43 protein-coding genes and 1 tRNA gene are annotated in these 51,483 nt (G+C 55.0%); 18 read left to right on the top strand and 26 right to left on the bottom strand.

What is annotated here, in order from left to right:
• A partial coding sequence (locus tag VNX88_16865) for a hypothetical protein (protein ID HWY70343.1) occupies positions 1–295 on the bottom strand: 295 nt, incomplete at its 3' end.
• Between the two features lie 45 nt (positions 296–340).
• Positions 341–841: a hypothetical protein gene (locus VNX88_16870; GenBank protein ID HWY70344.1), complete on the bottom strand. Its 501-nt coding sequence runs from the start codon at positions 839–841 to the stop codon at positions 341–343.
• 161 nt (positions 842–1,002) lie between these two features.
• On the opposite strand from VNX88_16870, the gene VNX88_16875 reads away from it, so the two are divergent.
• The gene (locus VNX88_16875; GenBank protein ID HWY70345.1) at positions 1,003–1,836 is read left to right on the top strand and encodes a hypothetical protein; all 834 of its coding nucleotides are present in this window, start codon (positions 1,003–1,005) and stop codon (positions 1,834–1,836) included.
• Between the two features lie 147 nt (positions 1,837–1,983).
• Here VNX88_16875 and VNX88_16880 read toward each other — a convergent pair whose 3' ends face one another.
• A complete protein-coding gene (locus VNX88_16880; GenBank protein ID HWY70346.1) occupies positions 1,984–2,424 on the bottom strand; it encodes a hypothetical protein in 441 nt (146 codons plus the stop codon).
• Between the two features lie 718 nt (positions 2,425–3,142).
• Positions 3,143–4,177: a metallophosphoesterase gene (locus tag VNX88_16885; protein HWY70347.1), complete on the bottom strand. Its 1,035-nt coding sequence runs from the start codon at positions 4,175–4,177 to the stop codon at positions 3,143–3,145.
• A gap of 142 nt (positions 4,178–4,319) precedes the next feature.
• On the opposite strand from VNX88_16885, the gene VNX88_16890 reads away from it, so the two are divergent.
• The 3 genes from VNX88_16890 to VNX88_16900 all read left to right on the top strand — a co-directional run bounded on the left by VNX88_16890 (position 4,320) and on the right by VNX88_16900 (position 6,079).
• The gene (locus VNX88_16890) at positions 4,320–4,871 is read left to right on the top strand and encodes a sigma-70 family RNA polymerase sigma factor (protein HWY70348.1); all 552 of its coding nucleotides are present in this window, start codon (positions 4,320–4,322) and stop codon (positions 4,869–4,871) included.
• Positions 4,864–5,616: an anti-sigma factor gene (locus VNX88_16895; protein HWY70349.1), complete on the top strand. Its 753-nt coding sequence runs from the start codon at positions 4,864–4,866 to the stop codon at positions 5,614–5,616. The genes VNX88_16890 and VNX88_16895 overlap by 8 nt, the downstream gene beginning before the upstream one ends.
• Positions 5,617–5,701: 85 nt before the next feature.
• Complete coding sequence (locus tag VNX88_16900; GenBank protein ID HWY70350.1) at positions 5,702–6,079, top strand: VOC family protein; 378 nt, start codon at positions 5,702–5,704, stop codon at positions 6,077–6,079.
• Between the two features lie 157 nt (positions 6,080–6,236).
• Here the strand turns inward: VNX88_16900 and VNX88_16905 are convergent, their stop codons facing one another.
• The 3 genes from VNX88_16905 to VNX88_16915 form a co-directional block, all read right to left on the bottom strand.
• Positions 6,237–8,705, bottom strand: coding sequence for an ABC transporter permease (locus tag VNX88_16905; protein HWY70351.1), 2,469 nt, complete (start codon positions 8,703–8,705; stop codon positions 6,237–6,239).
• A 176-nt stretch (positions 8,706–8,881) separates the two neighbouring features.
• Positions 8,882–9,244, bottom strand: coding sequence for a cupredoxin domain-containing protein (locus VNX88_16910; GenBank protein HWY70352.1), 363 nt, complete (start codon positions 9,242–9,244; stop codon positions 8,882–8,884).
• A 515-nt stretch (positions 9,245–9,759) separates the two neighbouring features.
• Positions 9,760–11,316, bottom strand: a complete 1,557-nt coding sequence (locus VNX88_16915; protein ID HWY70353.1) for an iron-sulfur cluster-binding domain-containing protein — start codon at positions 11,314–11,316, stop codon at positions 9,760–9,762.
• A 419-nt stretch (positions 11,317–11,735) separates the two neighbouring features.
• Here VNX88_16915 and VNX88_16920 point away from each other — a divergent pair, with 419 nt between their 5' ends.
• The 3 genes from VNX88_16920 (at position 11,736) to VNX88_16930 (ending at position 14,581) form a co-directional block, all read left to right on the top strand.
• Entirely contained in the window at positions 11,736–12,740 is a 1,005-nt protein-coding gene (locus VNX88_16920) for a 3-oxoacyl-[acyl-carrier-protein] synthase III C-terminal domain-containing protein (protein ID HWY70354.1), read from the top strand.
• A 173-nt stretch (positions 12,741–12,913) separates the two neighbouring features.
• On the top strand, positions 12,914–13,885 hold the full coding sequence (locus tag VNX88_16925; GenBank protein HWY70355.1) for a methyltransferase: 972 nt from the start codon (positions 12,914–12,916) through the stop codon (positions 13,883–13,885).
• A gap of 174 nt (positions 13,886–14,059) precedes the next feature.
• Entirely contained in the window at positions 14,060–14,581 is a 522-nt protein-coding gene (locus tag VNX88_16930) for a hypothetical protein (GenBank protein HWY70356.1), read from the top strand.
• 209 nt (positions 14,582–14,790) lie between these two features.
• On the opposite strand, the gene VNX88_16935 is transcribed toward VNX88_16930, so the two are convergent.
• Together VNX88_16935 and VNX88_16940 are read right to left on the bottom strand one after the other, a co-directional pair.
• Entirely contained in the window at positions 14,791–14,985 is a 195-nt protein-coding gene (locus tag VNX88_16935) for a hypothetical protein (GenBank protein ID HWY70357.1), read from the bottom strand.
• A 318-nt stretch (positions 14,986–15,303) separates the two neighbouring features.
• Entirely contained in the window at positions 15,304–15,699 is a 396-nt protein-coding gene (locus tag VNX88_16940; GenBank protein HWY70358.1) for a hypothetical protein, read from the bottom strand.
• A gap of 282 nt (positions 15,700–15,981) precedes the next feature.
• On the opposite strand from VNX88_16940, the gene VNX88_16945 reads away from it, so the two are divergent.
• Together VNX88_16945 and VNX88_16950 are read left to right on the top strand one after the other, a co-directional pair.
• Entirely contained in the window at positions 15,982–17,304 is a 1,323-nt protein-coding gene (locus VNX88_16945) for a vanadium-dependent haloperoxidase (GenBank protein ID HWY70359.1), read from the top strand.
• Positions 17,305–17,782: 478 nt separating this feature from the next.
• On the top strand, positions 17,783–18,502 hold the full coding sequence (locus tag VNX88_16950; protein ID HWY70360.1) for a hypothetical protein: 720 nt from the start codon (positions 17,783–17,785) through the stop codon (positions 18,500–18,502).
• Between the two features lie 187 nt (positions 18,503–18,689).
• Here VNX88_16950 and VNX88_16955 read toward each other — a convergent pair whose 3' ends face one another.
• The 10 genes from VNX88_16955 to VNX88_17000 form a co-directional block, all read right to left on the bottom strand.
• A complete protein-coding gene (locus VNX88_16955) occupies positions 18,690–20,573 on the bottom strand; it encodes a carbohydrate-binding protein (GenBank protein HWY70361.1) in 1,884 nt (627 codons plus the stop codon).
• A 251-nt stretch (positions 20,574–20,824) separates the two neighbouring features.
• Positions 20,825–21,472: a potassium channel family protein gene (locus tag VNX88_16960; protein ID HWY70362.1), complete on the bottom strand. Its 648-nt coding sequence runs from the start codon at positions 21,470–21,472 to the stop codon at positions 20,825–20,827.
• A 194-nt stretch (positions 21,473–21,666) separates the two neighbouring features.
• A complete protein-coding gene (locus VNX88_16965) occupies positions 21,667–22,368 on the bottom strand; it encodes a hypothetical protein (protein ID HWY70363.1) in 702 nt (233 codons plus the stop codon).
• A 57-nt stretch (positions 22,369–22,425) separates the two neighbouring features.
• Entirely contained in the window at positions 22,426–23,667 is a 1,242-nt protein-coding gene (locus VNX88_16970; protein HWY70364.1) for a DUF362 domain-containing protein, read from the bottom strand.
• A 299-nt stretch (positions 23,668–23,966) separates the two neighbouring features.
• The gene (locus VNX88_16975) at positions 23,967–24,716 is read right to left on the bottom strand and encodes an NAD(P)H-binding protein (GenBank protein HWY70365.1); all 750 of its coding nucleotides are present in this window, start codon (positions 24,714–24,716) and stop codon (positions 23,967–23,969) included.
• Between the two features lie 425 nt (positions 24,717–25,141).
• Positions 25,142–25,765 (bottom strand): response regulator transcription factor, encoded by a 624-nt coding sequence (locus VNX88_16980; GenBank protein HWY70366.1) that lies wholly within the window; start codon positions 25,763–25,765, stop codon positions 25,142–25,144.
• 159 nt (positions 25,766–25,924) lie between these two features.
• Positions 25,925–26,575, bottom strand: a complete 651-nt coding sequence (locus tag VNX88_16985; GenBank protein ID HWY70367.1) for a hypothetical protein — start codon at positions 26,573–26,575, stop codon at positions 25,925–25,927.
• Positions 26,568–26,957, bottom strand: a complete 390-nt coding sequence (locus VNX88_16990; protein HWY70368.1) for a response regulator — start codon at positions 26,955–26,957, stop codon at positions 26,568–26,570. The genes VNX88_16985 and VNX88_16990 overlap by 8 nt, the downstream gene beginning before the upstream one ends.
• A 130-nt stretch (positions 26,958–27,087) precedes the next feature.
• Positions 27,088–27,714, bottom strand: a complete 627-nt coding sequence (locus VNX88_16995) for a response regulator transcription factor (protein HWY70369.1) — start codon at positions 27,712–27,714, stop codon at positions 27,088–27,090.
• A complete protein-coding gene (locus VNX88_17000) occupies positions 27,711–30,572 on the bottom strand; it encodes a PAS domain-containing protein (protein ID HWY70370.1) in 2,862 nt (953 codons plus the stop codon). Before VNX88_17000 ends, VNX88_16995 begins: the two co-directional genes overlap by 4 nt.
• Before the next feature lie 186 nt (positions 30,573–30,758).
• On the opposite strand from VNX88_17000, the gene VNX88_17005 reads away from it, so the two are divergent.
• A tRNA-Lys gene (locus tag VNX88_17005) sits at positions 30,759–30,843 on the top strand.
• A 95-nt stretch (positions 30,844–30,938) separates the two neighbouring features.
• On the opposite strand, the gene VNX88_17010 is transcribed toward VNX88_17005, so the two are convergent.
• From VNX88_17010 to VNX88_17030, 5 genes are all read right to left on the bottom strand, one after another.
• A complete protein-coding gene (locus VNX88_17010; GenBank protein HWY70371.1) occupies positions 30,939–31,481 on the bottom strand; it encodes a cupin domain-containing protein in 543 nt (180 codons plus the stop codon).
• 65 nt (positions 31,482–31,546) lie between these two features.
• The gene (locus VNX88_17015) at positions 31,547–33,334 is read right to left on the bottom strand and encodes a carboxylesterase family protein (GenBank protein ID HWY70372.1); all 1,788 of its coding nucleotides are present in this window, start codon (positions 33,332–33,334) and stop codon (positions 31,547–31,549) included.
• A gap of 54 nt (positions 33,335–33,388) precedes the next feature.
• Complete coding sequence (locus tag VNX88_17020) at positions 33,389–34,156, bottom strand: glucose 1-dehydrogenase (GenBank protein ID HWY70373.1); 768 nt, start codon at positions 34,154–34,156, stop codon at positions 33,389–33,391.
• Between the two features lies 1 nt (position 34,157).
• On the bottom strand, positions 34,158–35,378 hold the full coding sequence (locus VNX88_17025) for an MFS transporter (protein ID HWY70374.1): 1,221 nt from the start codon (positions 35,376–35,378) through the stop codon (positions 34,158–34,160).
• A gap of 33 nt (positions 35,379–35,411) precedes the next feature.
• Positions 35,412–36,509 carry a LacI family DNA-binding transcriptional regulator gene (locus tag VNX88_17030; GenBank protein HWY70375.1) on the bottom strand — a complete coding sequence of 366 codons (1,098 nt, stop codon included), beginning with the start codon at positions 36,507–36,509 and terminating at the stop codon, positions 35,412–35,414.
• 266 nt (positions 36,510–36,775) lie between these two features.
• On the opposite strand from VNX88_17030, the gene VNX88_17035 reads away from it, so the two are divergent.
• Genes VNX88_17035 through VNX88_17055 form a run of 5 tightly spaced genes read left to right on the top strand, consistent with a single transcriptional unit; the run spans position 36,776 to position 46,058 of the window.
• Entirely contained in the window at positions 36,776–40,132 is a 3,357-nt protein-coding gene (locus tag VNX88_17035) for a carboxypeptidase-like regulatory domain-containing protein (protein HWY70376.1), read from the top strand.
• 28 nt (positions 40,133–40,160) lie between these two features.
• Entirely contained in the window at positions 40,161–43,553 is a 3,393-nt protein-coding gene (locus VNX88_17040; GenBank protein HWY70377.1) for a carboxypeptidase-like regulatory domain-containing protein, read from the top strand.
• 38 nt (positions 43,554–43,591) lie between these two features.
• Positions 43,592–44,638, top strand: coding sequence for an alpha/beta hydrolase (locus VNX88_17045; protein ID HWY70378.1), 1,047 nt, complete (start codon positions 43,592–43,594; stop codon positions 44,636–44,638).
• Positions 44,639–44,665: 27 nt separating this feature from the next.
• Positions 44,666–45,142 carry a VOC family protein gene (locus tag VNX88_17050; protein ID HWY70379.1) on the top strand — a complete coding sequence of 159 codons (477 nt, stop codon included), beginning with the start codon at positions 44,666–44,668 and terminating at the stop codon, positions 45,140–45,142.
• Positions 45,143–45,179: 37 nt separating this feature from the next.
• Positions 45,180–46,058 carry an IclR family transcriptional regulator gene (locus VNX88_17055; GenBank protein HWY70380.1) on the top strand — a complete coding sequence of 293 codons (879 nt, stop codon included), beginning with the start codon at positions 45,180–45,182 and terminating at the stop codon, positions 46,056–46,058.
• Between the two features lie 100 nt (positions 46,059–46,158).
• Here the strand turns inward: VNX88_17055 and VNX88_17060 are convergent, their stop codons facing one another.
• The gene (locus VNX88_17060) at positions 46,159–47,523 is read right to left on the bottom strand and encodes a hypothetical protein (protein ID HWY70381.1); all 1,365 of its coding nucleotides are present in this window, start codon (positions 47,521–47,523) and stop codon (positions 46,159–46,161) included.
• Positions 47,524–47,533: 10 nt separating this feature from the next.
• Entirely contained in the window at positions 47,534–48,820 is a 1,287-nt protein-coding gene (locus VNX88_17065) for an MFS transporter (GenBank protein ID HWY70382.1), read from the bottom strand.
• 228 nt (positions 48,821–49,048) lie between these two features.
• Between VNX88_17065 and VNX88_17070 the strand changes: the two genes are divergently transcribed.
• The 3 genes from VNX88_17070 to VNX88_17080 form a co-directional block, all read left to right on the top strand.
• Complete coding sequence (locus VNX88_17070) at positions 49,049–50,188, top strand: mandelate racemase/muconate lactonizing enzyme family protein (GenBank protein ID HWY70383.1); 1,140 nt, start codon at positions 49,049–49,051, stop codon at positions 50,186–50,188.
• 67 nt (positions 50,189–50,255) lie between these two features.
• Positions 50,256–50,954, top strand: a complete 699-nt coding sequence (locus VNX88_17075) for a hypothetical protein (protein HWY70384.1) — start codon at positions 50,256–50,258, stop codon at positions 50,952–50,954.
• A gap of 203 nt (positions 50,955–51,157) precedes the next feature.
• A partial coding sequence (locus tag VNX88_17080; protein HWY70385.1) for a DeoR/GlpR family DNA-binding transcription regulator occupies positions 51,158–51,483 on the top strand: 326 nt, incomplete at its 3' end.

Raw genomic sequence — 51,483 nt, forward strand, 5'->3', positions numbered from 1 at the left:
GCCGGGCAGCTTCGGCATTGCGAATCCCTTTTCCATTGATCAGGACGTGGTCGGGGCCGTTTTGCCCGGTTATAAATTGCTGAGTGGTAACCCAGCTCACCAGAACCCAATTCCCGTTCAGCTCAACACGCTTTGCGGGACGCGCTGCGGCGAAGATTGCCTCCAATCTTGCCATGGGAGAACGATGCGATTGCTCAGAGTGCGCGTAGAGCGTCAACGACGGCGCCATAGTCATTATCAGAATCGCGGCAAGTTGTCTGCGTGACATCATGATGGTTGTTGATAACAGCGTCATCACTCAATGAGTGAGATGGCGATATTTCAACAGTAATCCGCAAATTTATTCACAGCCGATCCCAGATCTCCACGTCTTCTCGGCAACCGAAACGGCGTCCTCCACCGAGATCACGTAAACACCGGCATGTTTCTTAGAGTAGGCTTCTCTCCATTCTTCGTATCCATTGCGATAATCAGGCAGCGATGCGGCTGTTGCAATCCGTTTTGTAACACTCACCTCAACTGCCTTGTGTGCGAACGGCATGTGGGGCACAGATTCCGGCACAGGGTTATTTTGACAGTCCTTCCATGTGAGACTGTCAACAGCAACGTGAACGATAATTCCCAACTCGGGAGATTTATCAACTCTCACGACGACGAGTCGTGAACCCTCTTCGCCAGGACGAGTTTTATATCCCCAAATATCGCCAACACGAAACTTTGAATCAATCGCCTGTTTCAGCCGCACGTCACCTTTCGGCAAGACTCCGACCTGCGCAAGTCCTGATACAGCCAAAACCGCGATGGTGGCAAACACTAAGATGAACGATGTGAGGCGTTTCATGCTGTCTCAGAGTCTATCCCCGGGGCTGTGCCGTCCTCAAACGTTCTGGGATGGTTGACGGAAAATCAGGCATTTACACGTTTTGACCGCGCGGGTTGATTGTGTAATGGCGATTTCACAACAATAATTCGTCGGTGGTACGTTCTTAGGATAGGCGGACTATGGTTACGTGTCGGATTGGATCGATAGCGATGGTGTTGATTGCGGCGTCTGCATTCTCGCAGGCACAGTTTGGCAGCGTGAACGACGCCATCGCCGCGCTTGCCGATGGGACTAACAACACGAAGTGGAGCGCCGTTGAATATCTCGCCAACCATCCAGACGAATCCATTCCCCAGTTGTTCTGGATTGTCGAGAACCAGAAACCGGGATGGGTATATGCGTCCTCGGCAATCGTGCGCTCCAAGGATGCCCGGGCGCTGCCGTTCTTCACGCGGCTGCTCGCTGACAATTTCTTCTTGAAAGAGGCTGACGGGAGCAGGAAGAAGTTCGGCCTTGGTTCGAAGAACGGCTGCCTCGTGATGCCGAACCTCCTTGGCAGCGTGCTCGCGATGCGTCTCGGAGAACTAGGCGACCCAACTGCAATTCCCACGCTTCGCGATGCCGCGTCTCAGGGCGATGCCGCGGTCGAGGCCAGTGCCTACGATGCGCTATACAGACTCGGCGGTGTCACCCTTGACGAGCTATTCTCCCGGGCCAGTGCTGCAAAACCTAACCTGCGGCAAGTGGTCGAAGGAATCGGATGGAGCTCGCTCTATTCGGATCCGAAGTTCGCGATTGCCCTCTTTGACCGGATCGTCGCGGACTTTGCCGATGACCCATACCGAGTCGCCGGTGCTCATTTCTGGAAGATCCGGGCTTTTGAGAACGCCAAGGATTACGGCGCTGCTGTGCGCGAGGTTGATGAGGTTTTGAAGTTTGAGAACTACGAGAACCTGGTCAGGCAGGCAACCGAGGCAAGAGCCAGAATCCTTGCGGCGCGCGCCTCGCCGTGAGTTAACCAGCCGATACTTGATTGCAACCGACTAAGGCCCGAAACGGGACTTGGAGGTGACCGCAACACAGTCTCAACGAGTGATAATAGGCGTTAAAGCTCAGAACCGCACCGTGAGTGTAATGGCGATGTCTCGCCAGTTTGAAACCTACTCAGTACTGTGTACGTGCTGGATCACGAAGTTCTTCATTTCGTCCACTGCCGATTGGGATGGCCCTCGCGTGCGATTGTGTAGCTGATCTAGCAAGAGCAAGGTGACTTTCGGTTTACGATCATCGGCGATGACAGCGCAGCCCGCCGGGCAGTCAAAAGCGAGACGAATTATCAAAAGTACGTCTCTCAACGTCTGAGGTGCCGTCATCTCGTCGTAACTAAGGCTTTGCAGGAGCGCAACCGAGGTCATGTCACCAAACCTGCTGAACGCCTTCTCATCCCATCCTGAATAGCCGTGCATTGTCGTAACGCTATGCACCGATGTTTTTAACTGTTGGAAAGAACCTGCATCGGATTGGCAGTGCTGCCAGTCCTGTCCCGATGTAAACAGACTCATCGAAAGGATCGCAGGTGCAACCCAAAGCATCGTTCTCATCGTTAACTCCTGATCGTTGACTCCTATTATGAAAACAGCGCCATGAACCTTACACCGTTATATCCGCTGTACGTGAGGAAATCGGGCGCTTACGCTCACAAGAATGTTGTGAGTGAAAATACAGTTTCGCATCATCCACGCTTGTAAAGCGTGGTCTTGCATGCGGCAAATGGTGGCTGCGCTACACGCTCCCACCATTCCGAAAGCGGAAGCGCCCCGGGTAATCGGGATGGCAGTTGTTCGACCAACTGCGGCTGGAAAATTCAGGGGTGGCTAGGAGAACAAAGGAAAATCAAACACCATGTGGTGCCGATGCTGCGGCTCGACCGGCGTCCCAAAAGCGAAATGTGACTCTTGAAAAGGCATCGGAGCGACGGACGAAAACAAGATGCACTTTTTCTAGGCGCTTCGGGCGGGTGGCGCACTCTTCGGATTAATCATTTATTAGGGAAGGGAGGGTAGACGTGTTTTCAAGGACTTAGTCGGAGCCAAATCCCTGTTTTGGAGTGCATTCGCCGATAAACGGGTCCAAAAACGGTTCCAAGTCTGGTCGCGGGGAGCTGTTCCATAGTGGAACGCGGACAATGCCTTGGAGGACGCAAATCGTAGCTCCTCGCTTCCACCACTATAAAAAGGTAGTTATCTCCTTAGCACACGCATTCCCCAGCGGGTTGTCGGGTATTCGGAAGTTACCCGGAGCCAAATCAGAGAGATCTTTCTAGCCCACCAACAATTCTCGGCGGAGAAGACTGGCCGAACTGCCGTCGGTTGTCGCAAGCGGCGAATCAACGACCGCGAGGCTCTGATTTTTCTCCACATACCTGACGTTCGCGAGACCAAGTACGCTTCGCAGTTTGTCTGCCGGAACTTTCAGAGGTCCGGGAGAAGGGGCGGTTCCGGGGGCGGGTTGGGGAAAAGCAGTCGACATGGCGGTATGAAAAGTCGCGTTTCCTTCCACCTTCTGCATTACCTGGTGAATGTGACCATTCAAGACGGTGACAGATCCGAAACGCTTTAAGTATGAAAATGCCTGTTCACTGTCTTTTGTTCCCCAACCCCATTCGGGATAAATAGCCCAGAGCGGAATGTGCGCGAATAGAACCACAGGGGTGCTCGCCGAAACAGCTCGCAGGTCATCTTGAAGCCATGCGAGCTGTTCGTCGCCTAACTGCCCCATCCCTTCGAGCTGCATAACATTCACGAGCCCGATGAAATGCACGCCTTTGTGGTCCATGCTGTACCAGCCACGTCCCTTCGTATCTCTTCCATATCGGTCCATGTACTGTTTGCCATCATCGACTGAGGTGTCATGTTCGCCGGGCACAAAGAAGATGTGTTTTGGACGCGCACTCTTAAGGATTTGATCCATAGTGTCAAACTCAGCGGGCTTCGATTGGTGGCTGAGGTCGCCAGTGTGAATGATGAACTCCGGCTGCTCGTCGAGGCTGTTGATTTTGTCCACCGCTGCTTGCAAGGTCGCGGCCACATCTGTATTTGCAGGCTTATTGAAGCCCATGTGGCTGTCGCTTATCTGAACAAAATGCAAACCATTAGGGGACTTCTTATCAGTTTTCTTGTCGTGCTTGGGCGCCGCGAAAAGACGGGATTCAGGAATTCCGCCGGCTGCGATCGTCCAAACAACTCCAGTCCCCGCCCATGCCATGCACTTAAGAAATCCTCGGCGGTCAACGCCGTCTTTGTGATCATTATCGTGAAGAATGTCTTGATCATCAGTCCTACGTTTTGAAGACATGAGTTCGCTCTCCCTCTGGATGGCTTGCATGGAAGTGAACCTCATTGAGCCGCTGTTTATTCCGTATGTGCCCGGTGAAGTGGGATGAGAATTCTGTCGGACTGTGGAATTAATGAAGACCCCGAGAGTCTGGATACCTAGAATGGGAAGCTCGGCGGATACTGGCGAGAAGGTGGCGCGGTTTGAAGCAGTAGTTTTGCCTCACTTCGATGCTGCATACAACCTTGCGCGCTGGATGACTCGAAACACTAGCGATGCTGAAGACGTGACGCAAGAGGCGATGTTACGTGCGTTCCGCTTCTTCGACACGTTCCGCGGAGAGAATGGGCGCGTTTGGCTGTTAACGATTGTTCGCAATACGTGCCTGACCTGGATCCGGCGGCACCTACCACAGCAAAATTCAGCTGAGTTCGACGAACGTTTGCATACCGACTTGCAGGCGTCTCTTACGCCCGAGTCGGAGTATCTGCGACAGGCCACTGGGGAGCAGGTGCGACGTGCGATTGAACATCTGCCGCCGGAGTATAGGGAAGCAATACTGATGCGCGAGCTGGAACAACTGTCATATAAGGAGATTGCCACTGTCACTCAGTCGCCTCTTGGGACGGTGATGTCCCGCATTTCTCGAGCCCGAAGCATGCTGAGGCAGTTGATTGATGCCCAAAGACGGGCGGAGGTGAAGCAGAATGATTAATCACGCCCAACATAATCTCCTCCATGCCTATCTGGACGACGAACTCGACCTGGTTCGCAGCATGGAACTCGAAGACCACCTGGTCGAGTGCGGCGACTGCGCGCACGAAGTTGCCAGCTATCGAGCGCTGCGAGAAGGCGTTATAAGTGGGGATCTGCGCTATCAACCACCGACAGATTTTCGTGCGCGTTTGTTGAAGGAAATAAGAGAGCAGGAAAAGCCTGAGGCTAAGCTTGTATTTGTCCAGCGCCGGCTCCCGTGGTGGAGTTGGGCGACTGTTGCTACTTGTCTGCTGGCCTTTGCTGCAGCGTTCATGCTTGATCTTAGTCAGCGACATGAGCGTAATCTGATGAGCGAAATTGTCTCCGACCATGTGCGGTCGTTAATGGCAACGCACCTGACTGACGTGCTGACTTCGGACCAGCACACGGTAAAACCATGGTTCACAGGTAAGCTCGACTTTTCGCCCGAAGTCCGCGACTTCTCCGCTGACGGTTTCGATCTGGTCGGTGGTCGATTGGAATACGTTGACGGCCACGATGCTGCTGCAATCGTTTATCAGAGACGCAAGCACGTGATCAATGTGTTTATGTGGCCTTCGTCAGGAGCTGACCAAGAGCCACGCATGATCGCTCAACAGGGCTTCGATCTGGTGGAGTGGAAGCGAGCTGGCATGTACTATTGCGCGGTTTCAGATTTGAACCAGCAAGAACTGTCTGAGTTTTCTTTGATGCTGCGCAGGTAGCTGGCATCAAACATCGGGTGTTCTTCAGCGGTAATAGCCTAATGTCTGGAGCGGCTGGCGCAGTCCTCGCGATCTGACAAACTATATGACAACCTCTCTCCTGTTCGACTTGGACCACGTGCAAATCGCTGCTCCCAGGGGCTGTGAGGCTGCTGCACGAGAGTTTTTTGGACGGCTTCTCGGCATGACGGAAATCGAAAAGCCTGAGGGTCTGCGTTCACGCGGTGGGTGCTGGTTCAAATTGGGATCGCGACAATTACATATTGGCGTCGAGGAAGATTTTCATCCTGCACGAAAAGCGCATCCAGCGTTTGCAGTGCGCAAGATCGATTTGCTCTTCGTGTTGCTTACCGGTGCGGGAATTGAATGCGTGTGGGAGCGCGGAATCGTTGGAGTGCAACGGTTTTATGCTAACGATCCATGGGGCAATCGCTTGGAGTTCATAGGATCGACTGGCACGTAGTACTTTTCGACCACAATCAGATGAGCGGCTCTGTACCACAGTGAAGTGCGCTACTCTCTGCGCGAATCGCAACGATAACGATTTGATCCGTCTCGAAGCCGACGTTGCGCCGGAGGGACGGCCAGCGCCGCTCGTTTCGGAATTCCACGCTCGCTGACTATTCATGCCGCAGAGCCGCAATTGGATCTACACGGCTTGCTTGCACAGCGGGAATGCATGCGGCTGCTATCGCGAGAGCTAGCATTATAGCGGGCACAGCCGCAAACGTTAATGGGTCTGCTGGGGTTACACCGAACAACTGAGCGCGAAGCAAACGAGTTAGCGCGAACGCCGCTGGGGCGCCGACAGCAACTCCCGCAAGCACCATTCGCAATGCCTGGTTGAGGATTAAAGAGAGAATATCTTGGCGGCTGGCCCCGAGTGCGCCACGAATACCGATCTCGTGCGTTCTTTGCCCGACGTTGTACGATATCACGGCATAAATTCCTAGCGTAGCCAGCAACAGAGCGATTCCGGCGAATATACCGAGCAACAACAGATTGAAATTCTGACGAGCGGTTGAATCAAAGCTCACTTGATCCATAGTGCGCACCTTCGTTGTTGCCATGTTCCCAACTCGCAGCAATCTCTCGTTGATGGCGTTGCTCACGCTCATGGGAGCCACTCCTGGGCGCGTGCGCACCAGGATGGCGCTGTGCTCCAGATTGTCAACCAACGCTAAAGCGCGATCGGGAATTTGTGACAGCATTTGGTACATCACTGGCGCACCGCCGACTTGAAGGCGCTCACGCACATTTCCAACTACCCCGACGATCACAACCGGTCCCTGATCGAATCCTGGCCCCAAATGGTCGCCGATAAGAATCGTTTGCCCAACTGGGTTCGAGTTCGGCCAGTATTTACGGGCCATGGCTTCACTGATGATTACCGTCCGGGTCGCCTCCTGTTCGCGAAACAGACGCCCGGAGCGTAGTGGGATATGGAGCACACTAAAGTAGTGCGCAGAGATGAAGCGCCATTGGACGTCCCCGGTGAACTTGAATCCTTCGAGTGGGGCATGCCCTGGAAGGTCAAATACCATGTCCATTCCTCCACGAAGCGGAAGTGCGCTTGCGAGCGCTGCCGATTCCACTCCGGGGATTCGCTCCACCGAATTGACGAGTTTGCTACTGAGCAGGTCAGCATCGCTCGATTTCAAACTTGTGTCGAGCGAGATTTCCATTGTCAGAAGTTGGCGCGGATCAAATCCGAGATCCACCTTATGCATGGCAGCAAAGCTTCGAATTAGCAGAATAGCGCCGCATAGAAGGACCACTGCGATGGTGACCTCCGCCGCTACCAGCAGACTGCGGGTGCGATTTTGCTTGACACTAGCGCCGGCCTGACTGCTGGATTCCTTGAGCGATGAAACCAAATCGGGACGCGAGACCTGCAGGGCAGGAAAGAGGCCGAAGAGCAGTCCGGTGACGATGGCAATCGCGAAGGTGAACGTGGTCACAGTTGGATCGAGCGCCGCGATTGAACTGAGCTCCTGCAGTCGTGGCAGATCAGGAGGTGTTAGGGCCAGCAGCGCGCGTACTGCCACCGATCCAATCGCTAGGCCAAACACGCCTCCGGCGAGCGCCAATAATAAACTTTCGCTGAGCAGTTGTCGGATAATTCGCGAGCGGCTTGCCCCGATGGCCGAGCGAATTGCGATCTCCCGCTGACGGCCGAGAGATCGCGTCAGCAGCAGGTTGGCAACATTGGCGCATGCGATCAGCAACACTAGCCCCACGGCGCCGAGCAGGATCAGTAACGCCGGCCGAACATCATCAGTCATCTGCCACTGGAGATAACTAACCTGGAGCTGTTCATCATGGCCCAACTGCTGCGGATGAGTTTGGACGTAGCGTTGGCCAAGCACGCGCATCATGGAATTGGCGTGAGCGAGCGTCACGCCTGCGGGCAGCCGCGCGGCGACCACGAGAACATGAGCCTCGTTGGTGCTGTTCGCATCCGCCTGCAGGGGCACCCAGAGATCGGCGCTTGGCTCTGGTTTGAACATCGGAGGACAGACGCCAATTACTGTGTATGACGAACTACCTAGCGTGATCGCCTTGCCCAGGACCGCAGCATCACCTCCAAACCGTCGCTGCCAAAGCCCGTAGCTGATCACAACCACGTGAGCGCCGCCGGGGCGATCGTCGTCGGGCGTAAACGTTCTTCCTATAATGGGAGTCGCGCCAAAGAAATGAAAGTAATTCTTCGAAGCCTTCATCACGTCCACCAACTCAGGCCGCTCGCCGCCAATCAGGTTCACCGTGGCGCCGGGCAGGTAAGCCGTAAGGTCCTCGAAGCCGGGATTATTCCGTTTCCAAAAGCCGACCATTGGTTCCGAAGCGTTGATCGTCGAACGCCCAATGCGAACCATCCGTTCCGAATCGGGATATGGCAACGGATGGAGAAGAACGGTGTTGACTACGGTAAAGATCGCCGTGTTGACGCCAATGCCGAGAGCCAGCGCGCTGATGACAGCCAGACTGAATCCCGGCGATTTGGTCAGGCTGCGAATTGCACAGCGGAGATCAGAAGCAAGATTCTCTAACGAGATCGACGCCAGGACGGAACCGTGTGTGGAGTCCATAAATGAGGAGTCTCTCAAACTAATGGAGGTAATGCGAGTTCGACGGTCAGGTGAGCGCCGCGACGTTAGCGGAACAACTGCTTCTCGCCGCCCTATTGTTATTGAGTACGGCTGCGGCGATGGGTGCGCGCAGATAGCCACCAACTCGGCGAAGCGACCAGGGCTGACGTGCGAATTTACTCCAGAACGTTAACTACCAGGTGCATATTGCGGTGTCCAGCCCCACAAAAATGGTTGCAGGCTGCAACGAACCTGCCGGTCTGTCTTGGAGTAATGGCAACATCCGATGCTTTTCCTGGCTCGATAGTCGCGTCGATTTGGAGCTGCTCCAAGGATAGACCGTGAGTAACATCTTCGGTGCTGAGTCGTAACACGACGGGTTCATCCTTTTTTAGAGTGATCTCGCCAGGAGTGAACGTGAAGCGCTTTGCCTTCAGCTCGATTATCTTGGGTGACGATGCGCCGGCGTGACGAGCGTACGATACGCTGGCGATTAACGCCAAGGCGAACATGGGAAGTGTTCTCAGGATTCGTGACATTAAGCTGGAATGCTCCGTGTTTGAATGATTGCCGGGTCTCAGGCGCATCGGATTTGGATCCAACCCCTACTTCGAGTCAGAAGACTTCACAATTGCGATAACTGGAGTCGACATTCGGTCTTCGCCTGTTTCAGATTCTTGCTCATCTCCCCTAATCGATGCTTTAAAGATGCGGATTCCATCTCCCAGGCCTTTGCCCAGTTCAGGAAGTTTCTTGGGCCCAAAGACCAAGAGAGCGATTCCTAGCAAAACGAGCAAATGCATCGGCTGAAACAGTCCTTCGAACATAGGTGCTCCTTATTCGGGTGAGACAACCTCGCAAGATGCCGCTAAGGAACCATTGACCGTCATTAGCACGTCCGTGAATCGAAGTAGTCTTTGTTATGAAAGACTCTTAACCGCGATTGGAAATTCCAGAAGTCGGACAAATTGTCTAGCTAGGGGTTAGTGCGGGACAGCTTCACGTTCTCGTCAACACTTTGGAGTGAACTTCGCTTGCCCAGCGAAATACTTTGTCACGCATCGATCGTCACGTCTCCCTTTGCGTGGCTCACACAGGGCAGGATATAGCCACGGTCTTTCAGTTCAGAAGTAAGTCCATCTTCTGAATCCATGTGGACGCGGCCTTTGAGTAGCTTGCTTGCACAGGTTCCACACTGTCCCTCGCGACAGCTGTAAGGCATCTGTATTCCGCAGGCTTCGGCGGTCTCCAGAAGCGTTGCGGAGGAAGACACCAAACGCGTTTGTTTTGAGCGCGCAAATTCCACCAGAACAATCTGCGTCGGTGGAATTTGCTCTGTGTTAGTAGGTACCTGGCCTGCTCCAAAGTTTTCTTGCTTTATTCTTGCTGAACTCACTTTCATTGCTTCCAGAACTTCGCGAGCTGCCTTCATCATTCCAGGAGGACCGCAAATGAAGAATGTGGACGAAGTAACGTCCTCCACATTGATTTCGATCAAATCTTGTGTGAGATGACCGGTCAGCCCAACCCATCGAGAATCTGGTTGGGAAAGCACCGTCGCGACGTGCAATCGCGGTAGTCGCGCTTGTAAGGATTTCAGCTCCGTTTCAAAGATGATGTCTTTGCTGGTGCGAACGAAATACAGAAGCGTGACTTCCGTGGAAAGACAACGATCATCGATGTAGCGCAACATCGACATGAAAGGCGTAATACCACTGCCACCCGCGATCAGTACAATCCGCTGATGCTGCGTTTCATCGAAGTAGAATTGGCCGGCCGGCTCTGAGACTTCCACGGTCAATCCGATACTGGCCTTTTGGTTCAAGAACCCTGATACGTATCCGCTGGCAGTTTGCTTCGGCGTGATTTCGATATAGCCCGTTTGCGAAGGGGAAGAGCAGATTGAATAACAGCGCGGCAGAGTCTTTCCATCAATGGCCCAATTGAATTTGAGGAACTGGCCTGGACGAAAGGAAATGCGGCAGTCGTGCGGAACTAGAAAGCGCAGAGTCTTAGCGTCATGCGTCTGCCGGTGAATTCGCGCCAATTTAAGGACGACTGAGCTTCTTCCTGATCCAGATTTGTCGACACTATCGAGTCCAATAAGTGCGTCGGCAGGTTTCGACCTACGCCACAATAGAGCAAGGAGCATGGTGGCGCACACGGTCGTGACAAAAACGGATATATACGCAGGCACGGTTGCCGGGCTCGCACTCCGTAGTAGATATGCTCCCAAATTGATAATGACGAGCAGATAAGAAATTCCCGTAATCGACAATCCAAGGACTCGCAGGGTCGTGGTGGGGCGTTTGTAGTGCCGGGCCACAGCCACCTTTATAAGCAGGAGCGGAAGGAGTATCAGCGCCAGAGATGCGTGAACAATGTTGCGCGGTGAAAGTTCATCACTAAGCCCTTTCAGGCGTAACACCATGTGATAGCTCATCACGCAATACAAAAACGTGAATAAGTAACCGATAATGCGATGCGCTCGCACTCGCCATGCCTGAGCTCTGGGATTGGAGTGCCGATCACCTCGCAACATCAAGTAGGAGTTGACTCCGGCGAAAAGCACGAATACTACGCCGAGTGCCAAAGTGAGAGGAGGTTGCATCACTTTGTGGTAGCTGTCGCGTGAGAAGAGGAATTGCGAGCATGCGAAGGCACAGGATCGACAACCGCAATTCGCTTTGTTTGAGTAGAAATACGCATATCAGAGCTCTCGTCCGCACTTGTCATGGCAACTCTAAGAAGGAACAGCGATTGCAAAATTAAGAGCGAAGCCACCGCACTGAGGGCAAATTCCGTGATCATGAGATCCTGCCTTTCCATTTCCGTACTCACTAAAGACCTCAGGGCATCGTGTTTATTCCGGAATTGCCAACCCGTTTAACCCTTCGATGTTGAAACTCTGGGGCGGTAAAAGGAATAAGTCTTTCCGCGCTCCAGTCTTTATGACTGCCGGGTCGTGTGCGCTCGGCTCAAGTTCCAGAGGGTTACGCGATCATCAACGCTTCCTTAATCTCAACGGGCGTGGCAACGCCAATCTTTCAGGTCAGCCAGGAAGAGGCCTTTGCACATTCAGGCTATCGGGATGAAGCTACCCGCAGAATTTTCTCGAGATCTGGCATTGAATATCGTCACTTCTATTTCCACAATGGGATTAGGATCGATGAAGGTTCCGATGAGCTGAATCGGCGATATGTTCGCGGCGCAATGGAAATTGGTTGCCGCGCAATTCGAAAGTGTCTTGAGTCCGCGGGTTTGACGGAGCGGGATATCGATTTGTTCGTGCTATGCAGCTCGACTGGCTACAGTTGCCCCGACATTGCCAGTCGACTGATAGGACACATGGGATTTCGTTCTGGCATTCAGCGAGCACCCATCCTCGGACTCGGCTGCGGTGGAGCCCTCCCCAGCTTGCAACGAGCCTGCGATTTCGTGCGGACTCACATAGGTCAAGTAGCGCTTGTATTGACGGTAGAGATTTGTTCGGCATGCTACTACCGCGATGACACGCTTGAAACCGTTATTGGGAATGCAATCTGCGCTGATGGTGCTGCGGCGGCTTTACTAATCGCGGGAGCGCCGCCAGATCCGCCGTTCCCAGAGATTGTTGACTTCGAATCCTTTATTGATCCTAAGCACCTGGGGAGCGTTGGCTTTGAACATCGGGATGGGAAGCTGCGCATCGTCTTGGGCTCTGAAGTGCGGCAGCTGGCCCCTGGCCTTTTAGAGGGAGCGCTGTGTCCACTATTGGCGCGAAATAACCTTCGCCATTCAGACATTCGCTTTTGGGTTGTCCATCCCGGAGGACGCAGAGTTATCGATAGCGTTCAGAAGCACTTGAATCTTTCAGATTCCGAATTGCAATTTTCGAGAGATGTGCTTCGCAACTACGGGAACATGTCATCGGCAACCGCGATGTTTGTGTTCCATGAGGTAGTCCACAACGGCAAGCCGAAAGCTGGAGATTGGGGCGTTATGGCTGCGCTCGGTCCCGGGATGGCGGCGGAAGCAGCTCTACTCAGATGGTGAATATCTTCGCCTTGAGATTCGGTCCTCTGCTTCGTGTCCTCAATCATCGTATAAGAGCCGGTCGGTTGCGAGAATTACGGCAATTCTTATCAAGCGGCAATTCCTCTCGTCCGGCAACCGCAGCGGTGCCTTGGAGCCAGACGCTGTCCCAACAACCGCCATTGGTGTTCCAGATGGCGAGTGGGTACTGGGTTTCACAGGCAATTTATACCGCCGCGAAGCTTGGCATTGCAGACGTGCTAACTGACGGCCCTAAATCGGTGGATGAAATCGCGAATGCCGTCGAGGCGGACGCAGATTCCTTGCGTAGACTCTTGCGCGTGCTGTCCATGCTCAACGTTTGTCAAATTACGAAGTCGGAGCGGTTCGAGCTGACGGCACTGGGCAGATCGCTGCAGTCGGGTGTTTCAGGATCACAGCGCGCGATCGTGCTGACTCTAGGTGAACTTCACTATAAAGCGTGGGGCCATCTGTGTGAGAGCGTGCAAACAGGCCATCCCGGGTTTTGCAGCGTCTTCGGCTCTCCAATGTTCGATTTCCTGGAAGAGAACTCCAATGCAGGCGAGATCTTCAATCTCGCGATGACAGATTTCTCAGCATTTGTCGCACACGCCTTACTGGTCTCTTATGACTTTTCCGGAATTAAGTCACTGGTGGATGTAGGTGGCGGCTGCGGGAAGCTATTGACGAGCATTCTGGAGGTTTATCCAAGTTTGCAAGGCGTTATCGTCGATCTTCCTGGCGTTATCGACGCAGCTTGTGAGCGCATACGGTCACATCCTTGCCGCGATCGTTGCACCGCAATCTCCGGAAATTTCTTTCAATCAGTCCCGCCTGGTGGAGACGTGTATTTACTCAGCGGCGTCATCCATGATTGGGACGATGAAGCAGCTCAAGTAATCTTGAAGAATTGCCGAAACTCAATGCGTCCACAAGCTAAAGTCCTAGCCGTTGAATGCGTCGTGCCCGAGAGTGACGAGCCATCTTTCAGCAAGCTGCTCGATTTGAACATGATGGTTATGACAGGCGGTCGTGAGCGAACCGAGCGCGAGTTTCGTGAGTTGTTCGGTAATTCTGGGTTAAGAGTAACTAAAGTCGTTTCTACGGCGTCCCCACTGCGAATCATCGAAGCGATTCGTAACTAGTTCCAGTCTCGAAAATAATTGCCCAAGTGGGCGGTAAGACTTCGTCCCATCAAGTCGGTCCCTCCCAAATCGGAATACATGGAATTTCTGATCGCATCAGTGCGTTCTGAGCTTACAGCAGTCCCTTAAATCTTATTGAGATCAAAGTTGCGACAGAAAGGAAGAGTTCTACGAATGATTAAGAAAGCTCTTGGTAGAGTCGCTCTGGTTGGGCTAACGATGTGTGGGATATCTACATCAACTGTGATGGCGCAAGATTCGCTGTTTCGATCCGTCATCATCGGGTCCAATCCCAAAACAATTATTGCCGGAGTGCAGAGCGGTGGCGCGCCCTGGACAGTTGAGCGGGGTTCAGCCGTGCTGAATGACGACGGTAAATTACACGTAACATTGCGCGATTTAATTTTGCCGAACCTCGGAAACCCGGGACCAGTAACGAGTGTCAGTGCGAGTCTCGTTTGTGGAGGTGCGGGCGGCACTGTGGTGGCCACCACGGATCCTGTTCCGCTCTCGGGAGACGGAAACGCTGACATTGATGCGAAAATCTCCGTGCCTGGACCGTGTTTCGCTCCGACAGTTTTGGTTCGAGCCGCGGGATTTAACGGCAACGTGCTCCCTCAACCCGGTCCCTGGATTGCGGCCAGTGGCACGACCGTTCCAAATGGTTCGCAAGATAAAGACGGGGACGGGAAATAACGTCCAGCTACATCAAACGCGGCCAGCGCAGCTTGATGGACGTAGAGCGCTGGCCCATTCCAACAGTATGTGCTTGGGGGCAAGGAAAAAGCCCGCGCATTGCGGGCTTTCCCAGTCATGATGCCACGAAACCGCGGATTCGGGCATGACTAACCTGGTTAGAATTCTCGTCGCGCCTGATCCGCTTCGTTTGCCAGGTCAGCAACAACTCAAGAAAGGCTTTTTGGCTGTCCGATGAAAAGGCCGTCAACAATAAAACCGTTGATGGCACCGACCGCGTCGATTTGTCCTGCACCGGTGGGACGAATGATCGCGCATTCCGGCAGCCCTTTGATGAAGTCGCAAGGCTCGGGCATGATCAGGTTGGCCTGTAATGATTCGGGTTGGTTGTGAGCGAGATCCACGCGTGTTGCCGGGTGTTGAAGACTATTCCGACACGTGAAGCATCATGGCAACAAAACAAGCCATGACTCCACCCAAGAGCAATATGAGCATGATTACGCCCTCGAAATCGGCGGGTTGTCGAACCCGGGGGTTGCTTTCCTGAAGGTCTGGATCTAGATAGTGAATGATTCGAGAGATTTCTCGATCAGAAGTCAGTTCAATCAGATTTGGCTCTAGCATGGGCTTTTTCGTACTTCCTGCAGAACGGGAATGTCGCGTTGCACTGCGGGAATACAGTGCCCTGCTTTGACAGGGCACTGGGACTTGATTGACAAGGATCAGTTTCCTGCGCTCGTGACGACGGTCTGCTTGTCCCCGCCGCGAGCCAGCTGTATCTCTTTCTTCGAAGCTGCGAAATGCAACTTGCCGGACGGGGTGACAACATCGCTTAAGAAGTACTGGTCACCAATCCGATGAAATACCAGCTGACTTCCTGTGACGGTGGTATTGAACTCGCTCGCGACCGCCAAAGCGCCAGTACCCTGGCCAAGGAACGCGAGACCTGACTTGTCGTTAGGTAACGATTCTCGAACGGTATATGTGGCGGCCGGTAACTCTTTTCCGCTAACAACGAAATTGAAAGGGACATTAACTTTGAGTTCCTCAGCATTTGCCTTTGCTAAGGTGGCGAACACGATTCCCATTATGCACAACACTGTAAAACGTTTCCTCATTTGAACTATTCTCCTTGAGCACATTCATCAAATTCTGTGCGCACTTAATAGACACTGCACGAGGCTCAGCGATTCCCAAACGGCACTATTTGAGGCTGAAAACTGATTACGGGAGCAAAAATATCGCTGCGTTAATGAGCTGAGATATTTTCGTGGGACGAGCCTACGATCATCGGGCTAATACGGGAATAAATCACTGCGAGCTGAGTACATTCCAAAAGAGAGTGCTGGACTGCAATTGCGGTCGAGCACCGGTCAAGATTCCAACAAGTGAGGATCGGAATGACAAAAGCTACAGTCGCAGTAGCTCTTCTATGCGCCAGTCTGTGGTGTACGACTGAAACATGGGCGCAAGAGGAAACGCAGAAATCAAATGGTCCTTTTACGCAATCTGTGAACGAAGTTGTTCAGTGGAACAAGATTCTTCTAACAATTGTTCGGACGCCAGGCGCTCAGCCCGCAACTGTTCATCCAACCCGCAGCTTCGCGATGATGCATGTAGCGATCTACGACGCGGTGAATGCCATTGATCGGAGTCATTCGCCGTACCTGATCCAGGTTGCTGAGGTCTCGAAGCACGCATCACAAGCAGCAGCGGCGGCTGCCGCAGGACACGAAGTCCTCCTTGCGCTGTACCCAAACTTCAAGACAACACTCGATGCTGACCTTCAGCAATCGCTCGCAAACATCGGCTCCGGCAGGGAAGTGAATGAAGGGCTCCGCATCGGCCAAGAAGTCGGCGATCGCATAGTGGCGTTGCGAAGCAACGATGGGTCCGACGCTCCACCTATTCCTTATGTCTTTGGCCCAGCGCCAGGCGACTACCAATCAACGCCGCCGAATTTTCCCAAGCAGCCTCAGTTTACAAACTGGCCGCATGTGACGCCCTTTGCCCTCCGTAACGCGGCCCAATTCCGTCCAGGACCGCCACCGAGTTTGAGCAGCGACGTTTATGAGGACGCGTTCAATGAGACCAAGTCCCTTGGGATTGCAAATGGCACAGCCGCGACAGCGGATCAGGCCCTCACGGGGCATTTCTGGAATGGAGCAATTCAGAACTACTGGAATGAAATCACGCAGACTGCAGCAATTGACTTTGGCTTGACAACCGCGCAGAGCGCCCGCCTATTCGCACTTCTCAATCTATCTTTTGCGGACAGTGTGATTGCCTTCTACGACGCTAAATACACTTACAATTTCTGGAGGCCGGTAACGGCTATCCGAGGAGCCTCCGCTGCCATCAACCCGAAGACTCTGCCGGATGCAAATTGGCTGCCCGAAGTCGGCAATACCACTCCCGATCCGTCATATCCCGGCGCACACGCCGTAATCAGCGCAGCAGGTGCAGCGGTCCTGATCTCCTTCTTTCATCGCGACCAGTTGAATTTTCAGGTCACGTCGGAAGTGATGCCGGGAGTGGAGCGGGCATTTGATTCCTTCTCAGATGCTGCCCAAGAAGCCACTCTAAGTCGAATGTTCGCTGGAGTGCACTTCCGTTTCGATTTGACTCACGGTCAACGCCTCGGCCGCCAAGTGGCTGACTTCGTCTTCGACAACCTATTGACTCCTGTCGAAGGAGCGCCAGACGAAAGAGGAGATCACTGATTCGCTGTATTTCGGAGTCCGTCCAATTCTAGGAACCTTTCGATTCTGTACAATCAACAGCTCCCGTACTCTGAGGAATGGAATCTCGGTGTCCAACATATTTTTGGTAAGTCATACACAGTCGAAGTCCGATACCTTGGCAGCCGGGGAATTCATCTGCCAGTTCAAGATCGCCTGAATCGTCAGGCAGTTGTTGGACCAGACAATTTTCTTCCCACCTTTATTAATCCGGCCACGGTGCCGTCTCAGGCTCAGCTAAACACGCTGAAAACCCTCGATCAGGTACAGGCATTCAGGTCCAGCTTTGTGCCTGCATTCGTGGCGGCGGAATTTACAAGTAACGTCACTTCGTTCGAGCCGTTCGGAAGCTCGATCTACCCATGGCCTCGCAAGCTCCGTCAGCCGTCGCTTCGATCATGGTTTGGAATTCAATTTGGCGTACACCTAGAGCCATCTGATTGACGACAGTACTGCAGATGTGTTCTCGACGCTGCTCACACCTCGTCGTCCGCAAGACCCTCAAAATGTCGCAGCAGATCGAAGTACGTCAGCGCTCGATCACAGGCAGCGGCTCACGATCAGTGCAATCTACGATTTGCCATTCTTCAAGCAATCGAACTGGATGATGAGGAATCTGGTTGGTAACTGGGAAATCGCCCCGATCTACACGTTCGAATCTCCGGAATACGCGACAGTCCAAAGCGCGCAGAATTCCAATCTGGCCGGGGACACATTCCCGACTCGCGCGATCTTCAATCCGCAAGGCACTGCTGGTGTTGGTAGCGGGGTAAATCCGCTGACGAACTCACAGGGCCAGATTGTCGGCTACGTGGCAAACAATCCAAACGCTCAATACATCGTGGCCGGTGTTGGCGCTCTATCGAATGCTTCGAGAAACACGCTTGCATTGCCGCGTACGAATAACTGGGATCTCTCGGTTGTGAAGCGCGTCGGAATTAATGACAGGATGTCTTTCGAGTTTCTGGCGCAAGCCTACAACGTCTTCAATCATTCGCAATACGTTCCCGGCTCTATCAATCAAATCAACGCGGTAGGCCTGATTGGACAGCCGCTGGACTTTACAACTACAGCCACTCGCAACTTCCTTACGCCAAGTTCACCGACGTTCGACAAGCCGAACTTGGTTTTTCCGAACAATGCCCGAACGATGCAACTTGGAGCAAAGTTCATCTTTTGATGACTTTTGTTCCGACAATTCAAGGGGAGCCCTAGGCTCCCCTTTCTCGCCTGCACTTTTGCTTTCCCCAAACAGTCGAACGCAGCCTCTCCGGTTCAAAGGGAATGCGTCCGGCCCGTCACACATTTCTGACGCTGGCGAGCTGACGGCGGACATCTGTCTACCGTCAGCCCTCAAACACCACGCTTTATTGAGGCGTGTACCAGCGAACGTAATCGACTTGCATCGGTCCCGGATTGCTCAGGCCGCTTGTCGATCCTCCGAGCGTTCCACCTACAGCCACGTTCAGGATTGTGAAGACGTTCTGGTTGAACGGCCACGTATCTCCTGAAGGAAGACCGCTAGGAGTCACCGTGAAGAACGGTGTAGATGCATTGTCCACGAAGAACTGCATTTCGTTTTGCGTCCAGACGATCCCGTAGGTGTGGAACGCGGTGTCTGCGGCCTCCCCGTTCGGGAATGTGTAGCGCATTCCAATTCCGCTCCCTCCAGTTTTGGCTGTATGGATGGTCGAATTGTTCCCCGACGGACCTGCTCCATTGTGTACCTGCGGAGACCAGTTCTCCATGATGTCGGCTTCGCCGCAGGTGGGCCACCCCACCGTACCGATGTTGCTGCCCAAGGTCCAGAATGCAGGCCACAGGCCCTGGTTTGTCGTATTGGGAAGCTGGATGCTGGCCTCAAGAATTCCGAATTGGAAGTTCTGTTTGCCTTGCGTATTCATGCGACCAGATATCCACGTTCCGTTGACATTCCTGGGCTGGATCAGGAGGTGCCCGCCGCCATCGATGTAAACCGGTGCCGTAGATGTGCTGAACGTCGTCGGGCACTGCGACGGATTGCCTGCGTAGCCTGGAGGTCCGCAATACACTTCGGCTTCACCATTGCCCCACCCGTTATTGTTTCCGAGATCGAACTTCCACACCGATATATCAGGAGAACCGGCGCTGCCGTTGAACTCCTGGCACCACTGCGGCACGTAAGTTGTTCCGTTGACGGTGATGTTCGAGACGCCTGCGCATGATCCGGTCCCGCCGCCGCTGCCGGATGTAAATGCCATGTAGTTGATGTTCCAGCCGCCATTATCCTGGTCGAGAGTCAGCACTTGCTGGCCCGCCGGCAGCGTCACTGTCGCTGTCACGTTGGTCCAGGTCTGCCAGCCTCCGGTCGCGGGTACATTCACAGAGCCGGTGAGGTTCGTTCCTGACGAGTTGGCGATGTGGAAGGCATCTGTCACTGCGTTGATAGCCGCAACGCGGAAGGTCACTGTGTAAGTTCCGGCCGATGCCACGTTCACCGTGTAGCGGAACCATTGACCCGTCGCGGTCCAACCGAGGTTATCCCCGCCACCTGTGTCGGTCGTGGCTTCCAGATCGATGCCGTCGGAGCGATAGCTGTTCGCGGTCCCATTTGTGGAAGTCACGTGATAGCCCACGCCTGAGCCTCCGGTGTCGTAGTTCTCGGCTTGCACTGTGCCGGGAATGGCAGCAGGAGTTCCTCCGTATGGTCCTTCACCGCCAGAGCCTGTGAAAGCCACAAAGTTGATGTTCCAGCCGGGATTGTCCTGATTCACGGTCAACACCTGCTGCCCGGCCGGCAGCGTGATACTGGCCGTTACGTTGGTCCACGTTTGCCAGGCGCCCGTCGCCGGCACGTTGATATTGCCGCTTAAGTTCGTGCCCGACGAGTTGGAGATGTGCAAGGCATCTGTCACCGCATTGATTGCTGCCACGCGAAAGGTGACGGTGTAAGTTCCCGCCGCGTTCACGTTTACCGTGTACTTGAACCACTGACCCTTCGCAGTCCAGCCCAGGTTATCGCCGCCACCAGTGTCGGTGGTTGCTTCCAGATCCACACCGTCGGAGCGGTAGTTGTTGGCAGTCCCATTTACGGAAGTAACGTTGTAGGCAACTCCTTGCCCACCAGTGTCATAGTTCTCCGCCTGCATCGTGCCGGGAATGGCGGCGGGAGTTCCGCCGTAAGGTCCTTCGGCTGCAAAGGAGAAAGCGGATACGAATAACACAAAGGCTGCGCACAGAGCACAGAAGCTCAAGCAAGATCTTGTTGTCATGGTTATCCCTCGGCTCTCCTAAAGTCGGTTTTTTGACGCCACGGCGGGCGCAGAGACAAGGCGAAGCGGCGGTGCGCTAGCTGGACGCCGAAATCCTGAGATGCTGCTGGATCAGAGTTGGTTGTGGGGAGTATCTACTAAATCGTTTTGTTAAGTAGTTGGAGTGCGGGAGAACCTTTGGCATTAAGCGCTTTAGCCGTGTACCAAGTCTTGTCGACTCGGGGAGACTTCTCCCTCGCGTCTCTTCGCAGCTAATCCAAAGGCTCGTTTCTGAACCTGCCTACCAACAGCGCCACTGTAATCGCGATATAGAGAACCCCGGTAACCCCTTCGAGTGCCGCGAGTATGCGGGCTTCCCCGCTAAGCGGCACGATATCGCCATAGCCAATCGTAGAGAGCGTTATGAGGCTGAAATAAAGGAGCTCGGTTTGACGGTCGTCTCCGTGGCTTCCAATCTGGATTGAGCCTGGAGAGAAGGCATCTATCGCTAAATACAGAGTCGCCCATAGCAACGCAAGCAACAGATAAATGTTGACCGCAGTGTAGAGCTGCGCCGTAGCGACGGAACGAGTGTTCCTTAAATGGGAGAAAAGACCTGCAGCCGCGAGTGCGAAGAACGCAGCCAGAAATCCCCATCGAACTCCGGTCAGTGTTCGGCTGCGGAACGTATTACCTGCCAGCACAAAGATCACATTGCCCAACGCCAACAGAACCGACGGCCACACCCACTGTTTTATCTGCGACAATCGGACAATGGATAAGACTACCGGTACGAACGTCACTGCCATGAGCACCAGTCGGCTCCAATTACCCTGGTTCAACACCGGAGTCAACAGAATCGCCACTAGGAGCGATAGGAGGAGTAACAAATCCGGTCGCGATTGAAGTTTCGAGCTCAATGGGAAAACCTCAATAACACCCATACTATCGAGTAGCTGTCAAAGTCCGTTATCACCGTGATCGGCTGGTCCGATCGTATTGTTGGAATGGTTCGACCCTGACGTATGTACTGGAAATGCTTTGCTTCAACAGCGACCAAAGTTCTCACGCCCGTTCGTGTGAACGCATGAGGTGTACGTACCTACCAGCATCGTCACGGTTGGACTTGTTTGAAATCGAAATAAGCCAGATTCATGTTGCCGAGGGTCACTATGTGGATGGTGAGAACATTTTTACCTTTACTGAGAGGGACTTTGAAGAGCTGTGACGCCAAATTCCAGTGGTGCCATTGACGCCAGGCCACCGGATCTGCAGGATCGTTGGTCGATGTGATCTGCAGAGCTCCTGTTGCGTTCTTTCCATTTACGTCCACTGATATCGTCCCGCCACGATTCGATGTGTAAAGGAAATCCGCTGCATATGTTCCCGCGTGTGTAACGTCGACTGTAATGTCGAACCACTCTCCGGGTTCGGTCCAGCCGACATAAGGCAGGTCTGCGGGAGGAACGATTTTGTCGAAGGGATTGTCATCGATCGGATCTGGTTTTCTCTGAAACTTCGTGTAGGAAGTATCCACTCCCTCCTGCATGCGAAATTCGTTGAGATAGGTGCCATCGGCCGGATTCAACTCTCCGCTGCCGTGATTCTTTTGATCGGTGTCGTGATACGCGACTCCTTCGCCGCCCAGGTCATAGTAGGCGCACAAGATCTTTCCAGGTATTTTCTGTGGACCGCCTTGATAGCGGCTGTCGTGATAAGGCAAGCCTTTATATTGGCTCAAGAATGACTGGGGAAATGCGGTCCTCGGCAGTATCGAAGCGGCAAGGAAGCACAGCGAAAGAAATCTAGCGCTCATTCTTCAACTCCGTGGGTACGGATTCGCACGGCGGCCAATGTGTTTGTTTTGCTTGAGCTAAACCTGGAACAGTTCGATCCCGTGTTCTTTTCCCAGATTGCGCGAGTACTTCTTCTCCGACGCATTGTTCCAATGCTCATGGACACCAAGGCTGCGGCATCGGATGCCGTCGCGGTCGGGGTCATAGAGCGTCTTCGAAGGCGGGTCGTTAGCCAAGGCAGATTCGCGCAAATAGTTATCGGCATTCGCGATATCCGGAAGATCAGGCCATTCCGAAGTGAGAAAATCGAATCCGACGGAATCGATCGCTACCCCGTCAAATGACATAAAAATGCTGTTCGGCCAAGCGTCGTTGAAGGGCGCCATCTTCCACTTACGATGAGGCGGACCATCCACGTTATCGTTTCCGTAGAGCCCATCAATAATAAAAAGGATGGTTTTCTCGCCGAGATCCTTATGACCCAGGAAATCTGTAAATGCTGAGTAACTTGCCGAACCGTCCCGCTTGGGAGGGAAGCCGTCGTGGGCGTTCTTGCGCCAGTCGGGATTGATACTCGTAGCGCCGAACAGATTCTTTGCACAAAGAGTGACGCCTGAACTCACATGCGCTCTCAATATCGCAGCATCGATGAGATAGGAAGCTTCAACGACTGTGGTATCCAGCCCCGAAGCATTGCGGCTTGTAACCGAAAAAGGGATCGCGTTGGGTTTGAACTCGGCTTTTACTCGTCCATCTCCCCCAATATGGTCCACAAACACGACGCCTGGAAATTCATGGTGAATCTTGTCGTAGAGATTGCTCGGGATGAACCGGCTGGAATCGAAGACGGTGATTGCTGATGCGGGCACTCGCCCGGGACCGGTCAATTGTCGGACAAGTGAAAGGATCAAATGGGGCGACGAGTTCAAGCGCTCGATCGTGCCATGGTCCGTTGTGTTGTTCAGGTTCGCCTTAATTGCGATCTTCTCGCCGGCCTTGTATCCGGCGTTGCCGCGATCATGAGTGCGATTGAAGTAGTGAAAGATGGAGTTCCATGCCTGGGCATCGTTTTTTTGATTAGTAAGACCGCGAATCGATCGGGAAACCAGGCGGTCGATTACAGACTGATTATTGTTTGCATCAGTCCACCAGGAACCCGTGCCATCCCAGGTCACAGCCGCCGGATCGTGCGCCCATGTGACTCGACCGGGAAGCACGCCGCGGGGAATTCCTAATGGCGTTAGCGGTTCGAACAAGGAGGAGGGTACGAAGCTGGCAGCGGCAAGTGATAGAGCGAACTGTCGGCGCGTCATGTCCATTTTTGTTTGCTCCTAAAGCACAAGACTTACGGCCCGGCATCATCGGATAGAATATCGATTTTCTACACGACCAAATATGATCGACGCGAGTATATTTGCGTTGTTGCGAGTGGGTCAATCGTCCGCCTTTCTTAGATCCCGACCACCCTGCATGTCTCTTCGGATCTTATGCATCGAACCGACCTAGTTCCTGAAATAGAACTTGCCTTTACCGACTTAGTTCATCCAAAAGTAGAAGGTGCGCAGATCGGCTGGCGCGCCCTGGCAACTCAACTTCTGTGAAGTCGATCATCAGCGCACTAAGCTTCAACTTGCCTGGCATGAAGTGACTCGACCAGGGCTCGGATGTCCCGGTTCTCGAAAACCCTACTTTCGGGCACTACGGTTTTCTGGACGACAACGTGCACCATGCCCCGCGCCAAATCGTCAGCCCGAATCACATGGTTGGGAAGGAGCACCCGAAACGCTGGATAGATCGCGCGCATGAGGCGGTAGGTGAAAGTTGGTTCCTTTCGCGGTTCGACAGGGTAGATGTATGCAGGCCGGAAGATATACACGCGCGGGAACCCCGCGGCGAGCACCGCGTTCTCTGCCTCTCCCTTATAACGTGCAAAAGCCATCCGGCTTCGACCGGTTGGGTCCGCGCCACTCCCACTCAAAAATGAGAATGCTGCGTCGGGGTTGCTTCTGCGGAGAACTCGTGCGAATTCGATTGTGTAGTTCACAGTAATTGTCCGGAGTTCTGCGTCTGAGACCGCCCCGGTATAGGCGCCCAGGCAGAAGATGGCTGCATCCTGACCTGATAGCGCCTCCGTGAGTGCAGCGCAGTCTGCGAAGTTGGCATGCACAACCTGGTTCAGTTTGGGATGCGAGATGTCGAGCTTCCGGCGCCCAATCGAAGTCACACTTCTGACGGCGGAGTTATCGAGCGCGTAGCGAAGGGCATGTCTGCCGACCATTCCACTCGCGCCCACAATGACGAGGCGCTTCTGGTCGGCGGTGGGAACGCTCATCGACACACTTGAAGCCACTTGGTGTGGCACTGTCATGACCTAATCCGCTCCTCGATCCAGTCAGACCCTGGTCCCGAACAACGGGATCAAAACATCTAAGTGCTTCATTTGGGGTCTAGGAACCTGAAAACCTTTCTTTCTCTCCCTCGGTTGTCCCGAAGTTGTACCGAGCCGCTCACCTCAAGACACCGATAAAGGATGATTTCAAAATGGGCCTGCCACTTGTAATTGCATTCACTGTGATCACTAGATTGAAGCTTCGATTCTTTTGATTCCTTCATTCCTTGCGCATCAATCCTTTAGCAACTTGCGGAAGCGAAATTCAGGACAACTGATTCTTGTGAGGAGCGTCGAAAGTTTGGCTGCGAATCCCGCTATTTCGCAATTTCTTAGTTCCGAAAGAGCGGAGCGTCAGGCCTCGATCCGGATCACGAGAACGACAAACGATTTGCAATCGATTCCTACAAGTAAATCAGTCCACGACGCAACGCGATAGCGAGCGCCTGGGTGCGATCATTGGCGCCGAGCTTTCCCATAATGTGTTTCATGTGAACCTTTACGGTTTCCTCGGTGATGTAGAGCTTCTCCGCGATGTCACGGTTGCGATTTCCGTCCACTAAGTGACGAAGAACCTCGACTTCGCGATCTGAAAGCGGCTCGTCGCTGTAGTGTTCCGCCAACTTGGCTGCGATCTGGCTCGGAATTTTCTTTTTTCCCGCGTGAACCCGGCGAATCGCATCGACCAACTCGCGAGGAGGCATGCTCTTGAGCATATAAGCTTGCGCCCCTTCTGCGAGGGCTCGGCGAATCTCGTCGTCCAACTCGAAGGTAGTCAGGATGATGCAACGTGCCTCAGGAAATCCGGCGCGGATGGCGATCATTGCGTCGATGCCGCTTATGTCCGGAAGCCTGAGATCCATGAGAATGACGTCAGCCTTTTGCTGCCGACAATAGTCAATGCCCTGCCGTCCTGTGGAGGCTTGTGCCACCAACACCATGTCCGGTTGAGCGTTGATGAGGGTCTCAATTCCGTAGCGGAACACGGGATGGTCATCAATATGCAAAATCGTAATTTTCTCACTCATACTCATCTGCCGTTTATTGCTTCTTGCTGGGCTTCAGGTTTACAAGCAACATCTCTCACGAAAACCGATTCTTGCAGCACGCAGGCTGCGTTCGGATTGCGTCAGCATAGTGCAGTGTCTAAGAGAATCAAGCACTCTTGATCTATATTCTTCTCCACGTCAGTCCTTCCTAAAACCGCCATTCACACCGATGGTTGAATTTCCCCGCAATGCAGTTCGCTGTTGCGTCGCGGCGAACCTACGCTGTGGCTCGAGCTCTTCTGCCCCACCGCGCTCACGATCCTCATACTGCTTGGAATTACTTGGCGGAAAGTTTGCCACCTTCTCTATGGTCCGAGTGCAGGCTTCGCGAACTTCGGAAGCCGAACAGCCGAGCAGCAGAGCACACTCGTGCACACGGTAGCGCTCCAGAACGCACAGCACGAAAACAAAGCGCTCGAAGTCTGCAAGGCCCAACATGGCGTACAGGTCGAAATGGCCGCTTGACTGCTGATCGTGAGAGAGGACAGTTGGGAGAAGCACGGAAGAATTGGAACGTTGCCGTCGCGGATTCAGTTCACGAATTGCGTTTTCGACAATCATGCGCTTTGCCCAGGCGCGTACCCGTTCCCGAAACACCCAGTTCGCTTTAACGCAACTCTCAATGCCGGCAACAAAGCACCTTTCTGCCCTTTCGGGATCGCCCGCAAGGAGAAACGAGAGCTGATAAAGACCATGCAAATCTTCGTCAAAAGTTTTGAGGAAATCCTCGCAAGTCGCGTAGCGATTCGAACCGTCTCTGTCCGTTCCATTGTAGGACTGCTCAGTCATTTCTCCACCTCTCAAGAGCTCCATGGACGATTTCTAAGAGGACTGCATCGTCGAACGGTTTGGCCAAGAACTCCACTGCCCCCTCGCGCATCGCATGAATTCGCATCTTGGCGTCGCCATGCGCAGTGATGAAGATGATCGGTATTCGGCCTCGCTCCGCCTTAAGCTTCGCTTGCAGTTCAAGACCGGACATACCTGGCATGCGAACGTCGGCGATCAGGCACCCAGCCTCTTGGAGGGCATTGGAATGCAGGAATTGTTCCGCGGAGCCGAAGCAGAGCGTGTACAGGCCATCCGACTCGATCAGATCTTGCAGCGCACGCTGAAACGACTCGTCGTCGTCCACGATTGCTACGAGTCTTGAGGCTCGCCGGATACTCATCGGACGAAGGCTAGCGACATCGCGAAGCGCGCACAATCCGCACTTAGTCGTGACGAACTATTACTTAGGTGATAGACGACTAGAAGATAAAAAGCGGGGACTCAACCGGACCGGCTACAAACTCGCGAGGCTACTTACGTGGTGAGAGTTTTAATTTGTCGGCCATGCGTAGTAGCTCAACCACAGATTCCGCCCGCATCTTCCGCATGACGTGGCCTCGGTGGATTTTTACTGTACCCTCGCTTGCGCGGATTTCAGAGGCAATCTGCTTATTCAGCAGGCCGGTGACGACGAGAGTCATAACCTCACGCTCTCGCGCGGTCAATGACTGATATCGCTCTTGCAAATTGTGGATCTCGGCCTGCTGCTTTCGCGCGGCGATGTCACCCTGGAGAGCCTGCTGAATGGCGTCCAGCAGATCCTGGTCCCTGAAGGGTTTCGTCAAGAATTCCACCGCACCCGACTTCAACGCCCTGACCGACATGGGAATGTCGCCGTGAGCCGTAATAAAGATGATGGGAATCTGAACGCCAGTTTCGGCCAATTGGCGCTGGAAATCGAGTCCGCTCATTTGGGGCAATCTTACGTCCAGGATTAGGCAACTCGGTTCACTCGTGCGTTGGTTGTTAAGAAACTCCTGGCCCGTTGCGAAAGCTTGGGCGCGGAGGCCAACTGACTCTACGAGATCCTGGATCGCCTGACGCATGCCGCGGTCATCATCGATGATGAACACGGTGGGAACGGCCGCCGATTTCATGCATGAGCCTCAGCTTCGACGGGAAGAGTGAAATAAAAGGTCGCGCCAGGCCCCTGATTGGCAGTGGCCCAGATTCGTCCTCCGAGAGACTCTACGATCGAGCGGCTGATAGCCAACCCCATGCCCGTCCCCTGTGGCTTTGTCGTCTGAAACGCGTCAAAAATTCGTTCGGGATTTTCCGCCGGCAATCCTATTCCGGTGTCGCTGATCGAAATGAGTAGTTGCCTTTGGGGATTCGGTCGCGATCTAATCATCAATTCGCCACCCGTGTCTTTCATGGCCTCGATGGCGTTCAACATGAGGTTCATGAATACCTGTTGGAGTTGCACCCGGTCAGCCAGGATGTCAGGCACATCTTCGTCGAGTTCACAACGAATAATTACGGAGTGCCGAAGGGCTTCGTCCCCAAGCAGGACCGTCATTTCTCGAATGATCTCTTTGACGTCAACGATCTCGCGTTGAGGAGGGATGCCTTTCTTGTAGAAGGACCGCAAGCGGTTGATGACATCGGCGGCACGGTTTCCGTCCTGCTCGATTCTCGTTGCTGCTGCCCGCGCTCTTTCTAGGTCCGGGGGATCATGCGCAAGCCATCGCAAAAGCGCGTTGGCGCTCGTGATCGAGGCTGCAATGGGCTGCTTGATTTCGTGCGCCAACGCGGCGGCCAGTTCTCCCATCATGTTGACGCGGTTGATGTGCGCCAAATCAGCTTCCAGTTGCCGCAACTTTTCGCGCTCCTGCTCGGCATGCTTTCGTTCGGTTATATCCATCGTGACACCGACGTACTCCCCGGTTTCTCCAGCGGGATTGCGATGTCCTATGGTACGTAGGAATCGGATCTGGCCGTCGTCGGCACGACAAATGCGAAATTCGCGAATTTCGTAATCCATTCTTGTGCGGATTGCATTTTCAAGAGTTGCCCTCACCGCCGGCTCGTCTTCCGGGTGGAGAGTGGCCCAAAAGCTTTCGAGTGGAGTAGGACCTTGGCGTGGATCGAAGCCGTGTATGCGATATGTTTCTTCCGACAGATGAAAGTTTTGCCTGGTAGCGAAATTCGATGCCCAACTGCCGATGTGCGCCAGGCTTTGCGCCTCCGCGAGGTATGCTTGCTCCCGCCGCAACTCCCGCATTAATAACTCATTCTCTGTGACGTCAATCGTGGTGCCGACAAACCCTTTGAAAACTCCTTGTTCAAAGACGGGAACAGCCACGGCACGAACATAGCGCAGTTGCCCATCAGGTCGAATAATTCGCTCGATTAGGTCGTGTCCCTTGTGTTGCTCCAGCATGATTTTGATGGTTTCAGCCATGGAGGCTCGGTCTTGTGGATGGACGAGGGCTAGATACTGTTCGACAGTAGGCGCTCCGTTCTGCGGATCGAGGCCGTAGATTTTGTACAGCTCTTCGGACCAATAATGACCAGACTCGTCGAACGCCCAGCTCCCTATATGAGCGAGGCGCTGTCCTTCGCTCAGATAAAACTGGCTTCGCCGCAGGGCTTCCTCCGCTCGCTTGCGCTCAGTGATGTCCTGGGTGGTGCCGAACATTTGGTAAGGTCGTCCCGATGAGTCTCTTTTTAAATCAGCCAGGCTGTGTACGACGCGCATTTCCCCGCTGGGACGAAAAAGTCGGTGTTCACAGTCAGCGCGCGTTCCAGAACGAATGGCCCCTTCTGCTGTCCGAAAAACAGCCTCTCGATCATCAGGGTGGATCATTTCGCGCACCTTGTCTAAGTCGATGGGGCCTTCCTGTGGCGACAGCCCAAAGATGCGGTAGGTTTCGTCCGACCAGATTAGGTGATTCGTCTGAAGGTCCCACACCCAATAGCCAACGTGGGCGACGCGTTGGGCTTCTTCAAGCCATGTCTTGCTTTCTTGTAATTCGCGAGACAGCGCCTGGTGCTCTTCCTCGGCGCGCTTCCGGTCAGTAATGTCCTGAACCGTACCGAATATTTCATACGGCCGGCCGGATGCGTCTCTTTTCACAGTGCCGATACCCTGGACAGTACGCACTTCGCCGTCAGGACGAACAACACGATGCTCCGCCTCAGTGTGGATTCCGCTACGAATATCCTGCTCAACTGCCCTGAAAACACGCTCCCGATCGTCAGGGTGGATCATTTCGCGTACCTTGTCGAAGTCAACGGGACCTTCCTGTGGCGTCAACCCAAAAATGCGATAGCTTTCGTCCGACCAGATTACGCGACTCTCGATAAGGTTCCATTCGTAGTGCCCTATGTGGGCGACACGTTGAGCCTCTTCAAGCTTTGCTTTGCTTTTTTGTAAGTTGCGAGACAGGGCCTCGCGCTCTTCATCGGCGCGTTTGCGCTCCGTGATATCGGTAACTACGCCGATGTACTCGAGGTTGCCGGAGTCATCTCTTCCGGCATGCGCAACCGCGTGGACATACTTGATGACACCATCGGGAAGGAGAATTCGATGCTCGACATCCAAGTCCATGCCGTTCTGCGCGGCACGATCCGACAGCTCTCGCACGCGGACCAGGTCCTCGGGGTGAACTCTGTCGAAAACCAGATCGAGCGTAGGATTCGTCTCTCGCGTGAAGCCCAGAATCCTGTAGGTTTCGTCCGACCAAACGAGCTCACCACTGCTGACCTTCCACCCGAAAGTTCCCGAATGACTTAGTCTCTGAGCATCTGCCAGGTACTGCCATCGTCTTTGCAACTCTGCCTGCGCTCGTTTCAAATGCTCGTTGGCCTTTTCCAGTTCGTTGGTCCTCTCGGTACCCCGAGCTTGCAAGACGTTGCTCGCTTCGACGAGAAGTTTTCGGTTTCGGCGCCGGCTACTCAGCAGGCCAACCAACAAGCTCAAAATCACAAGAGAAGTCAGAGTCGGCATCATTGGAAATGCAATCTCCGAAATTCGAAGAATCTTACCCTAGCCTCTCTAACCGTTGCTCCAAGGCGACCGCTGGCAGCCGCAGGAGGTTTTGACGAGAATGAACCCTGAACCGTCTTCGGCCTCAGCGTAATCGTGGAGGATCGCACGAGCTATGCGAAAAGCAATCAGCTCAAGATACTGATAAGCGAGTGATTTCAAAATGGGCTTCCACCTGTACTTCATTCGCTGAATCTTAATTAGTAGGTTGAAGGTTCGATTCCTTCCGTGCTCACCCATCTTTTCAAGCAGATGCGGGCGATTTGAAGAAGCCGATAGGCGAGCCTCAACAGCTATGACACCAAGTAGTTGCAGATCCGACCTATGAACTCAAAACTGGTCGGGGGCGGGCGACGGCACATGCAAGTCCAGCACCGTCATGCCCTGCTTCTTGTCGATATTGGTGAAGTAATGGACGGTATTTTCCGGCACCAGGATATAAGTGCCCTTTCTCACGTGATGGGTGACCCCGCCCTCTACGCCGTCGCCCACCAGGTTGGACGAATTCCGGCACGTAGGATGGATCAGCGTCCCGCCCAATATCAGATCGGCCTCACCGTCCACTACGTAGAAGAATTCCGCCATGCGGATGTGCAGCGAGGGGGGCGTGGCCGAGCGACGATATTCCACCGCCGCGTGGTGCAGCAGTCCGGCGCTCAGCACCACCTGGGCCGCAATCGCCTGGTCGGGCTTGATGATATTTTTCACCACGCCGACGCGATCGGCGACTTCGGCATCGTCTGACAGCATGCGGTTCTGCGCCTCGCCGGTCGGCGGTGGCATTACCGCAAGCTTTGAGCACATCTGGCCCTGCGTCGACTCCTGCGCGGCAGCGGCAGTCAACAAGGCTAAAATCATTAGTGAAGATTTCATCTCTATCCTCCTGCTTATTGTGGTTGGGAAATCCGCAAGCGAGGACACGCCGCAACTAGTCACGCTTAGGATTGTGTCATGAGCCTCAATCCTTCTTCTTCAGAATCATTACGCACTTCGCAGGGCGTGTCGAAGTACATAGTCGCATGGTGTTCAGCAGTGTATGCAGGCCAATGCGGGATGCCACTGTGATTAGGATTCCCAGTTCGGGCAAAGCTTACCCAGGCAGTGCTGATCTGCTTCGATAGCGCGAATGCTTCAGCAGCGCCACCGCTGTAGTGGTCGCACAGTTCCGCGTTGTCGAAGGTGAAGGCGATTTCGCAAGCGTGAAACGGGCCGGGACGGTCATCCAACACTGGAGTCCTCCAGGAAAAGATGTAAGAGTATGAGTGGGCTGCACCCGAAGCAGCCTTCCGGAGGGCCTGTGCGAACGCCGGGCGGCGCGTTTGTGAGGAGGCAGCGATCGTGGCGTATAGATCAAATGGAGTCGCCTTCGGATAATCGCGCCGGAACGCCTCGACAATCGCCTTGCTGTTTTCGCCGAACGCTTCACTAACCAGCCGATTCACTTCCACCATCTCCATTGCGCTAGCTTCGGGGCGATCTAACCCATTCACGAACTCGTGAAGATTAGTGCCAGTAATCAACGGTACGTCGGCTGAGATTTCTGGAGCTCCCGGATCGAATGGGTGACGAGGAAGTATGTGGCCATCCACTGTCGGCCCCCAATCGTATTCACCGTAGACTCTACGAATGGAAGGTTTGGGCCGAGGCATTTTCTTCATGGCTTCGGCCGCAGCACCCGAAAGCCGATCAACCGGGATTAACTGCAGTTCACTCACCTGCGATTTGGATAAACCCAGCTCTGCGATGACGAGTTCAGCCAGATGTTCCGAGTAATCAGGAGAAAGCGATTTAAGAAAGGGTCCGCTCTGCACAATGGCACGATGGAATAAGCCCTTCGCCGCCGGCATCGCCATGAGGGCAATGACTTTTCCTCCGCCGCCCGATTGACCAAAAATGGTTACGCTTCTCGCGTCGCCACCGAAAGTCGCGATGTTATCGCGAACCCACTCTAATACAGCTACAAGGTCGAGCATGCCAACGTTGGCGGAGCTGGCATATTCTTCTCCTCCCAATTGCGCAAGGTTGAGATAGCCATACACGTTCAGCCGATGATTGTGAGTCACGACCACTACGTCATGATTGCGGGCAAGACTCTCGCCGTCATAGGCAAGAAGATCATGACCGCTGCCGCCAGAAAATCCTCCACCGTGCATGTACACCATGACTGGGCGCTTATGCGAGCCATTGATCTCCTGTGTCCATAGATTGAGACGCAGGCAATCCTCGCCTGGGACCGTGGCCGCCGCGCCACGATGCAGCACGAACTGATCTTCGTCGGAGGTCGCAAGGTTTTTCCCGTCGGTATTGAAGTGCGCAGAGTCCTGATTCGGGCAAACGCGTCCATATTGCAATGCGTTGCGAACCCCACTCCAGGGTTCGGGCTTGATTGGCGGCATGAAGCGCCTGGCACCAGACGTGGATGCGCCATAAGGTACGCCTTTGAAAATGTACACACCGTTCCGCCTGAAGCCGCGGATTTTTCCGCTGGTTGTTTCTGCGACCGTCACTGCGTCAGAAGCGGTAACCGTGCCACGTTCCCGGCTTGCTGTCGGTTTTGTTTTCGGAAGCGCTTCCGGCGTGGGATGTGCTATCGAAGTGGTGGGTAAGATGACCGAACCGGCTAATTGTGCTCCCAGGGTTGCTATGCCGCTGATGAAGGAACGCCGTCCCTGGGAAGCAACTCCTAGCCCGTGCTTCACGTTTTTGTGCACATGCGGATCTTTCATCGAATCCTCCAGGAGTTCATCGTTTTGCTCGAAGAAGGCTTCAGACTTCGCATTTCACAGCATCAATTGGCCGCCGTTCACCTCGATAGTCTCACCCACTACGTAGCTGGCGGCTTCGGAGGCCAAAAAGGCGATCACGTTCGCGCATTCCATAGCTGTGCCCACGCGGCCGAGGGGAATTGCGGCGACGAAATTGCGCATCATCTCCGGCGTCGAGAACACTTCGTGAAAGGGAGTGTCGATTACACCTGGGGAGACGGCATTGACGCGCACGCCATATGGAGCAAGTTCCTTAGCCAGGGATTTGGTGTACGTGATCAGTCCGCCTTTCGCCGCAGAATACGGGCCCGCGCCTGGTCCTCCGCCACTTCGACCGGCGATCGAGACGACGTTGATGATCGCGCCTCTCTTGCGCTCGACCATCGATGAAGCTACCGCCTTCGAGCAAAGTGCGGCGCTGGTGAGATTGAGATTGAAGATCTCGTTCCACGTGGCTTCGTCGAGCTCAGCCACTGTCATACGGCGCAACAGCGAACCCGCGTTATTGACGAGAATATCGATGGGCCCAAGCTGCTCCGTTGCGTTCTTCACCATCGACTGAATCTCGCAGCTTTTGCGCATATCCGCCCGGATTGAAATTGCTTTGCCGCCGGCATCGCCAATTTGCCGTTGAACGTGAGCCGCGCCGTCGCCATTGCTGTGATATCCAATCGCGACCTTCGCTCCCAATTCGGCAAATACGGAAGCCGTTGCTGCACCAATGCCCGACGACGCGCCGGTAATCAATGCAACTTTCCCAGTTAGGTCCAGATAGTTCTGCATCTCAGTTTGGTATCGCCGCTTCTTCTAAAGTCAAACCGCGAATCCTTCTCCTACCGATGGGCCGTAACTCACCCACGAGCAGCCATAGAATGGTCGCACAGATCAGCGGGAGCAATCCGAAGCCGACGAACACTGGCGTGTACGAATAGTGATCCACCAGCCAGCCGGTGATCAGCGTGAACAGCATGCCACCGAATCCGGAGCCCATACTTGCAAGTCCATAAACCGAGGCAACAGAGTTTTTAGGAAACACGTCGCCCGGCATAGCCAGCATATTCGCGAGGCTGCCGGTATAACCAAGCATCGCGACGGAAATAAGCGCAATCGCGAGCCACGTCTGTTGCACCAGGACAGCGCCGATGGCGGAGGTCATCAACGCCGCAAACAACGTGACCGCGCTCTTGCGCGCCAAGGTTACAGAGGCGCCCCGCCGCAGGAGCCAGCCGGAAAATCCGCCGCCCAGAAAATTGCCCGCTCCCGCTACCGCAAAGGGAATCCAGGAATATTTGCCGATCGCCGCCATGTCGAATGCACGCGCCCGTTTCAGATATTCGGGAAACCAGAAGAGGTAGAAGTACCACACCGGGTCCAGAAAAATCTTAGATAACGCGAATCCAACGACGAAGCGCGTGCGCGCGAGTTCGCGCACGGGAATCGGCGGCACATCGAGTTCGGCATCGACTGCTGGCAGCGTCTGATAAGTGGGCAGCCACAGGACCAGCCATAGAAGTCCCACCGCGCCAATGGCTGTAAACGCTGCCGGCCATCCGTAATGCAGCAGAATCCATGCGACGATAGGCGGAGCCAGGATCGCGCCTACTGCCGAGCCACTGTTGAAGATTCCGGAGGCCAGGGCGCGTTCGGTTTCGGGAAACCACTCCGTCGCTACCTTGACTCCGGCGGGCCAGTTGCCGGCTTCACCAATTCCCAGCAAGAACCGAAACATCCCGAGGCTGATTGCACCGGTTGCGAAGCTGTGCAAAAGCGCAGCCACCGACCACCACAACATGCACAACCCGTACCCGAGCTTTGTCCCCAACCGATCGATGACCGGCCCGGAGATACCGTTGCTCACGGTGTAAGCCAGCAGGAATGCGAACACAACGCGCGAATATTCCACGTTGCTCATGTGGAAATGCTCACGCAGCACGGGTGCGGCTACGGAAAGCGTTTGCCGATCGAGATAGTTGATGACCGTCGCCCAGAAGGCGAACGAGATCATAAGCCAACGGCGGCGGGGGAATAGCATTCCACCTCACGTGCAAACTTGAGCAGTTCCATTCCGGTTCGGTCCGCCTTGGCGCCCGCTGCCAAAACGCTTTCCGTTCTTGCGGTTCGGGCCAGTAGAGTCAGAGATTCTCCGGCAGGATTGGCGCTCAATCAGGCGCACGCCGATCACCCGGTGTTCCGGTTCGCGAATGCCGTCCTTCGCCATCATGTTCAACAGCATCTCGATGGCCGCTTTCCCGATTTCGTACTTTGGCTGATCGATCGTGGTCAAAGGTGGATTAGTGATCTGGGACATTTCGACGTTGTCGAAGCCGATGATCGACAGGTCGTCGGGAATGCGAATCCCCTTTTCGATTGCGGCGCGAATGCAGCCGAAGGCAAGCACATCGTTTCCGGCGAAGATCGCTGTGATCTTGCGATCGGCTTCCAACAGTTGACGGGCCGACTCATAGCCGCCTGCGAAAGTGTGCTCCCCATAAATGACTTCCGGCTCCGGGAGGCCCCGATCGTGAAAAGCCTTCAGGAATCCCTTGGCGCGATCGGTCAAGTTGCCGTGTGCCCGCGGACCGGTGATGTGACCCACCCTGACGTGACCGAGATCGATCAGGTATTTGCCCGCGATCTCGCCGCCCTGGAGATTGTCTCCTAATACCGAAGAGAAACGCCGATACACCGAACTGCGATTCAGCAGCACGATCGGCACGCCGGCAGCCCTCAACTGATCTTGCTGCGCGCGATTCAATCCCGCGACTGAATTCATCACGATCCCATCCACACGCTTGGCGAGAAGCGAGTTGAAGTATCCCATCTGCTTTTCAGCTTTCAAGTCGCTATTACAGAGGACTAGGTCGCGACCTGCACGATGCGCAGCGTCTTCCGCGCCCCGAGCAACTTCCGCGAAGAATGGGTTGCGAATGTCACTTACTACCAGACCAATACTTTGCGAGTGCCCCGTCACCAAGCCGCGAGCGACTTGGTTGGTGCGGTAGTTGAGCCGGGTGGCGACCTCCACTACGTGCTTGCGCGTCTCATCGTTTACGCCGTAACCGTTGTTGAGGGCTCTTGAAACCGTGGAAGTATTCACGCCTGATTCGCGGGCAACGTCTTTGATCGTGACTGGCATGGGACCCTATTGCAACCGTTTCCGAATTATCCGCACTGAATGAGGTTATGTCAATCTATTACGGACTCAATCGAAGAAGCCACGCGGACAGCGGCCAGAGTCGGGGCTTTTCCGAAGGTACTGCCGCTGTAGCTAGCTTTCATGCGGGGACGAGAAAAATATAACTCGCATGAGAATTTGTCTTGACTACCTTCGAAAGTCCATGATAGCGTCCCGATCTGTTTCGGAAACGTTTGCAATAGCAAACGTTTCCATGGGGGTGGGCTATGCACCTAGCCTACACAGTAGGGGCGATCTTCGCTCTGAGTCTCGCCGGTTTCGCACAAACGGTTGGTCAAGTCACAGGCGTAGTAACCGATCCCAGCGGCAGCATCGTCGTGGGGGCCACCGTTACCATCACCAACTCGCAGACGAATGTCTCGCGCACGACGACTACGAACGGCGCTGGGAACTACGCGTTTCCCGCGCTCCAGCCGGGCGTCTACAACGTAAAAGCGGAGATGCACGGCTTTCAGCGCGAAGCTCGCGAGGTGGAACTGCAGGTAGAGCAGATTGCGCGCATCGACTTTCACCTGCAAGTCGGCGCAGTCACCGAAATCGTGGACGTCGCCAGCGGAGCACTACTCCTGAATACTGAGAGTGCCACTGTGGGAACAGTGATCGACAATAAGCGCATTGTCGAGCTGCCTCTCAACGGCCGCAGCTTCACCCAGCTTATCGCCCTGAGCCCCAACGTCGCCGCCAACTTCGTCAACAACGGAGGTCAGGCCGCCACTCGGCAGGGTGGCGATCGAGCTGCCCAGGAAATCTCTGTCGGTGGGTCGCGCCGCGAATACATGAACTTTACGCTCGACGGCGTGCAAAATACCGATCCCAACTTCAACACGTATGCCTTGCTTCCCTCGATTGATGCCTTACAGGAATTCAAAGTGGCGACTGGCGTTTACCCCGCCGAATTTGGGCATCTGGCCGCTCAGGTTAATGTGTCGACTTCCAGCGGAACTAACGAATACCACGGCACGGTGTTCGATTTCGTGCGCAATAACGCCTTTGACGCGCGACCCTATGGATTCACTTCCGTCGTGCCGGTTTCCGCGCCACTCAAGTGGAACCAGTACGGTTTCACTCTGGGCGGACCTGTATGGATTCCCAAGGTCTTCAACGGGAAGAACCGGCTGTTCTTCCTGTCTAACTATGAAGGTTTCAAGCTGCGACAGCAGACCCAAACGGTTTACACGACATTCCCAACCGCATTTCGAACCGGAGACTTCTCCTCGGCTCTGCCGGCACACGTGATCACCGATCCGCAGACCGGAAAGCCGTTTCCCAATAACGTAATCCCGAGCAATCGCCTGGATCCCTTCGCGATCAAGCTGCTGCAGTACTATCCAGCACCGAACATTGCAGGCGCAGGCCTTTCCAATAACTATCTCGCGCTGGACAACATCACGGAAGACAAAGACCAGTTCACCCAGCGCGTGGATTTTGTGCAGGGCGCAAAGTCGAGTTGGTTTGGCCGCTATAGCATGCAGCATGAACGCGGCATCATCCCCGCCTTGGACCAGAACGGGATGAGTCTTGCCACCGATGCCAAGCAGGCGATGATCAACAACACGTTGATTCTGTCGTCGAGCCTGGTAAACGAATTTCGTTTCGGGTACCTGGGGTTCTTCAATAACTTTGCGCCGGAGCTGGCAAACAAGACGGACGTGGTCAAGCAGTTGGGTCTTCCCGGACTCCTGAGCGACCCGGCGCCCCCAGCATGGGGCATTCCGCAAATCAACCTCTCGGATGGATTTAGCGGCTTTGGCAATAATGCGGACGGTCCTTACACGACCTGGGATCACATCTTCCAGTGGGTGGACAATGTTTCGTGGACCCACGGGAACCACTCGTTCAAGCTCGGCGCCGACATTAACCGCACACGTTTCAACGTGACCGGAAACCAATATGCCCGCGGCCTATATGGCATCCAGAATCAGGCCACCGGGTATGCCCCTTCCGACTTCATGCTCGGTTACGTCCACGATACTTCGGACGCCGCAGCCCTTGCGATCGCCCAGTTTCGTCAGACCGGCCAAGCCTATTACTTCCAGGATAGCTGGAAGGTCCGGTCCAACATCACCATCAGCTACGGCTTGCGCTACGAATATGTGCCGGCCTTCAGTGACAAAGCCCCTCTGGTCAATATCTTTGTTCCTGACGGCGCACTCTTCACGCAGACTCCCAACGCCCCGGCGGCCACGCATCCGTGCTTCGTCCGTTCTGGAACCGGCGATTTCTATGCCGGCACTCCGATTCGCTTTGGTCCGGGCATTTGTACCGCACGCGACGGACGTTTGGGCTCAAATCTGGTCCAGTCGGATCCCAAGAACTTCGCTCCCCGTTTGGGAATTGCCTGGAGCCCTACCGCCAACTGGACGGTCCGCGTCGGCGCAGGCATCTTCTACTCGCAAGACACAGGCAATCCAGTTTTCGACATGGCGCGCAATCTTTCTGGCCGCGTAATCGACAACGCTAACATCACAACTCACGACCTCACGTTTGAAAATCCCTTCACCACTTCGTCGAACGTGTGCGGCGTCCCCGTGCCTCCGTACGTCTGCATTACTTCCCCCTTTGTGCTAGGGAATGACTACCACCGGCGAACGCCGTACGTGGAACAGTACGAGCTGAATATCCAGCGGCAGTTGGGCAAGAACACTGCTCTCGAAATCGGCTACCTGGGAACGCAAGGCCATCGGCTGGAACGGATTCAGTACTTCAATCAGCCGACGCCCGGACCCGGATCAACGGCCAGCCGCTCACCGTGGCCGGAGTTTGGTTTTGTGCAAGAAGTCATTGGCCTGGTGAACTCCAACTACAACTCGCTCGCCCTGAAGCTCACGCGACGCATGTCTAACGGCTTTACTTATCTGCTTGGCTACACCTTCTCGAAGTCAATCGACGACGGCAGCGGCGAGCGCATCATCGGCACCGACAACATCGATGCCCAGAATGAGTACTGCATAAAGTGCGAGCGCGCGCTCTCGAGTTTCGATCAGAGGCAGCGTTTTGTAGCTTCGACGCTTTACGAATTGCCGTTCGGAAGAGGCCGCGCGTTCCTGAATCACGGCCTAGCCGGCACTTTCCTCGGCGGGTGGGATCTCGGAATGATTTGGACAATGGCTTCCGGTTCGCCGGTCGACATCTATTCCGGCAAAGATCAGTCCAACACCGGTGTGGGCCAGGACCGGCCGAATGTGGTGCCCGGCCAAACATGGCAGCTCAGCGATCCCACTCCGAAGCAATGGTTTAACGTGCAGGCTTTTGCCCTGCAGCCGCAATACACGTTTGGCAACTTAGGACGAAATGTCGTGATCGGTCCTAAATTGTTCAGCGTCGATTCCACCATCAAGAAAGATTTCAAGTTCACCGAGAGCAGATATGTGCAGTTGCGGCTCGATGCTTTCAATACCTTCAACCATCCCAACTTCGGCGACCCGGGCAATCGGGTGAATGCCAACCAGCTTGATGCAAGCGGTGTACCCATTCCGGGAACGGGCAGCTTCGGTCGGATTACCAGTACCAAAACGGGCGTTGACATGCGCGAGTTGCAGGTCAGCCTCAAAGTCGTCTTCTGATCGACAAACTCCTCCAGCGAGGTGAAATATGCGCGCAGCTTATGTGGTTTCGGCGATATTGGTTCTGAGTCTCGCCGGTTTCGCTCAAACCGCGGGTCAGGTTACTGGTCTGGTCACAGATCCAAGCGGCAGTGTAGTAGTCGGCGCTACGGTAACCATTACCAACTCTCAGACGAATGTCGCACGGACAACCACTACGAACAGTGCCGGCAATTACGCTTTTCCCGCGCTCCAGCCCGGTGTTTATTACGTAAAAGCGGAGTTGACCGGCTTTCGGAGCGAGATTCGCGAAAGGGTGGAACTACAGGTCGAGCAGATTGCGCGCATTGACTTTCGCCTGCAAGTCGGGGCAGTTACCGAAACGGTAGAAGTTTCGGGAGGCGCTCCCTTGCTCACGACCGAGAGCGCAACCGTTGGAACGGTCATCGACAATGACCGCATTGTAGGGCTGCCTCTAAACGGGCGCAGCTTCACCCAGTTGATCGCTCTTACCCCCAACGTTTCCTACAATAGCGTCTCTAATGGAGGCCAAGCCAGCGCTCGCCAAGGCGGCGATCGAACTACGCAGGAAATCTTTGTCGCCGGCGCGCGCCGCGAGTACACGAACTTTACGCTCGACGGTGTGGAAAATACCGATCCCGGCTTCAACACTTACGCATTGCTGCCCTCGATCGATGCCTTACAGGAATTCAAGGTGCAAGCCGGCGTTTACCCCGCGGAATTTGGGCACCTGCAGATTCAGGTAAACGTCTCCACTCTAAGCGGAACCAATCAATTCCACGGCGCGCTGTTCGAGTTCGTGCGCAACGACGCTTTTGACGCACTCCCTTACAACTTCACCTCCAAGCCGTTAACCTCCTCGCCGTTCAAGCAGAACCAATATGGCTATACTCTGGCGGGACCTGTCCGCATTCCCAAGCTCTTCAATGGCCAGGATCGGCTGTTCTTCATGTCCAACTACGAAGGCTTCAGGCTACGGCAGCAAACCCAGACGGTTTACACGACATTCCCAGCCGCATTCCGAACCGGTGACTTCTCCTCAGTCCTGGCAACCCACGTCATCACCGATCCGACGACTGGCCTGCCTTTCCCCGGCAATGTGATTCCCGCGAACCGTCTGGACACGATTGCCAAAGGATTCTTGCAGTATTATCCCGCGCCCAACATCCCGAACGCACCGAACAACGGCCTGTCCAACAATTACCTCGCAAAGGACAAAATCACGGGAAACAAATGGCAGATAACCGAGCGCGTGGACTTTACGCAAAACGCGAAATCAAGTTGGTTTGCCCGTTTTAGCATGCAGGATGAAAGCGGGATCCAGCCGGCTTTAGCTCAGAACGGCATGAGCCTGGTCACCAATGCCAAGCAGACGGCGATCAGTAACACGTTCATTTTCTCGCCGACCATTCTGAACGAATTCCGTGTTGGCTTTCTGAACTTCTACAATAATTTTGCACCCGAACTGGCGGGCATAACGAACGTCAACACTCAGTTGAATCTTCCGGGCCTCTTGAGTAACCCGGCGCCCCCGGCCTGGGGCGTTCCCAACGTCACCCTGGCAGATGGCTTTAGCGGTTTTGGCAACGGCACTGACGGTCCTTACACGACCTCGGATCACATCTTACAGGTGGTGGACAATATTTCCTGGACCCGCGGGAACCACTCGTTCAAGTTCGGCGCCGAGGTTGGCCGCACAGATTTCAACGAAACTGGGAACCAATACGCCCGCGCGCAATATAACTTCTCGAATAAAGCTACCGGATATGGTCCTGCCGACTTCATGCTCGGTTACGTCAACAGTACGGTAGACGCCGTCGCCCTGGCGGTCGCGCGGTTCCGTATGACGAGGCAGTTCTATTACATCCAGGATAGCTGGAAGATCCGGCCAAACATCACCATCAGCTACGGAATGCGCTACGAATATGTGCCGGCCTGGAGTGACAGAGTGCCTCTGGTCAATGTTTGGTTTCCCAACAACAATTACAACCTCCAAGGCGACCCCAAGGGTCTCAATCCACAGCCGGTGGAGACGCGGCCCTGCATTATCGAAAACGGAAGCGGCACTTTTAATGGTGGCAATGTTGTTTTTCCGACGGTCGCTCAGGGGGGCGTTTGTACCGCTCGCGATGGGCGGCTGGGTCCCAATCTCGTCGAGTCGGATAAGACGAATTTTGCTCCGCGCTTTGGGGTTGCGTGGAGTCCCACAAACAACTGGACGATCCGCATGGGCGCCGGCATTTTCTACACACAAGACACCGGTAATCCCGTATTCGATATGGCGCGCAGTCTTTCCGGAAAACTTCAGGTTACCCAGACCAATAACAACCTCACCTTCGAAAACCCCTTCGGCTCCAATGGGGTGGCGAACGTCTGTGGTGTCTCCGCTCCGCTGGTGTGTGTCCCTACACCCACTCTTGTCAGTACCTTTTACCGCCGCCAGACGCCCTCTGTGGAAGAGTATGAAATGAATATCCAACGGCAGTTTGGCAGCAACATGGCCCTCGAAGTTGGTTACCTGGGAACGCAAGGTCATCACCTGCCGCGTTATGTATATTTCAACGCCGCAGCGCCCGGACCGGGCTCCCAACTCAGCCGCGAAGCGTGGCCGAACTTCAACAACACCGTGGAGAACATTGGTAATGTGAACTCCAACTACAACGCGTTCTCCGGTAAACTCACGCGGCGCATGTCCAGCGGCCTTACCTTCCTGCTCGGCTATACGTACTCGAAGTCGATCGACGACGGCAGCGGGCTGCGCACGCTCGGCACCGATCAGATCGGCGCTCAGAATTCGTATTGCCTTGCGTGCGAGCGTGGCCTGTCGATCTTCGACCAGAAACACCGCTTTGTGGCTTCAGCTCTTTACCAATTGCCGTTCGGAAAAGGCCGCTCGTACATGAATCAGGGAGTAGCCGGCACCCTCATCGGCGGGTGGGATCTCGGGATGATCTTTTCCACGGCCTCCGGTTCCCCTGTCAACATCGCGGACGGCATATGTCAATCCAATATCGGCGCCAGCTGCATGGATCGGCCGAATGTGGTGCCCGGCGCGTCAGCGCAGCTCAGCAATCCCAATAAATTGGAGTGGTTTAATGTGCAAGCCTTTGCTCTGCAACCGCAGTACACGTTCGGAAACTCGGGACGGAACACGGTGATCGGCCCGCGATTGTTCAGTATCGATACCACCCTCGAGAAGAATTTTAGATTCACCGAACGACTGAACCTGCAGTTGCGGCTCGATGCTTTCAATCTCTTAAACCATCCCAACTTTGGCAGCCCGGGCAATAGCCTGACTGCCAACCATCTGGATGCCAATGGTGTGCCCATTCCGGGAAGCGGCGGCTTCGGCACGATTACCAGCCTCAACCCCAACGTAAGCATGCGACAGTTGCAGCTTGGCGCAAAGATCGTCTTCTGACAGACATGCTATTGTCGCGGCCCCGGCTTATGACGAGAATGACGAGAAGATCGCTGGCGTCCTCATTATTGATGTTGCCGGCAGGGTGGGCATGGCAGGCACGAGCCCAGACATCGGCGACTCAGCCGCCGGCCGCGGACGAGCTGACGACCATTGACGGTGACGGGACTGCGCACGTCAAGCGCGCGGTTCCCATCCCCAAGACCATCTCGCCCGAGGCTTATGCCCTGATGGCACGCGGGAAGCGATGGACGCCGGAAACGGGAACGAAAGAAGCAGCCGACTTCGACGAGAAATTGCATGCTACTTATCCGGTTGACATCACTGAGACAACGTTGGCCGGAGTGGCGTGCAAGATGGTTGTCCCGAAACAGGCTGCGGCGAATAAGCAGAACCGCGTTCTAATCTGTCTGCATGGCGGAGGGTTTACCTCCGATTCCGGTTCGACGCTCGAAGGCACTACCATCGCGGCGCTGACCGGCACTAAGGTGTTCGCGGTCGAGTATCGGCTGGCGCCACAGAATCCGTTTCCCGCGGCTGTGGACGACGCGGTAGCGGTATACAAGTACCTTCTCAAGCAGTATGTGCCAAAGAAGATCGGCGTATATGGTACGTCCGCGGGAGCCGTGCTAGCGGCTCAGATGGCGGTTGAGTCACGCAAGCTCGGCCTTCCTCTACCTGCCGTTTTGGGCTTCTTCTCCGGGTATGTCGATCTCGCGCGCTATGGAGACTCGAGGTTTCTTTACGGCACAAACGGATTCACTAACTTCAGCTCGATGCTTCCTGCCCTGAAGGGGCTGGGAATGATCCCATACGTCGGCAGCCATGATCGCCAGGATCCTGTGCTTTCGCCGATGTACGCAGACTTGAAAGGTTTCCCGCCGACGCTTTGCATGACTTCGACGCGCGATCACTGTCTCAGTGGCACCGTCGATTTTCATCGAGCGCTGTTGCGGGCGGGCGTGGACGCACGTTTGCTGGTCTTTGACGCCATGCCGCACGCCTTCTGGTATCTGTTTGACTTGCCGGAATCCAAGGAGGCGCTTGAGGCACAGGCTACTTTCCTGGATCGTCATCTAGCCTGACAAATATTGACCAAATGAAAGGTTCCTATGATTCAAACGATAGAAGCGATGCTGAACAAGTTCGAGTCCGGCAAAATGAGCCGCCGCCAACTCGTCCTCTCGCTGGCGACACTGGCGGTTGCCGCAAAGGCGCGGGCGCAGGAGAAACCCAGCCGTGCTGTAAGCATCAACCACATCACCGTGAAAGTTCCCGACCTGCACCGCACCTCAAACTTTTACCAGGAATTCTTCGGAATGCCCCTGAAGCAGCACTCGGCAAAAACCCACATCCTGGGAGTGGGCGACGCTTGCTTCTTTGGCATCGAGCAAGGCGACAGTCAGGCGAGAGTCGATCACTACGATTTCGGAATTGCGGGCTTCGACGCCGACGACGTGCGTGCGAAATTAACCAAGCTCAATTTGAAATTCGATAGCGGTAATTCGAAGGAATCGTTCAAGTTTTTTGACCCGGACGGCTTCCACGTTCAAGTGAACGCACCGGACTACGTCGGTCATGTGAGCTGACCGTCGTCTCTGCGCGTCTGGTCCACAAGAAAAACCCATGCGTCGAGAGAGAGAATCCAAGTCCGCTCCGGTTGGGGTGGTCACCAAAGTATTGCGAATCTTGGAAATGCTGCACGATTCCCCGGCAGGTCTGCAATTGAGGGAGGTCGCGGAGAAGACCGCGATTAACAAGAGCACGGCCTACCGTGTCCTGGCTCATCTGGAGCACGAAGGGTACGTGTTTCGCGACTCTGCCGGCGCGTATGCGATTGGGGTGCGACTGGCGCGTCTTGGATCGGGAGCGTCATACCAGACGACAATGCGCAAGATCAGCCGGCCGGTGCTGGAGGAGTTGGCGCGCATAACCGGCGAGACTGTCAGTCTTGCGGTTTTGGAAGGCCGCGACGTTCTTTATTTGGACGTGATGGAGAGCGCGCACACGTTTCGTCAGGTGTCCCAGATTGGGATGCGCCATCCGCTCTATTGCACCGCGTTGGGCAAGGCGATGCTTGCTTTCTATCCTGAGCAAGAGCAGAAATATCTGATTTCGGGAATCGACTTCGAACGTTTTACTCCACATACGATCACACGCGCCGCGAACCTGCGAAAGGAGCTGACGCTGATCCGGCAGCGTGGATACTCCCTAGACAATGAGGAGGTATATCTCGGCTCGCGCTGCATCGGCGCTCCCATTCTGGATGCGTCCGACCGGGTCATTGCGGCGCTCAGCGTATCAGGACCGACAACGCGCGTCACGCGAGACAGAATTCCGACCTTTGCAGCGGCGGCCCGGCAAGCGGCTGCGGAAGTCTCAACGAATCTAGCGGCTAACAGCAAAGGGTTTGAGACACGCTCTGGGCGGCACGGGGCAGCCCGTAAGGACGCAGCAGTTCCGAGCGTTGCAAACAACGATCAACTCAGCTCGATGATGCCATGAATTTATTCGCTCGCCCCAGGCTGCTAAGTACAGCTTGAGGCCATGCGTTCGGTAAAACCACCCGGCGGCGAGACGATTGAGTGAGAGAATTAATGCCGATTCAGGACTTCATTCTGACGGCGATGCCGTCCACGGGCACGAGACTGCCTTCAGCATCGAATCTCATCTCTGACTCTGAGCCTAAAGCAACCACATCAGTCCGCTTGCTGAGTTCATTCGCATATGCAGTCGAGACGCGCATGACCTCCAGCGAGAGCGTGTCGCGTATCTGCACGACGCGCGCGGAAGCCGGATTTTCCAGAGCCAGCGACTGCAGAGCCTGCTCGACAACCTCGCGGTCGGTATTGAAGTGAATCGGTATTTTTACCGTCTGTGGAGTGAGCGCGGTGAGCGCGTTCACATACGTAGTCTTCAAGTCGATGCTCGCGACCGTGCCTGTCGTCGTGAAGTCGGCCATGCCTATGCCGACGGCGTTGCCTGACGATGCTGCCGTCAGTCCGCGTACAAAGATGCGCGAGATGTTCGGAGAAACACCGGGCTGAGGTACCAGCGATGATGTGTATCCGCGAACCGCTCGACCAATCACGTTGGGATCCATGCCCGCGCCGCTGATGTTCTTCCCCATTTGGTCGACGATAAGCAGGTCGATCTCGGCGAAGGGCAGCCTCGGCATGAGCTCGCGAGCTCGGACCAGAAGCCTGGCCTCTTCTACCTCGAGCGTGTCAGGCGTGAGGAGCGCCAGGTCGGCCGTATCGTGAAACTGGTTTTCCAAAATCGCCAGTCCGCCGAGGATTGGTGCCCGATTGAGCACGAGCCCCGCAACTTGACGCAGTACGCGCTCATATCCGAGCCGACTGGAGGCAGCGTGGCAGGCGGCGGCTCCCGCTTGTTTCCCGAATCCGATCGCCAGCATCTTCAATAGGCCGCTGCCAAGGTCGGCGTGAAAATCGGTGTGGGGCTTGACGCGGTTGATGGGAAAGATCCAGTTGGCCTTCAGCGCCGCTGCGCTGAAGTTGACGGGAATGGCATCGGCGGTGGTGGTGCCGATACAGACGGTCTCCATCGTGGTCTCAAAGGGAACGCCCATGCTCGCCGGTGTGATCCCGTACGTTTCGAGGATGTGTGCCTGGCCTTCCGGCGTCGCTCCCCCGTGGCTTCCCATTGCAGGAACGATGAACGGAGATGCTCCGCGAGCGTGCAACTCGCGAAGAACTGCAGCGACGATCTGCTTGAGATTGGAGATGCCTCGGCTGCCCACACCTACTGCAACGCGTTTGCCGTCAAGCGGGCGGTTGAAATCCTTCTTTTGAAATTCGCGCTTGACGACCTCGTCGATCGCGAGCGGAGTGGAACGAGGAAAGTTCTGGCGAACGTCGAGCAGGCGAGGGAATTGCATGCTGTCTAGTGTAGTAAAGGCGCGCAGCAACGATAAAAACGCGACCCAGATGACGGTGGTTGCACGCATGCGCGCGGATTCACACGGAGCTGTCTGAGGGCGTTCGTGCTTTCAGCTCGCCAACGACCACTGCGTAGCCGAGGATGCCCACGATGAGCACGATTGCCCCAACGGTGAATCCAGGCACATACGAGCCGCTCGACTTGATCAGCAGGCCTACGGCTAGCGGTGCGATGACTCCGGCGAGATTGCCGGTGAAGTTCTCCACTCCCGTCCAGATGCCAACATGCTCGGGCGGTGCGCAGCATTGGAGGATAACGATCAAGTTGCCGGTCGCCAGTCCCGCCAGGCATGCTCCCATCAGCAGCGCAATTGCTATCCGTGTATCACTCGCCCGCATGGCTGCGATCAGGAAAAAGCCGCACAGGAAAGCCACGGTCACGATTCCCTTGCGCGTACGTGTTTCGCTCCATCCGTGCTCGATCAAGCGGTCGGCGATCAGTCCTCCGATGGGCTCGCTTAGGCCGAAGGTGAGGAAGGCGGCAGAGGCATAGAATCCGGCGCTTACGATGCTGAGATGGCGCACTGTCACCAGATAGTCGGGCAGCCACGTAACCAGGACGTACCAGTAGTAATCAAAGCAAAAAAAGCCAAAGCAGATGCCGATCAGATTGCGGTCTGTCAAAGCGCTGCGAACGTGTTGAGCAACAGTCCGTTTTGCGAGAACGGCGCCGGTGTTGGCTCGCAATTTGCGAGGAAAGACAAGAAACCACGGCACGAGCCAAAGGAGCGCGGCGAATCCCACAATGAGAAAGCTGCTGCGCCATCCTTGGCGCACCAGCAGCCAGGGAATAAACAGTCCGCCGAAGACGAGGCCCATGCGCGTGCCGCAGTTGAAGAGTCCCGACGGCAGCCCTCTTTCTCTGGTCGAAAACAGCAGGCTGACGATCTTCGTTCCGCCGGGAAGATAGATCGATTCGCCAATTCCCAGAATGATGCGAAAGAAGATCAGCATGGCGAGGCTGGTCGCGAGTCCCGTCACGCCTTGTGCAATCGACCAGACCGCGAAAGCGCCCGCATACAACCAGTACAAATTGAAGCGGTCGCTAGCCCACCCGATCGGAATCTGCAGCAGCGCGTATGACCAGAAGAAAGAAGAGAGCAGCAGTCCCTTCGTTGCCGGCAGCAGATGCAGGTCGCGGGAAATCGACGGCAGCGCAAACGAGATCGCCGCGCGATCGAGATAGTTGATCAGCGAGGCTACGAACAGCAGACCGACAATCGTCCAGCGGCGCTGGTTCGACACCTCGATTTGGGCGAAGTTGGAAGTGGAGGTCTGGGCGACAGTGCCGGTTGTCAGATTCAACGAAGAACTCCGGGTGCGTAAGGATACCGCATCATTGTTCGTGTCCGGGGCCGGCTAAGACATATCACGCCAGCGCGCTGTCAGCATGGCTGCTCCTGAAGATATACATTGCAGAGGCTTTTGGGAGAGTCCTCCTCGCTTGGTTTTTCATTCTGTAACTCCCTCCCTCCGCCACGGCTCACACAAACGTACAATCGAAACTCGTGTTTATCCCAAACAGGACTCTTTATGCCTCGAATCAGCTCGATTTCAGTCTCTACAGTCCGCATTCCCCTCGATCGTGTTACCTCATTTGCCACGCGCACGGTGAAGGCCCGCGATTACTGCTTGGTGAAGGTCCGTACCAAGGAGGGAATTGAGGGAATCGGATTCTGCTACGTTGGCACTGCCGGTGCCAACATTGCGAAGCTCGCCGTCCAAGAACTTCTGGCTCCGATGTTGCTTGGACGAGACAGCGATGGCGTCGAGGGTCTCTGGGACGAGATGTATCGCGAAGTCATACTTCACGGGCGTGTCGGCACAGTGATGCGCGCTCTCAGCATTCTCGATGTGGCGATGTGGGACTTGAATGCGCGTGCTGCCGAGCTGCCTCTGTATCGATATCTCGGCTGTTGGTCGCTCGACAAAGTTCCGGCTTACGCCAGCGGCGGATACTATCTCGAAGGCAAGACTCCTAAACATCTCGGTAAAGAGGTCGAGGGATGGGTGCGACAAGGCTTCCGCGCAGTCAAGATCAAAGTGGGACGCCTCACGCCTGCCGAGGAAGAAGAGCGCGTCCGCGCTGCGCGCGATGCGGCCGGTCCCGACGTCCATCTCATGATGGACATCAACAACGGGTGGGCCGATCTTCCCACCGCACTGATCTATTGCCGCCGTTTCGAGAAGTACAACCCCTACTGGGTGGAAGAGCCGTTCAGCCCAGATGACATCGATAACCACGCCAAGCTCGCTGCCGCTACCAGTATTCCCGTCGCGACGGGCGAGATCGAGGCGGGACGATGGCGCTTCAAGGAGATCCTCGAGAAGCGCGCAGCCGAGATCCTGCAGGCGGACGCTGCTGTGTGCGGCGGAATTTCAGAGTGGCGTCGCATCGCGCAGACCGCCGCCAGTTACGGCGTGACGATCTGCCCCCATTGGTTCCATGATCTGCACGTTCATCTGGTTGCGTCTGCCCCGAACGCGCGCTATGTAGAGTTCTTCCCCGACGATCAGGTTCTGAATTTCAGGCGCCTAGTGAATCGGCAGCTCGAAATCAAGAATGGTGACCTGCTATTGCCATCGGGACCAGGGCTGGGCTTTGAATTTGATGAACGCGCAGTGAAGAAGTACGCATTGGATCCACGTGAGGTTTGGAGCGAGTGCAACTAGATACAGTATGGTGCGAGATGGGATCGGCCATTCGCTGCGGATCTACTGCATTTAGCAGCTCAGGAAAATGGATTTATGCATTTCTGTGAGCGCGCGAGAGCCAGGCGCGGCACTAGTGGTGCGGGCGTGTACCCCCGAGGAACCAGCGGCAGCGGTCACCAATGCCATCGGAGCAGACGGGTGCTGGCTCGATCCCATACTCTGGGAATCAATTCCCGCCGGCCAGAACGGTACCGTCACTGCAAGGTATCATCGTGCTCTCGATGCGCGGAAGGACTTCCAGCCGAGTCGCCGGCCAATCACGTACATCGAAAACCACGATCACTCGACCATCACTGAACAATGCGGCGGCCGAAATGTGTGGTGGAAGACCCAGCCGCTTGCGATAGCACTGCTCTCAATGTGCGGCGCACCATTGCTTCATAATCGCCAGGAGTTCGGCGAGCAATATTGGTTTCCGGAAGACGGCAATCAACGGGTGATGCCGCGCCCACTGCGCTGGGAGCGCAGCACAGACGCAACTGGTGTTGCTTTGCGCAATTTTTACCGCCAGCTCATCGCCATACGAAAAGCTCATCCGGCGGTGCGCTCGCAGAACGTCTTTCCTTCTAACGACGGCTCACAGCAATTCAATTCTTCCGGATATGGAATCGACTCCTCGCGAGGTTTGACGATCTGCCATCGCTGGGCAGATGTAGGTAATGGCCAAACAGAGCGATTGCACAGCGCCTTGATTTGGTCGAGTGATACTCGCTATCGAGCTTGATTAGCGTTGCTATCTGATCTCTGGTCAAACCCAGGTCTTGCTGGCCAACAACCGCTGTCCAGTAGGCAGGTTCATCGATATCACCCCGGTCGTAGGGCGGCCGTAGATCTTGTATGGCGCTACGTTTGGGCAGTATCATGCATAACTCGGAGAATACACGTAGATACGTGCGTGAAAAAGTATATTCGTGCAAACTGCACAGAATGAAACCAGAAGCTGAAGCAGGCCAAATCGCCCTAAAGGAAGAGCGCCACCAGTACATCCTGGAGCTGCTTGGCAGTGAGGGCCGAGTCCTCGCTGCGGACCTTAGCAGTCGATACAGCGTCTCTGAAGACACGATTCGTCGAGATCTGCGCGAATTGGCGAGTTCGGGAAAGATCCAACGGGTACACGGCGGCGCCCTGCCTCGCCGTGCCGAAGCCGTTCCTTTCGTGTCTCGCCAACAAATCGACATGGAGAGCAAGATCGGAATTGCTCGAGCGGCGGCTGACATGATCCGCGACGGTCAGGTGGTGCTGATTGATGGAGG

This window comes from Terriglobales bacterium (genome assembly GCA_035567895.1).
Lineage (GTDB): Bacteria > Acidobacteriota > Terriglobia > Terriglobales > Acidobacteriaceae > Gp1-AA112.

Bases quoted from the DNA above. Each gene is read 5' to 3' on its own strand.
- VNX88_16870 (HWY70344.1), bottom strand. From the start codon at position 841: ATGAAACGCCTCACATCGTTCATCTTAGTGTTTGCCACCATCGCGGTT.
- VNX88_16875 (HWY70345.1), top strand. From the start codon at position 1,003: ATGGTTACGTGTCGGATTGGATCGATAGCGATGGTGTTGATTGCGGCG.
- VNX88_16880 (HWY70346.1), bottom strand. From the start codon at position 2,424: ATGAGAACGATGCTTTGGGTTGCACCTGCGATCCTTTCGATGAGTCTG.
- VNX88_16885 (HWY70347.1), bottom strand. From the start codon at position 4,177: ATGTCTTCAAAACGTAGGACTGATGATCAAGACATTCTTCACGATAAT.
- VNX88_16890 (HWY70348.1), top strand. From the start codon at position 4,320: ATGGGAAGCTCGGCGGATACTGGCGAGAAGGTGGCGCGGTTTGAAGCA.
- VNX88_16895 (HWY70349.1), top strand. From the start codon at position 4,864: ATGATTAATCACGCCCAACATAATCTCCTCCATGCCTATCTGGACGAC.
- VNX88_16900 (HWY70350.1), top strand. From the start codon at position 5,702: ATGACAACCTCTCTCCTGTTCGACTTGGACCACGTGCAAATCGCTGCT.
- VNX88_16905 (HWY70351.1), bottom strand. From the start codon at position 8,705: ATGGACTCCACACACGGTTCCGTCCTGGCGTCGATCTCGTTAGAGAAT.
- VNX88_16910 (HWY70352.1), bottom strand. From the start codon at position 9,244: ATGTCACGAATCCTGAGAACACTTCCCATGTTCGCCTTGGCGTTAATC.
- VNX88_16915 (HWY70353.1), bottom strand. From the start codon at position 11,316: ATGCAACCTCCTCTCACTTTGGCACTCGGCGTAGTATTCGTGCTTTTC.
- VNX88_16925 (HWY70355.1), top strand. From the start codon at position 12,914: ATGGCGAGTGGGTACTGGGTTTCACAGGCAATTTATACCGCCGCGAAG.
- VNX88_16930 (HWY70356.1), top strand. From the start codon at position 14,060: ATGATTAAGAAAGCTCTTGGTAGAGTCGCTCTGGTTGGGCTAACGATG.
- VNX88_16940 (HWY70358.1), bottom strand. From the start codon at position 15,699: ATGAGGAAACGTTTTACAGTGTTGTGCATAATGGGAATCGTGTTCGCC.
- VNX88_16945 (HWY70359.1), top strand. From the start codon at position 15,982: ATGACAAAAGCTACAGTCGCAGTAGCTCTTCTATGCGCCAGTCTGTGG.
- VNX88_16955 (HWY70361.1), bottom strand. From the start codon at position 20,573: ATGACAACAAGATCTTGCTTGAGCTTCTGTGCTCTGTGCGCAGCCTTT.
- VNX88_16965 (HWY70363.1), bottom strand. From the start codon at position 22,368: ATGAGCGCTAGATTTCTTTCGCTGTGCTTCCTTGCCGCTTCGATACTG.
- VNX88_16970 (HWY70364.1), bottom strand. From the start codon at position 23,667: ATGGACATGACGCGCCGACAGTTCGCTCTATCACTTGCCGCTGCCAGC.
- VNX88_16975 (HWY70365.1), bottom strand. From the start codon at position 24,716: ATGACAGTGCCACACCAAGTGGCTTCAAGTGTGTCGATGAGCGTTCCC.
- VNX88_16980 (HWY70366.1), bottom strand. From the start codon at position 25,765: ATGAGTGAGAAAATTACGATTTTGCATATTGATGACCATCCCGTGTTC.
- VNX88_16985 (HWY70367.1), bottom strand. From the start codon at position 26,575: ATGACTGAGCAGTCCTACAATGGAACGGACAGAGACGGTTCGAATCGC.
- VNX88_16990 (HWY70368.1), bottom strand. From the start codon at position 26,957: ATGAGTATCCGGCGAGCCTCAAGACTCGTAGCAATCGTGGACGACGAC.
- VNX88_16995 (HWY70369.1), bottom strand. From the start codon at position 27,714: ATGAAATCGGCGGCCGTTCCCACCGTGTTCATCATCGATGATGACCGC.
- VNX88_17000 (HWY70370.1), bottom strand. From the start codon at position 30,572: ATGATGCCGACTCTGACTTCTCTTGTGATTTTGAGCTTGTTGGTTGGC.
- VNX88_17010 (HWY70371.1), bottom strand. From the start codon at position 31,481: ATGAAATCTTCACTAATGATTTTAGCCTTGTTGACTGCCGCTGCCGCG.
- VNX88_17015 (HWY70372.1), bottom strand. From the start codon at position 33,334: ATGAAAGATCCGCATGTGCACAAAAACGTGAAGCACGGGCTAGGAGTT.
- VNX88_17020 (HWY70373.1), bottom strand. From the start codon at position 34,156: ATGCAGAACTATCTGGACCTAACTGGGAAAGTTGCATTGATTACCGGC.
- VNX88_17025 (HWY70374.1), bottom strand. From the start codon at position 35,378: ATGATCTCGTTCGCCTTCTGGGCGACGGTCATCAACTATCTCGATCGG.
- VNX88_17030 (HWY70375.1), bottom strand. From the start codon at position 36,509: ATGCCAGTCACGATCAAAGACGTTGCCCGCGAATCAGGCGTGAATACT.
- VNX88_17035 (HWY70376.1), top strand. From the start codon at position 36,776: ATGCACCTAGCCTACACAGTAGGGGCGATCTTCGCTCTGAGTCTCGCC.
- VNX88_17040 (HWY70377.1), top strand. From the start codon at position 40,161: ATGCGCGCAGCTTATGTGGTTTCGGCGATATTGGTTCTGAGTCTCGCC.
- VNX88_17045 (HWY70378.1), top strand. From the start codon at position 43,592: ATGACGAGAAGATCGCTGGCGTCCTCATTATTGATGTTGCCGGCAGGG.
- VNX88_17050 (HWY70379.1), top strand. From the start codon at position 44,666: ATGATTCAAACGATAGAAGCGATGCTGAACAAGTTCGAGTCCGGCAAA.
- VNX88_17055 (HWY70380.1), top strand. From the start codon at position 45,180: ATGCGTCGAGAGAGAGAATCCAAGTCCGCTCCGGTTGGGGTGGTCACC.
- VNX88_17060 (HWY70381.1), bottom strand. From the start codon at position 47,523: ATGCGTGCAACCACCGTCATCTGGGTCGCGTTTTTATCGTTGCTGCGC.
- VNX88_17070 (HWY70383.1), top strand. From the start codon at position 49,049: ATGCCTCGAATCAGCTCGATTTCAGTCTCTACAGTCCGCATTCCCCTC.
- VNX88_17075 (HWY70384.1), top strand. From the start codon at position 50,256: ATGGATTTATGCATTTCTGTGAGCGCGCGAGAGCCAGGCGCGGCACTA.